We start from the raw sequence: 57671 nt of genomic DNA, 5'->3' as shown, positions 1-57671 counted from the left end.
CACACAGCTGTCCAAGGAACGGGCTGAGGCGGCCGAAAAAATCCGCCAAAAATCCACTGAAATGGCGCAGGCCCGTCTCGATAAAGAAGCGGCGGAAAAAGCGGCTGCCGAGGCCGCCGATGATGTCTCTCCCGAGGAGGCCGCAAAGGCCGCACGCAAGGCCGCGCGCAGTTACGATCCGGCCCCAACGCCACGGTCAACGACGACTTCGAAGAAGGATGAGGCATGAGCTCGACTGACCAACTCGAAGACAGCTCCGCACCGTTGATCGAACACCTCGCGGAGTTGCGGACACGTTTGATCCGATCCGGCATTGCCTTTGTGATCGCGATCAGCTTTTTCTTTGTGCCGATTGGCGGGCAGTTCATTGCCGAACATGTGCTGCATTTTCTAGTATCACCAATTGTGCAAGTGCTGCGTGAGCTTGGCGATCCATCCCCAACGTTGCAGTTTACCTCCCCGCAGGAGTATCTCTTCACGTTGTTTCGGATCTCTATGGTTGGCGGCTTTGCTCTGTCCTTCCCTGTGATTGGGTTTCAGCTTTGGCGGTTTGTAGCTCCGGGTCTCTATAAGAACGAACGTGGCGCCTTTCTGCCGTTTATGATTGCATCGCCATTTATGTTCTTGCTGGGCGCAACCTTTGCCCAACTGGTGGTGACCCCTCTGGCCATGCAGTTCTTTCTAGGCTTTGCCGATGTGGCTTCTGTGTTTGCCAATCTTTTGGCGCCTGCGGTTGATGATGTACCTGGCGCAGTGGCTACCGCCGTGCCTGCGACCACGGAAGGCGTGCAAATCACCTTCTTTGGTAAGGTCAATGAAAGCCTTGATATCACACTGAAGTTCATCATGGCTTTTGGCCTGTGTTTTCAGCTTCCGGTGCTACTGACCCTGATGGGTAAAGCTGGTTTGGTGGATGCCGAAGGTCTTGGCCGCGTGCGTAAATACGCCATGGTTGGCATTCTCGTTCTGGCCGCGCTGGTGACACCGCCGGATGTGGTGACACAGCTGATCCTCTTTGTTGTGGTCTATGGCCTTTATGAAGTGTCTATTTTCTTGGTACGTCGCGTGGATCGACAACGGGTGGCCAAGTTGAAAGCCGAAGGCGTCTATTTTGAGGACGACGAAGAAGGCGAAGACGAGGCTGATATTGCGGACGCCGAAAGTCACAAGTAACAGACTTCGTAAATGAAACTCCGAGCGCGTCCCGTACTGGGGCGCGCTTTTTGATTGCGGCTCTTGTTGTTGCTTTGGGAACGTGGTTTCTATCGCCACAAATGACCGGAGGCCTGCCATGGATGACACCACTTTGACCCGCATCGCAGAAGCGTTGGAACGCATGGCGCCGGCCGCTATGGCAGCCCCTGACTTTGCGGTGGCGGACGGGTTTGTCTGGCATGTCGATCCGGATCGTTTAGAGCCGGTGACCAATATTAATCGTGTGTCACTTGAGCTGCTGGTGGGCATCGACCGCTCCCGCGATACGCTTTTGGAAAACACCCGCCAGTTTTCGCGCGGCTTACCAGCCAACAACGCGCTGCTGTGGGGCGCGCGTGGCATGGGTAAGTCGTCCATCGTGAAAGCGGTCCATGCCCAAATTCGGGCCGAAGGCCTGCCGCTCAAGATTGTTGAGCTGCAACGCGAGGACCTGCCGTCTGTGGCGCGCCTTCTCAACCTGCTGCGCGCCAGCAACGAACGCTTCTTGCTGTTCTGTGACGACCTCAGCTTCAGCCACGATGATCAACATTACAAATCACTCAAAGCGGTGCTGGATGGCGGTATCGAAGGGCGGCCCGAAAATGTGGTGTTCTACGCCACGTCCAACCGCCGCCACCTGATGCCCCGCGATATGATCGAAAACGAGCGCAGCTCTGCGATCAATCCCTCTGAAGCCGTCGAAGAGAAAGTCTCTCTGTCGGATCGATTTGGCCTCTGGCTTGGTTTTCACCCTTGTTCCCAAGACGAGTACCTGGCGATGATCGATGGGTACTGCGCGGCTCATGGTGTGACTGTCGACGCAGATCGCCTGCGGGCCGAAGCGATCGAATGGCAAGCCACACGTGGCGCGCGCTCCGGCCGCGTTGCGTGGCAGTTCTTTGTGGACTTAGCTGGACGTGAAGGCGTCGCGTTGATCTAACGTCGACGCCTTGGGCGGGTTATTTCAGGTAAGGCGCCGGGTCGACGCTGTCAAAACCCTCACGCACTTCAAAATGCACAAAGCTGTTCTCCGCAGGCAGCACTGCCATGCTCTGGCCCCGCTTTACGCTGGCCCCCTTCTTCACCTTCACACCGTCCACGTTGTAGTAGACTGTCATCAGGTTGTTGGGGTGGCGCACCACAAGAATAGTCACGTCATCTGCGTCTTTGGTGATCGCAGCCACAGTGCCATTTGCCGCCGCCGTTACTGGTGTGCCCGCCGCTGCAGCAATATCAATGCCGTTGTTTTTGCCCTTGGAGTAGGGACGGATCACTTTGCCGGACACCGGATAGCTCATAGCTGCCTTGCTGGCGCTCTGCTGCTCGTTCAAGTTTGGGCTTTCCGGTTTGGCCACAGGTGTGGCCGCCGCAACAGTGTTGTCTTCCGGCAACGGTTTTGAGGCGCTTGGTGGGGTTGGCGTGGGGGAGCCTTCACCGGGTTTGGTAGTGGTTGCCGCAGCTGTCGCTGCAGCGGCTTTGCGTTCGGCTTCTGCCTGTGGATCTACGGGTGGGATCAACAGAATTTGGTTCTCACGAATGGTGAAGTCGCTGCCCAACCCATTCCATTCTGCCAACGAGCGTACAGACACGTTGTAAAGCCGCGCAATGGTAAAGGCTGTCTCGCCGCGCTTCACCTTGTGACGCACGGGCTCCACGCCAGTCTGAACTGGCGAAGTCGAAACGGTCGCGGGCTGCAATGTCTCCGTTTCAACGGCGGTGTCGGCGTTGTTGATCGCGCCCCCGGCCAGAGAGGCGATGTCCACACCTCCAGGTGCTGTGGAAGGTTCCGCAACGCGACGGGGCAGGGTGATTACTTCACCTTCCCGCAGCTGCACATGCTGTGCGATACCGTTGGTTTCGCTCAGCTCTTCGGCCGGAATGCCGACGCGCTGAGAGATGTCTGCCAACGTGTCGCCGCGTTTGGCCACAGCCACTTGGTAGCTTGGGTAAGAGATCACGCCGCGATCATCCGGTTCCGGGCGCTGCGCTGTTGCGGTTTGGGCCGCTGTCGTTGTGTCCAACCCGCCGCCGATGTCGCCGCGTAAGTCGTAATCCAAAGTGTCCAAACACCCACTCATAACGGTCAGCGCAAAACCTGCGCCAATCCATCGGGTGTTTTTAGACGAGAAAACTGCCATCTCGATGTCCTCACATGCGGCGCCCTGCGTGCGGGGGTCTGGTGCCAAGCCGCTTTGTTATTCGCTACGTTATGTTCCCAAATGGGCAAGCCATCCCCGATTTCCAAGGGGAAAGCGCTTTAAAATCAGTCATTCTCGCGTGCGACGCCTTCGAGCAAAGGCACAAAACGCACGGAGCGCAATTCGTCATAGTCCAGCCCATTTTCGGTTTTGCGCACCCGAATGAGGCTCTGTACCGCATCCGACTGACCCACGGGCACCACCATGATACCGCCGATCTTCAATTGCGCCAAGAGGGGGCCTGGTGGGTCTTCTGCGGCGGCTGTGACAATGATCTTATCAAATGGGGCCTGATCCGGTAACCCAAAACTGCCATCGGAGATCAGTGAGGTGATGTTCACGATCCCCAATTGGTCAAACACGCCGCGTGCTTCCTGCACCAAACGCTTGTGCCGGTCTACCGTGTAGACCCGCCGTGCCAAGTGGCTCAGGATCGCAGCCTGATAGCCGGAACCAGTGCCAACCTCGAGCACCTTGTCACGCGACGTCACTTCCAAGGCCTGCGTCATCAACCCAACCACGGAGGGTTGAGAAATGGTCTGGCCACAGGCGATTGGCAGCGGCGTGTCTTCATACGCCCGTTCCGCAAACAGACCGCGTACAAACAGACCCCGGTCGACTTCTTCCATCGCCGTGAGCACGGCCTGATCCGTCACCCCACGCGAGCGCAAGGCAAACAGAAACTGCATTTTGCGTTGTGCCAGCGCGTCAGGGTCGATCATTCAATGCCTTTCAACGCCGCCAGCGTATCATGTGCCGTAAGGTCTGCGCGCATCGGTGTGACCGAGATATACCCGTTTAAATTGGCTTCTGCGTCGGTGCCTTCACTGGTCATAACTGTTTGATCACCGCCTTTAGCCCACAAGAAACGCCGGCCAGACGGCGCGTTGTGCGGCTCCACTGAGAACCGCGTGCCTGTGCGCAGGCCTTGGGCCACAACCCGTACCCCTTGCACGTCCGCCGCCATCACAGGTGGGAAGTTTACGTTGTAAAACAGGCCATAGGCGTGATCGTTGCTTGGGTTAGCATCCAATATCTTACGCACAACGTCCGCGCCAAAAACGCCAGCGGCCTCAAATGGATCTTCCGCCGTGAAGTTCTTCGGCCCAAGAAACTGTGAAAGCGCAAATGACGGAATGCCCTGCAGGGCGCCTTCTATCGCCGCCCCCAAAGTGCCGGAATAGAGCGCGTTCTCAGCAGAGTTATTGCCTCGGTTTACACCCGACAAGATGATCTCAGGTGGTGCATCTTTCATCACGTCATGCACACCAGCCAAAACACAATCTGCCGGGCTGCCTTCAGCGGCAAAACGGCGCTCGCCCATCTGCGCAATCATGGTCGGGTGGGTATAACTGATACAATGGCCCACACCGGATTGCTCAAACGCAGGTGCCACACACCACACTTCGCCATCTGGTCCAGCCAGTTCTGCAGCAATCCGCTCCAGAACCGTCAATCCCGGCGCGTTGATACCGTCGTCATTGGTGATGAGAATACGCATGTGCCTGCCCCAATTTCTGCTGACATCCTGTCTAGTGGAGCCGTGCTAAGGGGGCAAGCCACGTGGAGTCGCTGGCGACAACCGTTGCGGTGTTGCCAGCTTATGGGGCGTTAAAGGCCAATCTCGGCCATCAACCGTGCCGCTTCCTCGCGGGGATGCACAAGACTGTCTTTGTCCTCGCCCGGGAAGAAACGCGCACGTGTGCCGGTTGGCATGCCGCGCGGGCTGAGAACCGACACTGTCGGGCCAATGTTGGTGGTTTCGGCTTGCCAGCTTTTGGCCAGGGCGATTTGCGCGGCCTTGGTGGCGCCGTAAGACCCAAAGAACTTCTCACCGGCGTGGTTGTCTTCAAAGAATACAGCCTGGCCGGTATCCCCCAATAGCGGGCTCATGAAAGGGATCAACCGACCCACGGCGTCTACGTTGATCGACAAGGATTTTTGCCAGTCTTTGGCATCGATGTGATCGGTTGGGGTTAAGGGCGCCCCATGAGCGGCAGTGTGGATCCACAAATCCACCTTGCCCCAGCGATCATGGATCGATCGGCAGAGCTGCGCCATGGCGTCCGCGTTGGTGATGTCCATTGGCGCTAGGGTGGCTTTGCCACCTTTGGCCTTTATGCGATCGTCCAGCTCTTCCAATGCACCTGTTGTGCGCGCCACGGCCACCACGTGGTATGCTGGCACAAGCGCCTCTGCAAAAGCGGCGCCAAGGCCACGGGATGCGCCGGTGATCAGCGCGATTTTTTCGCCGGAGGCGTCGGGGGTGTTGGACGTATCACTCATGCGTCTTGCTTTGCGTCCAAAGCGGCACAAGGTCAAGAGGCAAGCGCGTCGCAGGGGGGCACCCAATGGAGGGGAGGGGCTGCCCGTCTTAGCCGAGTTGAGCCAATTTCCCCAAGGAAATTTTGGGCTCAATGAAGGGTGTTAGTTGGGCATCGACAAACGCGTGGTGCCGTGTCCTGCATTCAGAACAATATTGTCTTCGCCAATGGCAACCACTTTGCCAGACGGCGTGCGATCACCCAGTTCAACCCGCAGGGTTTTGCCTCCAGCGGTCATCAAAAGGGCGCGTGGATTTTTCTGGCTACCCATCACGCCAATCAAGGTGAGGCGAGAGCGGTTTTTCAACACGCCGGTTTGCGTGGCCTGCGCAGCCACGTGGGAAGGAGTCTTGGAGGACATGATACTGCCTGTGTTTGTGAGCGGTGGCGGCTATATAAGGGGTGGGTCGTGAGCCGCCAGACAGGCCTAGCGCATTTATAGTTAAGGACGGCTAAACAGGCGGCGCATTGCCTAAGAAAATAGGCAGATGTGGCAAGATTCAGCCCATCAGGTGTGCGCGCACCTCTGTGCCGGTGGCCGCGTAAATATCCAGCAGTTGATCAAACGAAATACCTTCTGCCTGCGCTTGTGCAAGTGGGCCTTCGATGGCGAAGAGGCGAGGGCGCTGCCCCTCTTCACCTTGCCGGATTTCACAGCCAATGGGGGCCACATTGCCAAACAGTGGCAGATCATTCATCAGCGATGCCAGGCTGGAGGCGAACTCCAAAGTTTCACCCGTGGCAAAATCAATATAGCGATAGAACGTGTCCGGCGTCACGCTGGCCCAGACAGCAAGTTCAAGCGCCTCGTCGCTGCCTTTGATCGGTAGCGACAGGAGGCTGCAAAGGAAACGATGTTCTTGAAAACGGCATAGGTCTCCAGAGAGCTTGTCGTCACCCACTTGAAGCTCAGACTGCCTGAGATCGCGCGGGCTGTCATGCGGCCAGCAATCCGGATGGTCAAAACCAATGTCAAACACGCCGGAAAAGGTCTGCCCACAACAGGGGCAGACCCAGTTTTCATCGTTGAACCGCTGCCAGCGGCTGTCCAGCGCCAGCAGGTTCACGCGCTCAGCCCTGAGACGGCGCCACAGAGGCGCTGTTCCAGCTTGCGCCAGGAGTTGGCGCCTCTTCGATCTTTTTGCTCACACGGCTGCTGCCTTCCAAAGCGGCCAGATATTCCGGGGTCACACCGCCGGTGATGTACTTGCCGTCAAAGCAAGAACAATCAAATCGCTCGATCTCTGGGTTGCCTTCTTTGGCCGCCCAGATCAGATCCTCGAGGTCCTGATAGAACAACGCATCTGCGCCCAGCTCTTCACGGATTTCATCCGTGGTTTTGCCGTTTGCAATAAGCTCATGCTTGGTCGGCATGTCGATGCCATAGACGTTTGGATTGGCCACAGGTGGAGAGGCCGAAGCGATGTAGACCTTCTTCGCCCCCGCTTCGCGGCACATCTGTACAATCTTTTTGATGGTGTTGCCGCGCACGATGCTGTCGTCGATCAACAGGATGTTTCGGCCCGCCATCTCGCGCGGAATAGCGTTCAGCTTGCGGCGCACAGATTTTTGCCGTTCTTCCTGACCCGGCATAATAAACGTCCGACCCACATAGCGGTTTTTCACCAGTGCTTCGCGGTAGCGGATGCCAGTGATATTGGCCACCTCAAGCGCTACAGGACGGGCACTGTCTGGCACCGGAATAATCGCATCGATGTCCAACCCGCTGGCGGAAATCTGTTTTGCCAAGGTTTTGCCCATGCGGATCTGCGCCTGATAGACAGACACGCCGTCGAGCACGCTGTCAGGACGCGCCAGATAGACATACTCAAAAATACAAGGCGTCAGTTTGCCCTCCACCGCCTGGAACTCATGCAGGTTGCCATTGAGGTCGACCAGCATGGCCTCCCCTGGCTTCAGGTCGCGCATTTTGTCAAAGCCGTTGATGCCAAACGCCACATCCTCAGAGGCAAAGGCATAATCATCCCCGTCGCCGTCCGCATCCCGTCGTGCGACGGACAGAGGGCGGATGCCATGCGGGTCGCGGAACGCCAACATGCCCACGCCAGCGATCAAGCACACCACGGAATAGGCGCCTTGTACGCGCTCCATCGTCATCTTTACACCAGCAAAGATATTGCGGATCGCATCGGCGCTGCCATTCACCTTGATGGCGTCAGCAACTTTGTCGGCCAGCACGTTCAGAAGGATCTCACTGTCGCTGGTGGTGCGCAGATGGCGGCTGTATTTGCCGGTCACCTTTTCGCGCTGCGCCTCAGTGTTGGTGATATTGCCGTTGTGCACCAGGTAAATGCCATAAGGGGCGTTCACGAAAAACGGCTGTGCTTCCGATGCGGACAGGCTGCCCGCCGTCGGATAGCGCACATGCCCCATCCCGACGCGCCCGGTCAGCGTATCAGCATCAGACGGTTGGAACACATCTTTGACCAAACCGTTGGCCTTGCGTTCACGAAAGTAGCCCCCAGTGTAGGTCACCACACCTGAGGCATCTTGCCCACGGTGCTGCAACATCAGAAGACCATCATAGATCTCTCCAAAGACGTCATGGTTTCGGTTGGCGATCCCCAAAATTCCGCACACAGGCAGGGCTCCCTTTGTCAGGTTAGGCTAATTTGAGTGAGGCTGCGCAACGAGGCACCAACGGTGCAAGTCAGCATGTCGGGCATCGCGGGTGGACAAGGGTTCACTGTGCGCGGTTTGCGCCAGCTAAAAGGGTGGATAAAACCACTGTCCACAGGGAAGCTCCGAATCCTGTTCTCGTGCTAGGCCTCTCTTAAGGGCTCATGACGGGCATGTCACGAAAGGATCACAAAAGCCGCGCCAATCTCTCGTTTAAGCCTTTTTCGCCAACCGGATCAGGATCAGCACCACCGCAGCGCCCAGCATCGATTGAAAAATAGAACTAAAGAAGCCGCCGCCAAACGAGAACCCCAGGAACGGTAATACAAAATTGGCCAAAATGGCCCCGCCAATCCCGAGGATCACATTGCCGATTAAGCCAAACCCTCCGCCGCGCACCATTTTGCCAGCCAGCCACCCGGCCAACCCGCCAATGATTACAGCACTGAAAATACCGGAAAACAGTTGGGCTTCTGTTGTGCCGTCCATGGGGAACTCCTTGCTGGCAGCTTAGCTTAGTTGCAACTCTAAATGTTTGATCCGCTTTTGCACCAAATCAATGTGCATGCGCGCGTGATAGGCGGTTTGGCGGTACGCCGGTGGCAATTTCAATTGTGAAATCCGGTGATCAACAACATCCAACTCTTCCGCCATATCGGCCAGTTCAGTTGCATTGGATCGCGGTCCCATCTGCGCCTCAATTTCTCGAATGCGACCGTAGTGCTTCCACACCTGCCACCCCCGAAAGTAGGCGTACATCATTGGCAGCACTCGCAGAAGAGGCAGCAATAAAAACAGGATCGGCAAGGTCAATAAAAACAGCCGATTAACCTGCGCGGCCATCCAATAGGGCAACAGGTTGTGCCACGTGCTTGGCCCGTCTTCGATCAACTGCCGCGCCACGTTGTTTTCTGGGATGCCAATACCACGTGGTTCGGGAAACGTGTCTCGCGGGGTCAACACATCATGCCCGCGGTGTAGCTCCTTGGCCGCCATGGTCAGCCGGTTCACCAGAGCCGGATGCAAATTGGGATCAATCACCAACTGCGCCTTTAGTGCCAAAAGCTGCCGCGCCTCGCTGGGCTGGACTGGGTTCAGCGATACGCCGCCCGTGGGCACCTCGACCAGATCGGCGTAATCCAAATGCCGCGCAATTGCATCTGTGTAAGACAGGTGCAAAATGTCGATGTCCTCATAGCCAAAAGCTTGCCTCAAATAGGGCGCTTCGATGCTGCTGACAAAGAAGGCCATATCGATGTCGCCAGCGCGCAACGCAAAAATTGCCTGTGAATAACCAACATCAACCAGTGTGTTGGCACTTTTGTCCATGCCAACCGCGTCCTGAAAGTCCGCAAAAGCCACCGCAGTGCCAGAGCCACGTTTTCCTGCGGCAATTGTGAGGTCATGCCATAAGGCCGGATTTTCAGGTATGTCATGGCCGCTGTGTGCCAGGAAAATCATTGGCTCGTAAAACACGCCACCAATCGATTCCGCGGTGCCATCGGTCACGCCAACCCCAGCCTGCAAAAATGCCGCATCCACCAAATCTTTGGAGATCAACTCCGCATTGTCCACCGATCCATTGGTGTGCACAATTTGCACGTCAATGCCATCGCGGGCCAGGACCTCCTGATAGCGCTCCGCCATTAGCGTATACGCTCCTCCTTGAGAGCCGGCGGCCAATTTCAACCTGTTGGGTGGCAGCAGCATATACATCACCAACGACACACAAATCGCTAAACTCAAAGTGGTGATGAATATCCAAAGTCGCATGGTAAAGCTGCCAAAACATTCCGATTTTTGCGACGGTATCTCTCCACTGCCTGGCAAACAAGAGCCCAGAACGCCGCGCAGCAAAAAGCCCGCAACCAAGTGGCGCGGGCTTGTGCATCTTCGGTGGGGGAACGCTTATTGTTCGCAGACGCCCACAAGTTCTTCGTATTGTGCGGTGATCCAACCCAATGCTTGCTGCGGGTCACGGTCATCAATCCGACGTGTGATGCGGCTGAACACAGCAGCAGAGCGGCTGTCATCCACCATCGCCACAGATTGGCTGGTGATCACGGTCTCATAAACAAAGAAGGCAATCGCCACCAATAGGATGCCGCGCAGCACCCCAAAGATAAAGCCAAGCCCTTGATCAATGCCGCCAAGCGCGGAGCGCTGTACAATGGAGGAAAACAGCGGTGTGAACAGCGAGACGACAATCAGCGCCAGTGCAAACACACCGGCGAATGCCGCGATAATCGACAGCTCACAACTGTCTGACAAATACTGTCCCAAAACCGGGATTTCTTTGACCATCGGCTGTATCGTGCCTGCAAACATAAAGGCCAAGACCGCCGCGGCGACCCAACCGGCGATGGCCATACTCTCGCGCACAACACCTCGGCTGTATGCCAGAAGTGCTGAGATAACGATCACGCCCGCGACCACGGCATCAATAATTGTGAAGCCTTCCATGTATTCCCGTCCCCTTTGACCGCCCCGGTCAGTATTTACTCATTTACCTGTTGGCTTGTCAGCCGCTCCGAATACCTCTCCCACAAAGCTTGCCAAATCCCCAATGCGGTTGAGATTGATACCTTCAACTTTCGCGGACTTGCCACCTTTCGGAGCTATTGCGGATGTGAAACCAAGTTTTTGGGCTTCTTTCAACCTATTTTCCGTCTGACTGACCGATCGGAGGGCGCCAGACAGGCTGATTTCGCCAAAAACCACGGTCTCGGCGGGCAAGGCACTGTCTTCGCGCGCGGAGATCAGCGCACACGCAACCGCCAGGTCGGCAGCCGGCTCCGAAATTTTCATGCCTCCCGCCACATTCAGGTACACATCCAGCCCCGCGAAGGGAATTCCACAGCGTGATTCTAACACCGCGAGAATCATCGCAAGCCGTCCGCTGTCCCAGCCTACAACGGTGCGCCGCGACTGGCTGTGCGGTGACGGGGCGACCAGGGCCTGCAATTCAATCAGCACGGGGCGGGTGCCTTCTATGCCGGCAAAAACCACACTGCCGGGCGTGGGAGCACCACGATCTGCAAGAAACAGAGCGCTTGGGTTGGCCACTTCGGCCAGACCCCGCCCGGTCATTTCAAACACACCAATTTCATCCGCCGGGCCAAAGCGGTTTTTTACGGCGCGCAATATCCGAAACTGATGCCCACGCTCGCCTTCGAAATAAAGCACGGTGTCGACCATATGTTCCACAACACGCGGGCCGGCAATTTGCCCGTCCTTGGTGACGTGTCCCACAAGCACAATGGCCATGCCCTTGCGTTTGGCAAACGTGGTGAGCTCATGCGCTGCTGCCCGCACTTGGCTGACAGAGCCGGGCGCACTGGCAACCGAGTCGCTCCACATAGTCTGAATGGAATCGATGATGGCCAGCTTCGGTTTTTCCGCCTCCAAGGTGGTCAGGATGTCACGTAAATTTGTGTCGGCGGCCAAAAGAACCGGGCTTTCGGTCAAACCCAGTCGCTGTGCCCGCATGCGGACCTGTGCGCTGGCTTCCTCACCACTTACGTAGATCGTTTTTACACCTTGCCGCGCAAACCGCGCTGCCGCTTGCAGGAGCAAGGTGGATTTGCCAATGCCAGGGTCGCCGCCCACCAAAATGGCGCTTGCAGGCACCAGTCCGCCCCCCAACACCCGGTCGAGTTCCTTCACGCCACTTAAAGTGCGCGGGGGAGGCGCTTCTTCGGTGCGCAGATCTGACAGCTCGATCCGCCGCCCTTTGACCGCGCCGAGAGAGGAGCCCGCAGGCCCCGCGCCAAACGGCGCTTCTTCGACAATGGTGTTCCACTCGCCGCAGTTTTCACACCGACCGGACCACTTTGAGAACTGTGCGTTACAACTGGAACAGCTGAATTGGGTTTTGCTCTTTGCCATGTTCTTGTTTTGGACCACTACCGCTTGCGGGTCAAATGACTAATCGCCAACGAGGCCAAAACGCAGAAGGTAAACAGGTAGAGCCCCCATCCGGTCTCTACCGTGACATGTCCGGCACCTTTCACAATCACAATGTAGAGTGCGATCAAAAACACATCCGCCATTGCCAGTTTGCCAAGCCATTCCAGCGCCGGCAGAACCTTGCGCCGCATCATGCCAAACTGGATCAAGGCAAGCCCGATCACCTTCATATACGGCGCAAATATAGCCAGAAACGTCACCAGCAATGCCAGGGCCACATCCGTGTCCCATAAAGATTGCAGGCCGGACACAATGGAGATTTCGCTCAGTCCAAACAAAGGCAGCAAACCTGCACGCATCAGTGGTGCAAACCACGCGATGGGAAATAAGATCAGCAAGGATAAATTGGTCAGGCGTAAAGCAGTGATCATGCGGTTAGAGCTATGCGCTGACGAAGGCCTGCGCAAGTTGTTGGAGCGGGGAATTTCTTCCGGCACTTCCTGTTACAACAGCGTGTGGTCCCAGTGACCGAATGGCGTCCGCTTCGGGAGTTGATGTGTGCAGGACTGGATGGTCATATGGCGGAGCACGATTGCGAGGCGGGCTGACAGTGAGTTGCTCTTCTGTTTTTGAACTGTTGCAGCCGTCGCGGTCAGCAAGTCTTACATCAATCCTGCATGGCTTGGCTCAAAAACCGTAAAAAAGGCCCCACCAAATAGTCCCCAAAGGTCAAATGCCGCCCGGTAAAAACAAGGTGCACCGGCATGTCTTGCGCCAAAGTCAGTCGGTCGCCCATCTCCGCTCGCAACGCCGCCTGGTCCTCATCGTTTATTATCGCAATCCCGTCATAGCCCATAACCGCGCCGTCTGAATTGCGTCGCGCTTCCGGGGACAGCGACGTCAAGATCACCCGCACTTTGGGATGGTTCCGTTGCGGCAGGCTTGTGACGGTCAGAACCCCCTCCATGCCCACGCGAAGCTGGTCAATGGCCTGTGGGGATGCCACAAAAGCCACATCCAAATCCCCGTTGGGTCGCGCCAAGGTCAGCACAGTCTCCCCCTTTGGCACCACCATCGTTTCCGTATCATAAGGAAATGCAGCGATAACGCCGTCGTCGGGTGCAACGATGTCGGCTTGTGCGATCTGTGCGGACAGCCGCAGGATCTGTAGCCTCAAGCGGGGAATGTCCTCTTCCAACTGTGCTTGGCGATCCAATATCCGCTGGCGAAACTCCAGTTTTTCGCGCGCCACTTGCAGTCTGGCCTGGGTGGCCTGACTTTCCAGCGAAACAAGTTCGGCCTGCTCGCGCGCCATTCCTGATTCAACACCCAAAATGGCCTCTTTTAGGGCGTCGATTTCGGCAGTTCTCAAAGCCCCCTGCGCGGCCAATGTGACGTAGCGCTCCAACCGCATGTCCATGGATCGCCGTCGCGCATCGAGATAATCTAGGCTGGTCCGAAGGCGCTTTGCGCGTTGCCGGAGAGCAGCTTCCAACGCTGTGGTCATATCCGCGCGCATTTGCAGCGCATCCTGCATGTTTTTCATACGCGCATGAGCCAGTTCGGTTTGCGTGCCAATGGAACTGGAGGTTTCATGCAAGGTGTTGTTCAAGGCCGCGCCAAGAACGGTGCGTTCTTCTTGCATCGGCGCCAAAGCCGCGTGCACTTCTGCCAGTTCCGCTTTTGCATCTGTCACGTCCAGCCGGATCAAAAGCTGACCCTTTACGACCGTCGTGTGTGGCACCACATGCACTTCGGCGATTTTGCCGCCAAATTGGTGCTGAATGTCCAAGCTTGGCCGCCGCGCATCCAAATGCCCACTGGCGGGGATCGATGTGGCGAGCGGGGCCATGGTGGACCATAAAACAAACACAACAATGCTGATCGACAACGACAAAAACCCGAACCAAAGCGGCCGCGTAATTTGGCGAGGCAAGCTGTCAGCCTCTTCGCAAGGCGGGGGGGAGACCACCGGAGTCAATGGGTTGCCATCCGATTGACCGCCATGGGGCGTGTGGAAATGGCGGCGCGGAAAACAGCCTGGCCGTCCACGTTTTCAACGTCAAACCCGTCACTCATCAGGGTGAGTACGGCCAACGCGGCTTCATCACGGGGGAGGTCGGCCATTGGCGCTTCAGATTGATGCAACAGACGTGAAACCTTCTGCATCTTCTGGTCGGCTTGGGTGACCCGGTTTTCAGTCAGCGTGATTTCACAACTGCGGTCATTGAGAAATTTGAAATGATACACTGCTGTCCTTGGTGCATCGTTTGGGCCAGAGGCCATCGCGAGGTTGAACAGCTCACTGGCAACCAGTTCCGCGCGCTGACACAGGTCTGCATCATTGCTGCGATTAAACTGCGCGCCAATCCAATCAGCCAGATCTTGCAAGCTGGTGGGTTGTAATGGCACTTCAAGGCGACGTCTGCCGCCACTCATTCGACCTAACACGTCACTGCGCAGGCCGAAGTCAGCGATGCGCCCGCTTTCCAACGCCAACACATGGTCGGCCAGCCCCATCAATCCCGACCGATGAATAACCATCACTATGGTGGTGTTTTGGTTTTTTAGTCGGGCCAGAGCAGCGCATAGCTGCCGCTCACCGGCGGCGTCCAGTAAAGCATTGGGTTCGTCAAGAAAGAGGTAGCTGGGGCGGTGAAAAATTGCACGGGCCAGTGCGACCCGCTGCTTTTGGCCCGCCGATAATACAAACGGCGTGGCGCCGATGTCGGTGTCATAAGAGTTCGGCAAGGCGGAAATCAACCCGTGCACTCCGGCGGTTTGTGCCGCCGTGATAATTTCTGCGTCCGTGGCTTTGCTGGCAAATCCACAAATGTTTTGTGCCAAAGAGCCGTGATAGAGCTGAGCCTGTTGCGGCAAATAGCCAATATGTGCGGCTTGGCTGTGTTGTGGCAGCGTTCGAATTTCCGTTTCGCCCAGCCAAACCGTACCAATCGGGCAGGGAACCACGCCGGCCAAGGCCTCCAGGAGGGTGGTTTTGCCACTGCCTGATGCCCCCACAATGGCGAGGCAGCGGGCAGATGGCAGGTCAAAGGTGATCCGATCCAAGCGCGGCGGGGCGCCGCCACCTTTCGGGAAAATCACGCCCTCACATCGCAAGCTGCCGTTCAAGTCAGCAATTTCTGTTCCTTCTGAAGAGCGCATTGCTGGTACCTTTTGCAGGGTGGCAAACCCGCGGGTGGCCTGAATAAGATCTGGGATGCTGCCGATGGCCGCCTCAAAGCTGGCAACTGTTTTGGTGAGGATTAAGCTGGCTGCGATCATGCCACCTGCGCTGAGGCTGCCATCGACAACCAGAGCTGCGCCCACACTTAAGCCGAGGAGTTGTGTCAGGTTTCTTAAAAAGGTTTCTAATCCTGCTGTTGTGACCTCTATTGGCGTGAGTTTGTCTTCCAGCCGACTGCGTTGGCTTAGCGTGCTGACAAAACGCTGAAGGACATTGTGCGCCAAACCGGTGATGGCTGGCTGTACGGCCAAGGATTGTGCGTCTTTCAGTGTGCACATTTCTTGATTCCTGGCGCTGGACAAATCGAGCTGTATGGCCTTGCTGCTGGAGTTGGATGTGAGCCGAATTGCCGCCGCAATCGCGATCAGAGTGGCGGCCAGCCCGGCAAACCACGGATGAATAACCCACAAAACAAGAGTGAACACAGGAAGCCAGGGTAGGCTGAGCGCTGCGCGTGCTGCCGGTCCCGCCAAGGCACGTTTGAGATGAGCCACCGAAGTCAGCAAGCCCTCTTGGAGATTGCTTGGTTGCGATAACACAACAGGTGCGCAAAGCCGCTCACACCAGTGCATTGTGCGCTGCAAGCTGAGATCTCGCAATGTGTCAACCACGGCTTGTAGCAGAAGTGCGAGTGCGGCCATACCAAGCAGCAAAATCAATGTGTGCGTGTTCCCGGTTGGCAGAACGCGGTCCAGCACCTGCATCATGAAGATTGGGCTCACAAGTATGGCAAGGTTGGATATGGCGCTGAGCGCAAGCAGCGGAAAGATCAGCCGACGCATGTGATTGAGGGGGGCAATCGACGCAAATGTCGAAGGAGCGACGTCCGCCCCCTCCTGAAACCGATGTGGCATGGTCACCTCACAGTAGGAAATTGCTTTCGTCCAAATCACCCGGATCAACAGACTTCAGGATAAGTCGATCGCCGCTGACTCCCCCAGTGAGCGCACTTAGGTCGATCACCGTGGCCCAGCCTTGATCTTGGATGTGGGCCTGTAAGTCGGTGTATTGAAGGCCATAGCTACTCAGATCAATCACATCGTGGTCCACCTCAAAGTCGTGGATCATGTCGCGTCCACCGCCCGAGTGTGTGACAAAGGTGTCCGCGTCGCCGTCTTGCCACCAGTTGCCGCCCCAGAGGTGGTCATTGCCGTCGCCACCATGGAGCGTGTCTGCGCCATCGCCTCCAACCAGTTTGTCCGCATCTGCCCCGCCGTCCAAAATGTCGTTGCCGTGACGGCCATGGAGGAAATCGTGCCCTTCGCCGCCGTCGCCTGCGTCATTGCCCGCGCCAAGGATAATCTTGTCCGATCCCGTGCCTCCTGTGGCTGTGTCATTACCGCTGCCGCCGAAAATTTGGTCCGCTCCTGTGTCACCATGCAGTAAGTCGTTGCCAGTGCCTCCGTGCAGGGTGTCGTCGCCACCACCACCCATCAGAGTGTCGTTGCCCTCACCGCCTCGCAGCTTGTCGTTGCCACCGTTGATACTAACCACAGCAGGGTCCCGGATCAGGACTGTGCCTTCCGGATCAATCGGGGCAAAGGGATCGGGGGCGCGTGGGTCCACTGCGCCGTCGTTGCTGCCTGTGCTTTGCGCCTCGGCCATAAACTCCGCATAGGCCGCCCCGTCTGCCCAATCCACCTCAACCCGGTAAATTCCACCAGAGGCGCCGGTGGTGCCGTCAAGATCGTGGTCGCCGCGATTCAGGCCAAAATAGAGGTTTCCATCGCCATCCAGGAACACTGCGCCATAAGCGCCTTTGGGCATGCCCGCCGTCATGCCGTCGTCATAAAGCGTCGCCGTGATATCCACCGATGTTATGTGCGGCGCGCCGCCGCTGGGCACATCGGATAGGTCGATCCGGTGCACCGCGCCAGGTTCGCCGTTGCGGCCAGGGGACTCCACTGCGTAAAAAGCGCCATCCTTGGCGTTATAGGCCACGTCATAGGTGCGCCCGCCAAATAGGGCGTTGGGCAAATCAAAATTGGTCGCCACGGGATTTCCGGTGGCGTCCAAATTGTTCACATCTATCATTGTGACGCGGTTCAAACTGCTTTGGAAAGTCCAAAGGTTCCCAACGTCGTCGAAATCACCCACATAGTCAGCCACCGGCGTTTCACCCACGCGGTAAGCTTGGCCTTCCGCGTCCACCATAACCAAGTCGCGGATCGACACGGCGTTGCCCAACGTGTCCACACCGTTGGCTTTGGCGATGCCGTAAATCAGGTCATCTTCGGTGTTGAACCCAATGGCATTGATGCGCAGACCGGTTGGGTCTCCGGCCACTTCATATTGCTCGGTTTCCGGGTCAAACACATTTAACTGACCGTCGATCATCTGAAACAGCTTGGACTGCCCCGGCGCAAAGGCGGCCACCTCCACCGTGTCTCCGCCAACGGTGACCTCCTTGATGTAGCTAAATATGGGACCGTCCATATTGATGTCTGGTCCGCTGTCGGCTGGGGCCACTTCGCGCAGGGTCAATCCGCCTGCGTCCCCGCTACCGGTCACCTCAAAGGTGTGGGTTTCAAACACGCCAGAAGTGGTGCCAACCGTGCCAATGACCTCGCCATTCCAAAGCACTTCGACGCCGCCGCTGGTGGCACCGCCTGACAAATTGGCGGCCATCTCAAAGCTGATGGTGTAGACTTCCCCAACCTGGGTGGTCACCGATTGGGATAATGCGCCTTCCGCATCCGTGGTCCAGCCCGCGTCATGGGCCAGCTGACCCAAAGTGGCCGCCCCCCCCATACCATCGTCCAGCAGGTTTCCGTTTTCCAAATCGCCATACACCAGGTCATCGCCACTTCCGGCATTGATGGTGTCTGCGCCCTTGCCACCTTGAGCCAAATCGTTGCCAGCTTCGAGATTAAGCAGATCGTCGCCCAGCCCGCCGTCCACGGTATCCTGTCCGGTTCCGGCATTCACCGTGTCGGCACCGGCGCCAGAAGACAGGGCATCATTGCCGCCATTGCCAAGCACCACGTCATCGCCGGCGCCTGTGGAAATCACATCGTCATAGGCGCGGTTTTCGGCGTCGCCGTTGTTGATGATGGCATCCGGATTGTAGACCCAACACCCGTCGACAAACACCCACTCGCGGCCCACCATATCGCCGGCGACAAGGTCATTGCCATCCCCAGAGGTCAGCGTGTCGCTGCCCGCGTGGCCATTCACGCGGTCTACACCGTCCCCTGTGGTGATGCTGTCGTCGCCGGTGGTGCCCACAACTGGAGACACCGGCGGCTGCGGCTCGTTCTCTGACATACCCGAATTACCTTTTACCAAAACACAGGGAACATTCTGCGAACAAAAGGTTAGGAAAAGGTAAAGGGCTGGTCGAAGACACCCTTAATGTCTTTCAATCCTTTGGGGCGTCAAATGCTATGTGAGTGATCAAACACAAAGGCCCACAAAAACCAAAAGAACCATCCTAGGGTCAGGCACGATGCCAATAGGTTTTTGAGTTTTTCGTCAGAGACAACGCATAGGTAGAGCAACACACCGCCAACACTGAAACAACCACCGGCCAGACCACCCCAAAACAAAGGAGCAAAAACGTTGCCCCACCAAGTCAACTTTGCTTCCAGCGGGACTTGGGCGGAAACAAAAATTACGCCAAACGGCCAGAAGAACGTTAACGGAGAAAGCAGCATGAGGCTCAAGCCAACAAGCGGGTGCCGGTCAGAGAAAAAGGCCCGCGCGCCGATCCAAATGCTCAAAATGATTGCCACAAAGGGCGTCGCCAAAAAGGTCACGGCAATTGCGGTGTTCACCGTACCGCCTCAATCGGCCCCTCCGCGGAGCCAGAAATAAACTGCGTCAGATAGGGATCGCCGCTGGCGTCCATCTGGCTCACCGGGCCGGTCCATTGGATCACCCCGCCATGCAGCATCGCGACGTTATCAGCAATAGCGCGCACCGAGCTCATATCGTGGGTGATGGTCATTGCCGTGGCACCCATCTCAACCACAATCTCACGGATCAAGTCATTGATCACGCCGGACATAATTGGGTCGAGGCCTGTGGTTGGCTCGTCAAAAAAGATGATCTCTGGCTCCGCTGCAATCGCACGGGCCAAGCCCACACGTTTCTGCATCCCACCAGACAGCTCAGACGGATACAGGTCCGCCACATCAGGCGTCAGCCCCACCCGCCGCAGCTTCTCAATGGCGATTTCGCGCGCCTCGTCTTTGGGGCGCTTCAAACTGCCCCGCAGCAGGCGAAACGCCACGTTTTGCCAAACGGTCATACTGTCAAACAGCGCGCCGCCCTGAAACAACATGCCAAACCGTGCCAGAAACGCATCCCGGTCGCCTTGGGTGGCGTTTTGCCCATCCACAGTGATGCTGCCGCTTTCCGGAATGATCAGGCCCAGAACTGACTTTAGCATCACCGATTTCCCGGTGCCGGACCCGCCAATGATCACCATCGAGCTGCCTTTGGCAATCTCAAGGTTGACGCCCTGCAGCACCTGCTTGGGGCCAAAACGTTTATGCACATTGTCAAACTGGATCATGAGGTAAAAAACAGACTGGTGAGAATAAAATTGGCTGCCAAGATCATCACGGCTGCGGCTTGTACGGAGCTTTTGGTGGCGCGGCCAACGCCTTGCGCGCCGCGTCCGGAATGCATGCCCGCGTAGCAGCCCATCACGGCAGCAATGCCGCCGAACACAGACCCTTTTACCAGGCTGGACACAATGTCGTTGAGTTGCAGGAAGTCTGCGGTGTTGCGAATGTAGGTTGCAGGGTTAAAGCCCAGCGTTTCGGTGGAGACCAAGAAACCCCCATAAATCCCAATGATGTCGCCAATGCCCACTAGGGCAGGCACCACCAAAATAGCCGCCATCACGCGCGGTGCCACCAGGTATTTCATCGGGTTGGTCGACAGCGTGACCAACGCATCAATCTGTTCGGTCACTTTCATCGTGGCAATTTCCGCGGCAATTGAACTGGTCACCCGCGCGGCCACCATCAAGCCTACCAATACCGGTCCCAGCTCACGTACCATGCCAATCGCCACAATCTGCGGCACCACGCTCTCTACCGAAAACCGCGAGCTGCCGTCATAGATCTGCAGGGCCAGCGCGCCACCAGTAAAGATTGCGGTCATGCCCACCACCGGCAGGCTCAGCCAACCAATGTTAAACAGCGCACTCAGAAACTCACGGCCATAAAATGGCGGGCGGAAAATGTGGCTCACCGCGCCCCACACAAACAGCAGCACCTCCCCAAAAGAGGTGAACAGAGCAATCATGCTGCGCCCAATGGCATTTAAAGGAGCCACAACCAGCTTCATGAAAATTTGTACCGGCGCTGATAGCGTTGACCCATCGAGGTCAGGATTTCATAGCCAATGGTGCCTGCGGCATCGGCCAGCGTGTCCACGGATTGGTGTTGCCCAAGCAGTTCCACTTCTCGCGGTATGTCGGACAAGTCCGTCACGTCGATGCCAATCAGGTCCATGGAAATCCGGCCAATCAGCGGGCAGCGGTCCTCGCCAGCAAACGTGGCAACTTTGCCGCTCATCGCCCGCAAAATGCCGTCGGCATAACCCGCCGCAAGTGTCGCGACTTTGCTGTCGCGCTCTGCAATCCAGGCATTACCATAGCCAACGCTTTCACCTTCAGCGACGTCGCGCACTTGGATGACCGGAAGGCGCAGGCTGGCCACCGGGGTCGCGTCCACAAAGGGCATGCCCCCATAAAGCCCAACGCCAGGGCGCGTCAGATCAAAATGATAATCGTCGCCCAACAAAATCCCGCCGGTTGCTGCCAACGAGCGTGGCACGTCCAGCCCATCGGTCATCTCTTTGAACGCGGCCAGCTGTCGCGGATTCATCGGATGCTCGGGCTCATCGGCACAGGCCAGATGTGACATGATCAATGTTGGACCACGCTGCAACACGAGCGCTTTGACCGCGTCCCATTCTGACGCCTCAAGGCCCAGACGGTTCATGCCTGTGTCAAGCTGCACCCCAAACGGATGGGCTGGCAGCGCTTCAACATGGCGTACAATCTGATCCACCGAGTTCAACATCGGCGTCAGGTTCATGTCGCTGATCATATCGGTGTCGCCGCGCATATGGCCGCCAAAGATGTTGATCTCCGGGTCCGGCCCAATCGCTTGCCGCAGGCTGGCGCCTTCTTCGGCGGCGGCAACAAAGAAGCGCGTTACTCCAGCGCGCATCAATGCCCGCGCCACGCGGTCCGCGCCGAGTCCGTATCCGTCGGCTTTCACCACCGCTGCGGTGGTCACTTCCGTCTGTGCATCCAGCGCCCGCCAATTGTTGATCAGGGCGTCGAGGTCGATTGTCAAAGTTGCAGTAGCCATGACGGTGTTTGTTGACGTCTGACCTCGCAAGGTCAAGGCCAAAGGCGGTGCGTTTTTCCCCGTTGCCGCGAACTGTGGCTTAACAATTGCCGATTGCGGCGCATTGGAAATACGCACCTCCGCAAAACAGTCGCGATACAGACAATGTACCGACGTTCAAATCGCCGCCAAAAACGAGGTTAACACGGCGATTCGAATAGTCTTGGGGGGAGCTTAAAACTCCTCGCCGCCGCCTTGTTGCCAAGGCTGCACAAGGTTGCCAAAGCGGGTGAATTGCCCCTCAAACGACAGCTCTACCGTGCCAATTGGGCCGTGACGTTGCTTGCCCAAGATCACCTCGGCGCGACCATGCAGGCGCTCCATGCGTTCCTGCCACGCGGCCATTTCGTCCAGCCGCTCGTCAGAGGGTTTCTCCCGTTCCACATAGTACTCTTCGCGGAACACAAACATCACCACATCCGCATCCTGCTCGATCGAACCGGATTCCCGCAAGTCACTGAGTTGGGGGCGTTTATCGTCTCGGCTCTCCACTGTACGGGAGAGCTGGGAGAGACCAATCACCGGAATATTGAGCTCCTTGGCAATGGCTTTCATACCCATCGAAATCTCACCAATTTCTTGCACACGGTTCTCGGCAGTACCGCGACACAGTTGCAGATAGTCGATGATCAACAGATCCAGCCCGTGGGTTCGCTTCAGCCGCCGTGCCCGCGCCGCCAACTGCGCGATCGGCAGGGCCGGGGTGTCGTCAATGAACAGCGGGCAGGCCTCAAGGTCTTTTGCTGCTTGAACAAATCGCCGAAACTCCTCCTCGGTCATGTCGCCCTTACGGATCTGTTCAGACGGGATCTCAGCCGCCTCAGATAGGATACGCGCCGCCAATTGTTCAGCCGACATCTCAAGGCTACAAAACGCAACCACACCGCCCTCAACAGCGCCTTCGCTGCCATCCGGTTTAACGCCTTTTTTATAGGCCTTTGCCACGTTAAACGCGACGTTGGTGGCCAACGAAGTTTTCCCCATCGAAGGACGTCCCGCGAGGATCAACAAGTCCGACGGGTGAAGCCCCCCCAGCTTTTTGTCGAGGTCGATCAAGCCGGTGGAAATACCGGCAAGGCCGCCATCGCGTTGGTAGGCGGCATTGGCGGTGTTTACTGCTTGCGTCACAGCTTTCAGAAAACTGACATAGCCACGCTCAGAGGTGCCCTGTTCCGAGAGTTTGTAAAGCGCTTGTTCTGCCTCAACAATCTGCTCTTTTGGCTCTAGCTTGATGTCAGCTTTCTTGGCCTTGGAGGCGATGTTGTTGCCCAGATCAATCAGCTCACGGCGCATCGCCATATCATAGATCATTTGCGCGTAATCGGCTGCGGCAAAAGACGAAATTGCAGAACCCGCCAGGCGCACAAGATAGGCTGGACCACCCAATTCGATCAGACCGGGGTCGTCTTCCATAAAGGCTTTGAGAGTGACCGGGGAGGCAAGGTTGTTCTTCGCAATCCGAGCGGCAGCGATCTCATAAATGCGCGAATGTACAGGCTCATAAAAGTGGGTCGAATTGATGACCGAGGCGACACGATCAAAAATGTCGTTGTTGGTCAGAATGGCACCCAGAAGCTGTTGCTCAGCCTCAATGGAATGCGGCAACGCATCAATGCTTGCGGCCTCGGTTTCACCCGTGTTGATGTTTGCAATTTCGTTCATGTCTGCCCCCAAATGCCCGCGTCGCCGGTTTTAAACCAGCCGTCTTAAACAGGGCAACTTGTATGTTTTTGTGGATCGCCTGTGGATAACTTCGCCCGCCCCGATATTGTCAGGACGGGCGTTGATGCGTCAACATCTTGTGCTGTTGTGGCCAGTTTTGACCTCAAATGTGCTCGGTTTTCCGCCGAAAGGCTTAGGATCCCTTGCGCGATTCCTGCCAGGCGCGTGGGTCTTTGAGGAAAGTCTCAACTTCCGACAGTGTCTCCGCTGAGAACACGCCCTGCGCTTTGGCTTCGGCGAGAACATCCCACCAGGTGCAGAGATAGTGCAGCGCAACACCGTGATCACCCAAGGTCTTCTCAGTTTCCGGGAAGATGTCATAGTAGAAGATCACTGCCGTGTTGCCACAAGATGCACCGGTCTCACGGATCGCGTCGACAAACGACAGTTTGGAGCCGCCGTCGGTGGTCAGATCTTCCACCAACAACACCCGCTCGCCTTCGCTCATTGCGCCTTCAATACGGGCGTTTTTGCCATATCCCTTTGGCTTCTTGCGCACGTAGGTCATCGGCAGCGCCATGCGTTCCGCCACCAACGCGGCAAAAGGAATGCCCGCCGTTTCACCACCGGCGATGTTGTCAAACGCTTCAAAGCCCGCCTCACGCATCACGGTGACGGTCATGAAATCCATCAGGGTCGCACGGATGCGCGGGAAGGAGATCAGTTTGCGGCAGTCAATGTAGCTTGGGCTTGGCAGACCTGAGGCCAGCGTGTAGGGCTCATCGGTGTTGAAGTTTACCGCGCCAATTTCCAACAGCATACGGGCAGTCAGGCGGGCAATTTCTTCTTTTGGCGGGAAGGCGGTAGGGATCATTTTGATATCCTTTGGCAGCAGAATTTCTTAGTCAGCAACGGTCCAGAACACGTCATAACCGGGGTCAAACACGGTAACGGGCCCATTAGCGCTTTCAATTTTATCAGGGAAGACAGTGGTTTGTTCGGTCTTCACGAGCGTGATGGTCTCTTCATTCACCGGCAGGCCATAGAAGTTTGGACCATTGCGGCTGGCAAAGCCTTCCAGCTTGTCCAGCGCACCGTCCTCTTCAAACACATGTGCCAAAAGTGCCATGGTGTTGGTCGCGGTGAAGCAACCGGCACAGCCGCAAGCACTCTCCTTGTCGCCGTCCAGATGTGGGGCGCTGTCGGTGCCGAGGAAGAACCGCGCATCACCGGAGGTCGCCGCGGCGCGCAATGCCAAACGGTGTTCTTCACGCTTGGCCACAGGCAGGCAATAGTAGTGCGGTTTGATTCCACCCACGAGGAGATGGTTGCGGTTGATGATCAGGTGGTGCGTGGTGATTGTTGCACCTAGATCGGTCGCATTGTCTTGCACATACGCAACACCGTCGCTGGTTGTGATATGTTCCATAATCACGCGCAGGCCTGGAGTGGCTTTGCGGATTGGGTCCAACACGCGGTCGATAAAAATCGCTTCGCGGTCAAAAATATCGATGTCATGATCGGTGACTTCGCCATGTACACAGAGCGGCAAGCCAATCTCGGCCATCTTGTCCAGCGAGGCGCGAACGTTTTTGAAATCGGCAACACCGCTGGCGGAGTTTGTTGTCGCACCGGCGGGGTAGAGCTTCACAGCTTTGATCAGACCTGTTGCATGCGCCGTCGCAATATCTTCCGGATCGCTGTCTTCTGTGAGGTACAGCGTCATCAGCGGCTCAAAGCACATGCCTTGGGGCAAAGCCGCTATGATGCGGTCTTTGTAGGCCACGGCCTGCGCGCCGGTCACAACTGGCGGCACCAGATTGGGCATGATGATCGCACGGGCAAAGTGGCGCGCGGTTTCAGGCAGGACGGCTTGGAGCATCGCGCCATCGCGCAGATGCAAATGCCAGTCATCGGGGCGGGCAATGGTCAGGTTTTGGGTCATAGGCGCGGCTTACACAAAGCTGCGGCCAGTGGCTAGTCTTTGCACGCAACTCTTGGCGATTTTGCGCCAGCTTCAACTCGCCAAACGCCCCTGATCCGCGTCCTGAACCAGTGCGTTTAAATGGCGCAAGAACCGTGGTTCTTTGAGACGCCTCGCAACATTGGCACAGAGCAACGCTGTCACAAACGGCCGATTCTTTTGCGACACTTCTCGCAACAAACGGTCCAAATACGGCACATGCGCGCGCCGCGCTCGGTAGAGTTTGTAAAAGGCCGTGCGGCTTAATGTTCCTGCGCCCGCTTTCACCAGAACCCGATACAGAACCTGCATCTCCAGTAAATCTTCTTCTGGTGTGGCACCCAAATGCGGCGTTGGCATCAATTCTGTGTTTTCACGCGCAAAAAGAGCGGCATGGATGGCGTCCATGTCTTGGGTTGGGTCGTAGATCACAAAACAGCGGTCTGCCATGGCTGCCATATCCGGTGCAAAGCCATATGGCCCGTCAAAGGCAATTTTGCGGGAGTGAGGAAATCGTTTGTCCCAGCCCGCAAAACGCGGGGAAAGGGTCGCTTGCGGTCGCACCGCAACAACCTGCGCATCGGTTGCAACAATCGAGTAGCCCGCTGCGGCATAGCCACATGATCCGGCACCATAAAACACCACTTCATCAAATTCATCAAAGAATCCGTCGCCGGAAAGGCGATCAAAATAGGCGATCACCTCCGGATCGCGAAACCATGTGTCTCCATCGCTCAATACACAAAGGTGAGACCAGCCCAACTCGCGCACCAATTCCCATCCCAAGGGATGACCGGTGTCACCACGTTTTTGAATGCTATCAACGGTTTCAAAGGTGACCAAAAGGACAGGTTTGTCCTCTACTAAGGTCGCCCAGTGGCGGTCTCCCAACGGTTGAAAGTGTCCATGTGCCTCAGCAACATGTTCCAACTGGGACAGCCATTCATCCCGTGACAACCCAAGCATCGGCGTGTCAAAGCCGTTGGCAGTGTCCTGCATGTCGATGTTTTTCCTTACGCCCCTGGCCATTGTGGCCTGATGATCTGACCTTGTTTCGTGGTCTTTGCGGAAACCGTATAAGCTATTTGCGGCAAAAATTGGGAAGGTTTTGCGCTTTTCTACAACTTTTGTCGCGGGGGCAAGCGCTTGACGTTGCGGGTGCTCCAATGCAGCGTGACCGGAGTATTTCCAGCCAGAGGCGTGCCCATGCAGGACATTGAGAGCATCGACGACATTCAACGGCTTCTGGCAGAAGAGGGCTATGTATGTGGTCGGCCACTCGCAACTGTTGTTTTCTTAGCGCTGCGCTTGGGGCGGCCGATTTTTCTAGAAGGTGAAGCAGGTGTTGGCAAAACTGAAATTGCCAAAGCGCTTTCTGCGGCGCTGGGCCGTAGCCTGATCCGGTTGCAATGTTACGAAGGCCTTGATGTGTCCAGTGCGGTTTATGAATGGAATTTTGCGGCCCAAATGGTGGCTATTCGCACGGCGGAAGCCAGTGGTAGCGCGGATCGCAGCGCATTGCAGGAAGAGCTGTTTGGCCCAGGCTATCTGGTTGAGCGCCCCTTGCTCAGGGCGATGCGGCCTGATCCATCGGGAGCGCCAGTGTTGCTAATTGATGAACTGGACCGCACCGACGAACCTTTTGAGGCCTTCCTGCTTGAGGCGCTCAGTGACTTCCAAGTGACCATTCCGGAAATCGGTACCATCAAGGCGCCTGAACCTCCGATTGTGATAGTCACGTCGAACCGTACGCGAGAAGTGCATGACGCCCTTAAGCGCCGGTGCCTGTATCACTGGGTCGACTACCCTGATTTTGATCGCGAAATGGCAATTTTGCGTGCGCGGGCACCTGAAGCGGCTGAAAGCCTGAGCCGAGAGGTTGTGGCTTTTGTTCAACGGCTCCGCACCGAAGACCTCTTTAAAAAACCGGGTGTTGCGGAAACCATAGATTGGGCCAAGTGCCTCTTGGCATTGGATGTTGTGACCCTGAGCCCTGAGGTGATTGCCGATACACTTGGGGCCGTTCTTAAGTACCAAGACGACATTGCAAAGCTGCAAGGCTCTGAGGCCAAGAAGCTGCTCGATGAGGCGCGCGCCACGCTGGAGCCGGCCTGATGGGGTTACGTCTCCCTGCGGGTTGGGAGTTTGTTAGTGAAGCGCAAGCCGCGTCACTAACAAATGAACTCAAACGTGAAGTTGGTGAAAAACACGTTCTATGGCAATCCATGTATCACGCGATAGCTCGAAGCACACAAAGCGACGATGTTTTGTTTGCGCTGGACGACAGCCAATCGCCTTTCGTGCTTGTCCACCTGACTTGGCAAGTCGGATCTAGGTCTGAATGGCCTAAGGCAATTTTTGTTAAGAATGGTGAGCATTTGCATTCGATTTGGCAGACTGCCCTTCGAGGCGAAAATGAATAATGGCTGAATACTTTCCGCTCGAGATCCCGGATCACCCCAAGCTCACGCAAAACATCACTTGGTTTGCAAGGGCTTTGCGCAAGGCTGGATTGCCGATTGGCCCGGGACGCGTGATTGATGCCATTCGAGCAGTCGAGGCGTCAGGGTTCACTAGCAAGCAGGATTTCTATTGGACGTTGCACGCGTGTTTCGTGTCTCGTCCTGAACATCGCACCGTGTTCTCGCAGGTTTTCCGGCTCTATTGGCGTGATCCACGCTATCTGGAGCACATGATGGCGATGATGTTGCCAGCTGTCCGCGGCGTGCAAGAAGAACGCGCGGGGCAAGCGGGTGAAAAACGCGCTGCTGAAGCGCTTCTTGATGGCGCCAATCAAGACATTCCTGAAGGTGTCGAGCAAGAAGACGCTGGAACAGAAATTGAGATTGATGCCTCTCTGACCATATCATCAGAAGAGAAGCTGCGCACGCTGGATTTTGAGCAAATGAGCACTGAGGAAATTGCGCAAGCGACGCGCATGCTCTCGCGCCTGAGCTTGCCGGTGAAACCAATTTTGTCTCGACGCACCAAATCGGATCCGTTTGGGCGTAAAATCGATTGGCGCGCCACCATGCGGCAGTCCATGCGACAGGGGGGAGATTTGTCCGGCTTGGCACATAAGAGCCAGCGTATCCGTTGGCCCAACCTTGTGGTGATTTGCGATATTTCCGGATCAATGAGCCAATACAGCCGCATGGTGCTGCATTTCTTACATGCGGTTGCCAATCAAAAAGGGGCTGGATGGGCGCGCGTGCATGGATTCACCTTTGGCACACAGTTGACCAACATCACCCGTCATTTAGCGACCCGGGATGTGGATGTGGCGCTGGCTGCGGCTGGGGCGGAAGCCCAGGATTGGGAAGGGGGCACCCGGATCGGGGAGTGTTTGCACAGTTTTAACCGAGATTGGTCGCGTCGCGTGATGGGGCAGGGGGCGGTTGTTCTGTTGATCACCGATGGATTGGATCGCGGTGCGCCTGAGGTGTTGACCAAAGAAATGCAACGCTTACATCTGTCCGCACGTCGATTGATTTGGTTGAACCCGCTTCTGCGATGGGAAGGGTTCGCGGCCAAAGCACAAGGCATTCGCGCAATGCTGCCCCATGTTGACAGTTTCCGCGCGGGGCACTCCATTGCATCTATTGAGGCGCTGGCGGAAGCTCTGTCACGTCCCGACGATGTGGGAGAAAAGGCACGGCTCCTTGGGGAGCTTCGTCAATGGTCCTGAGCAAGTGAAAAATATGGAAAAAGAGGACCTTGCTGTTTGGTGGAACGAGGCCCATGTTTTTTGCTCTGAGGGAGGGTGGAATGCGCCAAGGACTTAAAGGTGCGCCGGAATTGGCGCTGGACTGGTATCGCGCCGGACGTGGGGCAGCCCTGGCCACCGTGGTTGAAACCTGGGGCTCTGCACCACGTCGCACGGGCGCACAAATGGTTGTGTCCGGTGATGGCCAGATTGAAGGTTCTGTGTCTGGCGGTTGTGTCGAAGGTGCGGTGATGGTTGAGGCCATGGACGCGATCGAAAGCGGCAAAGGTACCCTGTTGGAATTTGGCATCAGCGATGGAGATGCCTTTGCTGTTGGCTTGGCCTGTGGTGGCACAATCAAGGTTCTGGTCGAACCTGTGGGAACCGTTCTCACCGAAGACGTGTTGTCTCAATTGGTTGAGGCCCGTGCCGCGCGCAAAGCTGTCGCTTACATTGCCAATGCCGAAACTGGCGGCGGCACATTGACGAGTGCCGGGTTTGCAGATCGCTTCCGCATGGATCGATCTGGCGTGGAGGAAGACGGCCGCTTTGTTGCCATTCACAATCCACCACTGAGGTTGGTTGTTGTGGGGGCTGTGCACATCGCGCAGGCTTTGGTCCCAATGGCACGCCTTGCCGGTTTTGATCCTGTAATTGTTGATCCACGAGCCGCGTTTGGTTCTGAGGCGCGGTTTCCCGGGGAGACTGTTGTGGAGGAGTGGCCCGACGAGGCTTTGCAGAACATTGGCGTTGATGCGCGAACAGCGCTTGTTTTGTTGACCCATGATCCCAAACTGGACGATCCAGCGCTGCACATCGCTTTGAAGTCAGACGTTTGTTACATTGGGGCCCTCGGCAGCAAAAGAACCCACGCCAAGCGGGTTGAGCGGCTTCAGGAGGCCGGGTATTCGGATCAGACCATCGCCCGCATACACGGTCCGGTTGGATTGGATATTGGGGCGGCAAGCCCGTCCGAAATTGCAGTGGCGATCCTGGCGGAGATGCTAACGGTGTTGAGGAAAAGCACATGAAGTTTGGCGCCGTGCCAGTTGAGGTGGCTCTGGACGCCGTTCTGGCGCACTCCTTGGTTGCTGGCAAAAGGATCCCCAAAGGAACAGTCCTGCAAGAAACGCACCTACAGGCCCTAGTCGACGCCGGGTTTGAAACTGTTGTTGTGGCCCAATTGGATCAAGGCGATGTGGCCGAAGATGTGGCGGCAGCCAAATTGGCAGAGGCCATGCTAATTGGCATCGGGGGCGTCCGAGCCACAGGAGCGGGCGCTGGGCGGGTAAACCTCTACGCCGAGGGCTGTGGAGTGATCCGTATCAACGCCGAGATAGTGCAACAGATTAACTCCATTGATCCAATGATCACGGTTGCAACCGTGCCTGATTATCACCGCGTCGACGCGGGTGGCATGGTCGCGACTATCAAGATTATCGCTTATGCCGTGCCGTCTTCTGCACTGGCGGAGGCGACAAACATTGCGCGCGGAGCGGTGTCTTTGCGGCGGCCTGTTTTTGAAACCGCAACGCTGATTGAAACCACCATTGGAGATGTTCCAACCGACAAAGGCCGGCGGGCAATGGCCGGGCGTGTTGAACGGATGGGAATGATGTTGACGGAAAGGGTCTTGGTGCCGCATGAGCCGGCCCCTTTGGCGCAAGTTATCCGGTCAGCCCCTGGGGACATGATCTTTGTCCTCACGGCATCGGCAACTTCAGATCCGCTGGATGTCGCTCCTCAGGCTCTGCGCGATACGGGTGGGGTCGTTGAGCGGTTCGGCATGCCGGTTGATCCTGGTAACCTTCTGTTCTTAGGGGAGATTGACGGGAAGCCAGTCGTTGGGTTACCCGGCTGCGCACGATCTCCGGCCTTGAACGGCGCGGATTGGGTGATGGAGCGGGTGATTTGTGGGATTGACGTCACCCACTCTGATATCGCCGCAATGGGGGTTGGGGGACTCCTCAAAGAAATCCCAACACGTCCGATGCCGCGGGAAAAGGGAATGTAGTCCAATTGGCCTCGGTGCTGCAGGTGCAGCTACGACCAATGTCTACGGCCCCCATTTGAATTGTCAAAAAAAGCGGCTTCTCAAGTTGCATGGTGACTGCTTTACTCCTGCTCAATGACAATAGCTAAATTGGGAGGAGCCAATGTCACAGGTCACCATGACCGTGAATGGCAAAGAAATGTCCGGCGATGCCGAAGGACGCACTTTGCTCAGTCAATTTCTTCGAGAAACCCTTGGCCTGACTGGCACGCACGTTGGGTGTGACACCAGCCAATGTGGCGCCTGTGTGGTGCATGTTGATGGGGTTGCCGTTAAAGCCTGTACAATGCTGGCGATGGAAGCAGAAGGCGCTTCCGTTGACACCATTGAAGGTCAGGCTGCGCCGGATGGAACATTGAATGCGTTGCAGCAGGCATTCCAAGATCACCACGGCCTGCAATGCGGGTTCTGCACGCCGGGCATGATCATGTCTGCGGCGGATCTCTTGAAAAACAATCCGCAACCAACAGAAGCGGAAGTGCGCCATCATCTTGAGGGCAATATTTGCCGCTGCACCGGCTACCACAACATCGTCAAAGCAATTCTGGCGGCCAGTGGACAGGATGTGAGCAGCATAGCAGCTGAGTAATCCGCAGTACCGCGTTTGAGGAGGCGCGGTAACGTGTGATTTTGATTTCAAATCGGATGCGTGAGGCCTTGGCCCGCTCTGATTTTAGGGAGGATAAGCATGCCTAAGGACAATGGCATTGGCGCCAGCCCCAAGCGGCGCGAAGACGTCCGGTTTCTAAGTGGAACCGGCAATTACACAGACGACATTCAAGTCAACGGTCAAGCGTATGTGCATTTCTTGCGCTCTGACATCGCCCACGCCAAAATCAATGGCATCAATTTGGATGCTGCGTCGGCTATGCCGGGGGTGATCAAGATTTTCACCGGTGCGGATTTTGAAGGTGTCGGTGGCATTCCCTGTGGTTGGCAGGTGACAGACCGCCATGGCGAGCCGATGCAAGAGCCTGCCCACCCGGTGCTGGCGCAAGGCAAAGTTCGCTATGTGGGGGATCAGATCGCTGCCGTCGTGGCCGAAACATTGGAGCAGGCACGCGACGCGGCAGAGGCTATTGAGGTTGATCTCGAAGAGCTTCCGGCAGTTGTTGATATGAAGGCCGCGCTGGCCGACGGGGCCACAAAGGTACACGACGATCTGACCAGTAACCTGTGTTACGACTGGGGTTTCGTTGAAGAAAACAAACCAGCGGTTGATGCCGCGTTTGAGGCGGCGGCGCATGTGACAACACTAGAGCTGCGCAACAACCGTTTGGTGGCCAACCCGATGGAGCCTCGTGTGGCCATCGGCGATTTCAATCGTGCAACCGGTGACAGCACGCTCTACACAACCAGCCAGAACCCGCATGTGATCCGCTTGTTGATGGGTGCATTTGTCTTGGGCATTCCGGAACACAAACTTCGTGTTGTCGCGCCAGACGTTGGGGGCGGATTTGGCACAAAAATCTTCCACTATGCCGAAGAAGCATTTTGTACTTTTGCGGCCAAAGCACTGAACCGTGCTGTGAAGTGGACATCGACTCGGTCTGAGGCGTTCATTTCCGATGCACATGGGCGTGACCATGTGACCAAGATCGAACTGGCGCTGGATGCCGAGAATAACTTCACCGCTGTACGGACCGACACACATGCAAATATGGGCGCGTATCTGTCCACTTTTGCGCCCTCGGTGCCAACATGGCTGCACGGCACGCTCATGGCGGGGAACTACAAAACGCCACTGATCTACGTGAACGTCAAAGCGGTGTTCACCAACACTGTGCCGGTGGATGCGTACCGCGGTGCGGGCCGTCCGGAAGCGACATTCCAGCTTGAGCGCGTGGTGGACAAAGCGGCACGGGAGCTGGGTGTGGACCCAATTGCATTGCGCCGTCAAAACTTCATCACCGAGTTCCCATATGCGACACCTGTGGCGGTGGAATATGACACCGGTGACTACCACGGCACCATGGACGCGCTGGAAAACATGGCGGATATTTCCGGCTTTGAGGCCCGTCGCAAGGCCAGTGAAGCGCGCGGTATGCTGCGTGGATTTGGCGTGAACTGCTATATTGAGGCCTGCGGTATTGCGCCGTCTAATCTCGTAGGGCAGCTCGGTGCGCGTGCTGGCCTCTATGAAAGTGCAACTGTGCGGGTGAACGCGACCGGTGGTCTGGTGGTGATGACGGGCTCACACAGCCACGGCCAAGGCCATGAAACCTCGTTCCCTCAGGTGATTGCCGAGATGATTGGTATCGACGAAAGCATGGTGGAAATCGTGCACGGAGACACAGCCAACACGCCAATGGGTATGGGCACTTACGGATCCCGTTCGATTGCGGTTGGTGGTTCAGCCATGGTGCGCGCGACGGAAAAAATCATCGCCAAAGCTAAAAAGATCGCCGCGCATCTGATGGAAGCGGCTGACGCAGACATCGAACTCAAAGATGGTTCGTTTTCTGTGGCGGGCACCGATAAATCGGTCGCCTGGGGGGATGTGACCCTGGCAGCCTATGTCCCGCACAATTACCCGCTTGAGGACATCGAACCGGGTTTGGAGGAGACCGCGTTTTATGATCCCGCCAACTTCACCTATCCATCCGGTGCCTATGCTTGTGAGGTCGAAGTCGACCCGGAGACTGGTAAGGTCACCATTGAGGCGTTCAATGCCGCTGATGACTTTGGCAATATCATCAATCCAATGATTGTCGACGGTCAGGTGCATGGCGGAATTGGCCAGGGTATTGGCCAGGCGTTGCTCGAAAATGCGTCCTATGACGAGAATGGCCAACTGCTGAGCGCGTCTTATATGGACTACGCGATGCCGCGGGCCAGCGATGTGCCTTTCTATGGCGTGGATCACTCGAGTCAGACCCCGTGCACACATAACCCATTGGGTGTGAAAGGCTGTGGCGAGGCTGGGGCCATTGGGTCGCCGCCGGCGGTGATCAACGCGGTTGTTGACGCGTTGCGCTCAGGTGGGCATGACATTCACCATATCGATATGCCAGTGTCGCCGTCGCGCGTCTGGCAAGCGATGAACGGATAAGCGGAGGAAATACCATGTATAATTTCGACTTCGAAAAACCCTCCACGATTGCGGACGCAGTGTCCGCGCTGGGCACCGAGGATGCACAGGCACTGGGTGGGGGGCAAACATTGCTCCCGACGATGAAGCAGCGCCTAGCGAGCCCATCTAAACTGGTGAGCCTCAACGGCATTACCGAGATGCACGGTATCTGCACCGGCGACGACGGCGCGCTGTGTATCGGTGGGGCAACCACCCATGCGGATGTGGCTGCAGGGGCCGGTGCTTACCCGGGTCTTGCAGGGTTGGCTGCAGGCATTGGTGATCCAGCGGTACGCGCGCGGGGAACAATTGGAGGCTCGTTGGCCAACAACGACCCCTCCGCGTGTTATCCTGCTGGTGCTTTGGCATCAGGTGCCACCCTTGTCACCAATGCACGCGAGATTGCGGCGGATGACTACTTCCAAGGTATGTTCACAACGGCCTTGGATGAAGGTGAGATTCTCACAGAAGTCCGCTTCCCGGTACCCGAGGCGTCAAACTATCAAAAGTTTGAACAGCCAGCCTCTCGTTTTGCTTTGGTTGGCGTGTTTGTGGCCAAATATGCAGACGGCGTGCGTGTCGCGGTAACCGGTGCGTCTGAAGAGGGTGTGTTCCGTTGGACTGAGGCAGAGGCCGTGCTTTCTGGCACCTTCTCCGCTGACGCTATCGCCGGAATGGCGCCGGGCTCTGATGGCATGATCTCTGATCTGCATGGCACAGGGGCCTACCGCGCCCACTTGGTAGGGGTTTTGACCCGCCGCGCGGTGACCGCCGCCAGTTAAGTGGCCGAGGCGTAAAAGAAAAGCCCCGATCCTAGGATTGGGGCTTTTGTTGCCTGCGGCACGTTTCCAAGAAAAAACCCCGCGAGATGGCGGGGTTTCTTAGAATTCAATGGTTTGCCAAGCTTTACTTGGGCAGGGGGCCGATCAGCATGATCATTTGGCGGCCTTCCATTTTGGGCATGTTTTCAACTTTGCCCATCTCTTTGGTGTCCGCTGCCACACGTTCAAGAAGCTCGCGGCCCAAGTTTTGGTGCGCCATTTCGCGTCCACGGAAGCGTAAGGTCACTTTGACTTTGTCGCCGTTCTCTAGGAACTTGTACACGTTGCGCATTTTGACTTCGTAGTCATGCGTATCCGTGTTCGGGCGGAACTTGACCTCTTTGATCTCGATGGTCTTTTGCTTTTTGCGCGCTTCAGATTCGCGTTTCTGCTGTTCGTATTTGAACTTGCCGAAATCCATGATCTTGCACACGGGTGGGTTTGCATTTGGAGAAATCTCAACAAGATCCAAACCAGCCTCGTCAGCCATTGCCATGGCCCGCGTCGGGGTCACGACACCGACGTTTTCGCCGTCTGCGCCAATCAAGCGGATTTCTGTAGAGCGGATGCGTCCGTTGACGCGGGGTCCGGTGTCACGCTGAGGCGGTGCGTTATGAGGTCTGCGGGCTATGGTTTTCTTCCTTCAATGGTGAATGCCTTTAGGCGGCCAATTTATTCGGCCTTTGCACGTGATACAACAGCCGAATCCATGCACATGATGTGAATCTAGCAGGTTTCCCCCTTGAGAGCGGCCTGCGGACATAGGAAAGAGTATCAGCGAAGGGCCCGAACAGGTCGGGTGGGAGCGTTTGAGTTGGAGAATTCAATGAAGAATCTTATTTTTGTTGTGATTGCGGGTGCCATTGCGGTGGTGGCCTATTTTGTATTGGGACAGGGCGGCAAAGACGCTGTGACCGACGCGCCAGTTGTTGAGAGCTCTCCGGTTGTTGAAGCTCTTGAAGAGGCGCAAACGGCCGTCGAAGACGCCGTTGAAGAGGCCGCCGACGGTGTTGCAGCGGCTGCAGAAGCTGTTCAGGATGCGGCGGAAGAGGCAGTTGAGGCTGCATCGGACCAGGTTGAAGCTGTTGCCGACGAAGCTGAGGCTGCCGTAACCGAAGCTGTGGAAGCTGCGACAGACGCGGCTGCTGATACCGCCGCTGCGGCCACCGAAGCCGCTGAGGAGGCCGTAACCGCGGTGACAGACACCGCCAGCGCGGCCACCGACGCGGCCACAGATGCCGCAACCGAAGCTGCTTCTGATGCGACAGAGGCTGTAACCGACACAACCGAGCAGGCTGCTGATGCGGCAACAACCGGTATGGCAGACTTGGCCAGCCTGTTTACTGCTGACGGTTTTGATCTGGCCAAAGTGTCCGAGGTGATCGACGGGTCTTCACTGGGTACGATTGAAAAGACCACGTTGAAAACTGCCATCGAAAGCGCCACCAACAATCCAGAAATGCTGACGCAGGCGTTGGACGCTGCAAAGCAAGCGCTTGGAATGTAAGCTGTTTCAGCAGAAAAAACGCAAAACGCCCCGGCCAATGTCGGGGCGTTTTCTTTTGGATTGAGTCTTGAAAGTTAGTCCAAGAAGGCTTTTTCAACCACATACTGAGCAGGCTTGGAGTTGGCGCCTTCTTCCAATCCGGCTTCCTCAAGCATGTCTTTGAGCTCCAGGTTGAAGGCCATGTTGCCACAGATCATCGCGCGGTCGCTTTCTGGGTTGAGCGGCTCCACATCCAGATCAGCATACGCTTCGCCAGACCGGATCAGATCGGTGATGCGCCCCATCTTGGCGCTCTCTTCACGGGTGGTGGTCGGGTAGTATTTTATCTTCTTCCAGAAACCCTCACCGATCACTTCGTTCAACAGTTCATCGTCTTTCAGAGCTTCGATCAGATCACGGCCATAAGTCAACTCGCCAGCTTCACGGCAGGTGTGGGTGATGATGACTTCGTCGTAGTCCTGATAAGTTTGCGGTTCGCGCAGTAGGGACGCAAACGGTGCAAATCCTGTGCCCGTTGCAAAAAACCAGATGCGTTTACCTGGGATCAGGGCGTCATGAACCAATGTGCCAACCGGTTTTGGCCGCAGGATCACCTCGTCACCTGGCTGGATGTGCTGCAACTTGGAGGTCAGCGGGCCGTCTTGTACCTTGATGGAATAGAACTCCATCTCTTCGTCCCAGCTTGGCGACGCAATGGAATAAGCCCGCAGGAGCGGTTTTTGCTTGCCGGTTTTTGGGTTCACGTCACCCATCAGGCCAATCATCACAAACTCACCAGAGCGGAACCGCAGCGAGGCGGGGCGGGTGCATTTGAAGGAAAACAAACGGTCGGTGTAGTGCTTCACTTCGGTGACGGTCTGCGCGTCAGGAAGGGTTGGCACTTTTTTGGCGGTGGATTCGGTCACGGGTTTTTGCTCGGTCATATCAAATACTGGGCGGGAATGCCCCGCTCCTCATGTAACATCTCTGGAGAGGTTTTGAAGGGATAGCAGCGATGCGGCTTTGACATAACGCAAGCTCGCATCGCTTTTTCATTATATGTTAGCCGCGCATGCGCGCTTGGTAATTGTTGGCTTGCCAATCTGCGCGGAACTTCCATTCGCTTTCTGGCTGGCGTGTGGCGAGTTCATCAGAGATTTCTACTTCGTCAAAGCCACAGCGGCGTGCCATGGCGTATTGGTCGGAAATCACGTGTCCCTTGGCCCGCAAGCGGCCTTTGTATCCAGCCAATCGCAATTGGCGGGCAATGGTGAAGCCACGGCCATCCGCAAAGCTGGGGAAATCGACGCGGACCATCTCCACGCCTGCCAACTGCGCGGCGACTTCCGCTGGATCGGCGGAAGAAGGCACATCAAGAGCGGCGACGTCGTTGGCCGCTTCGTCCAGAGGCACAAAACCCAGAGTCCAGTTGTCGGCGGTGAAGCCACTGTCCGTTACAATCACAGTCATACTTTCTCTCCTGCTCGCACCATTTTGCCGTCCACAAAATGGATGCCACATTCGTCTTTTTCCTGACCACGCCACCGACCGGAGCGCGGGTCTTCACCTTCGGCAACCTTGGATGTGCAAGGCGCACAGCCAATCGAAGGGTAGCCCTGTGCCACAAGCGGGTGGCGTGGCAGGCGGTTTTCTTCCATGTAAGCCCGCACGTCTTCTGGCGCCCAATGGGCCAGCGGGTTCACTTTGATGCGGCCTGTGAAGTCTTCGACTTCAAAGAAGTCCAAAGCGGCGCGTGTGCCGGATTGGAAGCGTTTTCTTCCAGTGATCCAGCCGTCATAGCCGCGCAGAGCCTTTTGCAAAGGCCGCGTTTTGCGCAGCGAACAGCAGGCGTCCGTGTCAAACTGATGCAGGGTGCCGTCCGGGTCTTCCGCCGCCAACGTGGCCTCGCTGGCTCGGATGATCTGAACATTGTCCAGATGCAAGCGCTCCGCCACCTCTTGTTGATACACAAGTGTCTCCGTGAACAGCATTTCAGTGTCCACAAAAATCACCGGAATGCTGCGATCCACAACCGCGGCCATATGCAGAAGCACAACAGACTCCGCGCCAAACGAAGACACCAAGGCGAGTTTGCCGGCCTGTGGGTCTTTCAGCGCGGCCTCCATGACCGCAGTCGCCGAGTGATGCCGATAGCGTGCGTTGAGCACGTCCACCTTGGCCTGCAATGGATCCTTGCGCTCTGACGTGGGCGCAATCGCCGACGTCAGAGGGGAGGTCAAAGGGCTTAAACCATTATGCTGCATTGGCCTGAGTCTCTGGATAGAGATGTGCCTTGAATGGCGCGAGGCCAAGACGACGATAAGCCACCAGGAAGGTTTCTTCCGGTCCCTCGCGCAGCTCCAGGTACCCGTTCACAAGACGCTCAATTGCTGGAACAATCTCATCATAGGCAAAACCTGGTCCCGCACGCTGGCCGATTTCAGCGTTCCAAGTGGCATCTCCGCCAAGGGTGATCTGGTAGTTTTCCACGCCTGCGCGATCCAGACCCAGAATGCCGATGTGGCCCACGTGGTGGTGGCCACAGGCGTTAATGCAGCCCGAGATTTTGATCTGTAGATGGCCAATGTCATGCTCCAGCTTCAGCTCGTCAAAGCGAGTCGCGATTTGTTGGGCAACCGGGATCGCACGGGCGGTAGCCAAAGCACAGTAGTCCATGCCGGGGCAGGCGATGATGTCGCTGATCAGGCCGATGTTGGCGGTGTGCAAGTCTGCCTCACGCAACGCTGCGTAGACCGCCGGCAAATCGGATTTGTGCACATGTGGCAGGATCACGTTTTGCTCGTGGCTGATGCGCAGCTCGTCATGGCCATAGTCACGGGCGATCTGAGCCAATGCGCGCATTTGATCGGCCGTGGCATCGCCGGGAGTTTCGCCGTGCTTTTTCAGCGAAACCGTAACAACCGAATACCCCGGCGCGCGGTGCGTTGTCAGATTGGTATCAACCCAGCTGCGAAACAGAGGGTTGGCGTCGTAAGCACTGTCAAACTCAACAGTGGGCGCGTTGCGGAATGCCGGAGGTGCAAAGTGGGCTTTGATGTCCTCAAACAGGTCCTGATCAATGCCGGAGAAGGTTGGGCGCACGCTTTCGTAGCGCTCTTCTACCTTTGCGCGGAACTCTTCAAGGCCGGTTTCATGCACGGTGATCTTGATACGGGCTTTGTATTTGTTGTCACGGCGGCCAATCTGGTTCCAGACCGAAACAGTGCTTTCGATATACGGCAGCAGGTCTTCGCGCGGCAGGAAGTCATTGAGAATCTTACCCACCATTGGCGTGCGGCCAAGGCCCCCGCCAACAAGGATTTGGTAGCCAATCCCACCCGCGTCGTTTTTCACAATGCGCACAGCCAAATCATGTGCCTTCAGCACGGCGCGGTCCTGCGCCCCTGCGCTCACGGCGATCTTGAACTTGCGGCCCATGAACTGGAATTCCGGGTGGTCTGTGGACCACTGACGGATCAGCTCAGCCACGGGGCGCGGGTCTTCCAACTCGTCAGCAGCCGCACCGGCAAAGTGATCCGCAGTCACGTTGCGAATGGTGTTGCCGGAGGTCTGGATGGCGTGCATGCCAACCTTGCCAAGCGCGTCGAGCATGTCCGGCACGTCGGTCAGCTTGGGCCAGTTGTACTGGATATTCTGACGCGTGGTGAAGTGGCCGTAACCTTTGTCCCACTTCTCTGCGAGGAGCGCGAGCGTGTCCATCTGTGCGGAACTCAGTGACCCATACGGGATAGCGACGCGCAACATGTAGGCGTGCAATTGCAGGTACAGGCCGTTCATCAGGCGCAGCGGGCGGAATTCTTCTTCGGTCAGATTGCCAGCGACGCGGCGTTCTACCTGTGCACGGAACTGACGATTGCGCTCTGCCAGGAAGGCTTTGTCAAAGTCATTGTAGTGATACATGGGGGAACCCTTTTGTTTGCTGCAGGAGAGGCCGATCAGGCGGCCTGACCATCCTGTTGCTTGCTGTCTGCTTGTTTGCCGTGGAAGTAGTTGGACGGACCAGTGCGTCGGAATTCTTCGCGAAAGTGGGTTGGTTCCAGGCCATTTTCACCCTCGGTGGTGTCTGCCAGATAGGCGCCAACCACCAGATCCACTTGCTGTTCCGCGTCCAGCAAACGCAGCTGTGCGTGGGCCTCATCCGTGAGATACTCGGCGCAGGCCAGATCACGGGTCCAAGTGTCGTCTTTGGTGAAATAAATCACGTCGCCTTCGATCAGGGCGTTGGCGGTGATGACTTTGGGTGTGAATGCGCGTGGCATAAGGCTCTCCCGGGGTTTGACTTCAGAAGCAATATAGGAAATTGTTCCCCTTAACCGCCAGATGCTGGTGGAAATAGAAACGTGTGTTCTGGGGTGTTTGGGGAAATACGCCAGTGTTCCACAAAGGGCAGGGGAAATGGGATGGCGTTGCGTATCGACGATATGGATAAGAAAATTCTCGGGGAGTTGCAACGTGATGCGGCGCAATCCTTGGATGAAATTGCCAAACGTGTGGGCTCTTCCAAGACACCTGTGTGGAATCGCATTCGCAAATTAAAAGAGGCTGGGGTGATCCGGCAGCAGACGGTGCTGCTTGACGCAGAAGCGCTTGGTTTTGAGGCTTGTTTCTTTGTTCTGATCCGCACCAGTGAGCATGAGGCGGACTGGCAGCAGAAGTTCCTGAAAGCCCTGCGTGAACGCCCTGAGGTTTTGGAAGCGCACCGGCTGGCGGGGGACATAGACTATATCCTGAAAGTGCAGGTGCAGAACGCGCGCGCCTATGACACCTTTTATCAAGCTCTGATTTCGGAGGTGAAGGTGCACAACGTGACAGCCTTGTTATCCATGGAAGAAATCAAATCCACCAGCATGCTACCGCTCTGAGCGATAAGCTTTGGTCGACGGGCTGTTTGCGGCAAAAATCACGTCGGTATGACGTCGGTATCACGACTGTTTTGCGGAGGTGCGTTTTTTGGTGGGGAGAGGTTAACGGGTATTTCTAGCTTGGGTAGTTGGGCGTAGTATTGCATTGTAGAGCCAAGCGAAATTTCGCCCGCCAATTCGTGTTTGGTCAAATGCGATTGGGTTGATGCATTTGGAGTCGTTTGATGAGAGTTACTGTTCCCTTTGTTTGTTTTGGATTGGTGATTTCAGCAGCCTATGGACAGGACGCCCCAAATTCTGCGCCGGACCCATCGACCAAATACTCTCCGTATCTGGCTGACAACTACCCAAATTTAGTCCTATTTGGCGACACGCACCTTCACACAGCTTATTCTGCGGATGCGGGATTGGTTGGCGCGACGCTAACACCTAATGATGCCTATCGGTTTGCCAAAGGGGAAAAGGTGGTGTCTTCAATGGGCGTTCCGGCGAGATTGCAGCGTCCCCTAGATTGGCTCGTGGTGACCGATCATGCCGAGAACTTGGGGTTGCCAATAGCCCTGGAAGAAGACAGCCCCCTATTGAAAGAGAGCTCTTGGGGGCAGAAAATTAGCCAGATCTACGCGCCGCGAACGGTGGAGTCCGCGCAAAAGTCGTATGACACTTGGATGACTGACGGACTAAACATCGTGACGGATCCGCTGGGTGACGTCGCTTTTGCGGATGTTATGTGGCCGCGGGTCACTGAAGCTGCGGAGCGCCACAATGCCCCAGGTGCGTTCACGGCACTCATTGGTTACGAATGGACCTCAGGTCCAAATGGCAACAACCTGCACCGCAACGTGATATTCCGAGATGGGAAAGAACGCGCAGACCAGGTTCTGCCTTTCAGTGCCTACGATTCCGAAGACCCGGAAGCTTTGTGGGATTGGATGGAGGCCTATGAAACAAACACCGGCGGCAAAGTTTTGGCAATCCCACACAATGGTAACTTGTCCAATGGCTTGATGTTTGACGATGTGACACTCCAAGGAGAGCCGATCGGGGCGGATTATGCGGCGCGCCGAGCAAGATGGGAGCCGGTTTACGAGATCACGCAGATTAAGGGGGATGGCGAGACACATCCGATGCTGTCTCCGAACGACGAGTTTGCGGACTACGGCACATGGGACAAAGGCAGCTTTGGGCCGGAGCCTAAAACTCCTGAAATGCTGCCACGAGAATACGCGCGGGAGGCTTGGAAGCGCGGAATGGCCTATGAGGCGACACTTGGGGTCAATCCATTCCAGTTTGGCGTTCTGGGATCTACAGACTCGCACACAGCACTGTCATCGGCGCAGGAAGATAACTTCTTTGGAAAGGTTGCTGTGGTCGAGCCAACCGCGGATCCGATAAGGCTTGAAGAACGTATCACGGGGCGTTTTACGCCAAACGATTCAGCGGATGACCTGTTGCATGCCGATGGGCTTGCAGCGGGGTTGGCTGCTGTATGGGCCAGAGAAAACACGCGGGAAGCGATTTGGGATGCGCTCAAACGCAAGGAGGTTTACGCGACAACAGGAACGCGAATTCGCGTAAGGGTTTTTGCGGGGTGTGAATTTGAGGAAAGTGATCTCGTGAGGTCCGACTTTGACAGCTACGGCTATACTCACGGGGTACCAATGGGTGGGACCCTGGACGCATGTTCAGGAGATAGAGTGCCGACCGTGATGATACGAGCTCTGCGTGATCCGGACGGCGCTAATCTAGATCGGGTGCAGGTAGTAAAAGGCTGGCGCGAAGCAAACGGTACATTGCGGGAGCGCGTCTTTGACGTCGCGTGGTCCGACAATCGAGTTCCGCGTGAGGATGGTAAATTACCGCCAGTGGGGAACACGGTTGATCCGGAAACCGCTACATGGCGGAATGATATCGGTGCGGCTTTGCTTGCGGGCTACTGGCGTGATGTAGAGTTCTCCCAAGACCAAAGTGCATTCTATTATGTGCGGGTAATTGAAATTCCGACGCCTCGGTGGACAACCTACGATCGATTGGTGTTCGGCGCGGTTGTTCCGGATTGGATAGAGGACAGTCATCAAGAGCGCGCCTATACGTCTCCAATCTGGTACTCTCCCTTACAACCAGAATGAGGAAGGTGGCGGTGATTGTTACTCCCCCATCAACGCCCACATAACACCGCAATCATCAACGCACACACCGCAAGCACTCCAAACGACACCCTGAGCGACGTCGCGTTGCCGATGAAGCTAATCAGGGGTGGCCCCAGCAACATGCCGCCGTAGCCGAGGGTGGCTGTGCCCGCGAGGGCTTGCCCGGGCTTTTGTGCGGTTCGTTAGCGGCGCTGATGAAGTTGACGGGAAAGCAACCAGCGCTTTCCAGCGGACAAGCTGAACCAAAGGTTCTCCCAAAGCAAAAGTGTGCAGAATCGTCGCAGGCGCGTTTTGAAGCGCAATCGTGCTTGTTTTTTGCAAGAGCGGCGATACGCTCATTCTTGGCCACTTTGATCAGGCGCTCTTGTCTGGTGGAGGGATGAAATGCCACGGGTTTTCCGTGGCGCACCTCTCAAAGGCTCCGCGTGAAAACTCACTTATGTGTCGTTTGAACAAGGAGTCAAAAAATGACCACATCCACCAGAACCTGGGCCGAACCGTATAAAATCAAAATGGTCGAGCCGCTGAAGATGACCACCGAAGACGAGCGCCGCGCCGCCATCGCCGAGGCGGGGTACAACACGTTCCTGCTCAAATCCGAAGACGTCTATATCGACTTGCTCACGGACTCCGGCTGTGGCGCCATGTCGGATCGGCAGTGGGCGGGCATGATGCTTGGGGATGAGGCTTACGCAGGCAGCGCCAACTTCTATCGCATGCGGGACACCATCGAGAGTTATTACTCGTACAAATATACCGTGCCAACACACCAGGGCCGAGGGGCGGAAAACATCCTGTCGCAGATCCTGATCTCGGATGGGGATTATGTGCCGGGCAATATGTATTTCACCACCACACGCCTACACCAAGAGCTGGCAGGCGCGAGCTTTGTTGATGTGATCATTGATGAGGCCCATGACCCGGCCTCGACACATCCATTCAAGGGCAATGTTGATCTGGCCAAACTCGATGCGCTGGTGGCGGAGGTTGGGGCGGAGAAGATCCCCTACATCTGTATCGCAACCTGCGTGAACATGGCGGGTGGGCAGCCGATTTCTATGTCCAACCTGCGCGCGTTGCGGGCGTGGTGTGATCGCACCGATACGCTGTTGGTGCATGACATGACACGGGTGGCGGAAAACGCCTATTTCATTCAGCAGCGCGAAGAGGGCTATGCGGACAAAACTGTGCGTGAGATTGTGCATGAGCTGTGCGCGCTGACTGACGCGGCAACCATGTCGTCTAAGAAAGATGCGCTGGTGAACATCGGTGGTTTCTTGGCGATGAACGATCCCGATATCTATGAGAAGGCCTGTAACCTTGTGGTGGTCTATGAGGGGCTGCACACCTACGGCGGCATGGCTGGACGTGACATGGAAGCCTTGGCGATTGGCATCACGGAAAGTGTGCAGGATGATCACATCAGCGCGCGTGTTGGGCAGGTGGAATACCTTGGCAACCGGTTGATGGAGATGGGCGTGCCGATTGTGCAACCCATTGGCGGGCACGCGATCTATCTTGATGCAAAAGCCATTCTTCCGCATATTCCGCAAGATCAGTTCCCGGCACAGGCGCTGGCAGCAGCGCTCTACATCGATGCGGGTGTGCGGGTGATGGAACGTGGTGTGGTATCCGCTGGTCGTGACAAAGACACCGGTGAAAACTTCATGCCAAAGCTGGAGTTGGTGCGCCTGACATTGCCGCGCCGGGTCTACACGCAGGCGCATATGGATGTGGTCGCGGAAAGTGTGCAGCGGGTGATGCAGGGGGCGGCGGACATTCGCGGTCTCAAGTTCACATATGAGCCGGATTGCCTGCGCTTCTTCCGCGCGCATTTTGCGCCGGTTGATGGCTGAACAGATTGAAAAACGCGCTTGGGGCCTGATTTGCAGGCCCCTTTTACACGCTGAAAGGCGGAACCGCTATTCGTCCCGCCGCAACGCGCCACTCAACACCGCAATCATCAGCGCCAGCACAGCCAACACCCCAAACGACACGCGCAACGACGTGGCGTTGGCGATAAACCCAATCAGTGGTGGGCCAAGTAACATGCCGCCGTAGCCAAATGTGGCGGTGCCGGCGAGGGCTTTGCCCGGGCTTTGGTGTGGGTCATTGGCGGCGCGGCTGAAGGCGAGGGGAAAGATTAGGGCGTAGCCGATGCCCATCATCACAAAGCCCACCAGCATCACGGGCGGCACTGGGAACAGCACGGTGAGGGCGGCGCCGCAAGCTGCGACAAGGCCACTGCCGCGGGCGGCCAGTTGAGGCGAGGTGTGATGGGTGATCCAATCGCCCAAAAGGCGCATGATCACCATGGTCACGGAAAAGATCGCATAGCCCATCGCCGCCCAGTTTTCCGGCGCGCCGCCAATGTCGACCAGATAGACCGCGCTCCAGTCTGCCATGGCGCCTTCGCCCATGGAGGCGCCCAATGCGAGCAGACCCACCAGCGCCAGCTGACCTTTGGGGATTGAAAAAATGGGCGCTTTGCTGTCGCGGTTGAGCGGAGAGGTCCAGGGGATGTTACCGAGCCAGAACAGCAGCGCGGTCAAGGGGATACCGACGATGACATAATGCGTTAGGGGCGCGGCATTGAGGCTGATGGCGGCAAAGCCTGAGGCGGCGCCAATGCCTGCACCGAGGCTCCACATGGCGTGATAAGACGACATCTGTGGGCGCTTGGCCCAGCGTTCAACTTCTGCGCCCCAGGCGTTCATGGTCACATCCATGCCGCCGTGGGCTGCGCCAAACAGGAACAGGGCAGCGCCAAGCAGCCAGACGTTGGGTGTGAGTGCGAGCGCTAACACGAAGATCAAATTGGCAAAGACAAAAGCTTTGGTTACGCGGGCGGCGCCAAAGTGGTCCGCAAGACGTCCGGCCAGCGGGAAGGCGCAGATGGCGCCAGCTGCGAGCAGGAGCAGTAACCCGCCGAGTTCCGCGTGGTTGAGATCATGCGTGGCTTTGAAGGCGGGGATGCGGCTGGCCCAGAGGCCAAAGATCGATCCGTTGATGGCAAACATGGCGGCAATGGCAAGCCAACCGGCGCGACGAGACAATGTTTCCGGCGCGGGACTGGTGGTTGCGGTCATCGGAAGCTTTCGGGCTTGAGGCCGTATTTGGCCAATTTGTCATACATGGTTTTGCGCGGCAGCTTCATGGCCTCAGCCGCGGCCGCGGCCCGACCTTGGTGTTTGCGCAAGGCTTCCGCAAGAAGAGAACGCTCCACCTGCGCCATTTGGTCGGCAAGGCCGAGGCCAGCGGTCTGGGTCTCTTCTCCCGGCAGGCCTAGGGTAAATCGCATGGCGGCGCTCATCAGGGCGCGGGCGTTGCCGGGCCAGTCTTGTGCCAACAGAGATGAAATCACATCTGAGGTGATCTCGGGCGCGTCAACGCCTGCTTGTTCCGCGGCCTGGGCGACGTAGTGACGGAACAGTACGGGGATGTCTTCGGGGCGCTCAGACAGGGCTGGGATGCGGACCTGTAGCGCTTCGAGCCGGTAATAGAGATCGGCATGAAGAGCTCCGGATTGCACCGCATCATCCAGCGGTGCGGCGCTGCCAAAGATCAGGCGTGGGTGTTCGCCGGTTTCCAACAGGGTGAGCAGCGCAAATTGCGTCTGCATCGGCATGGATTGTACTTCGTCTAGGAACAGGCTGCCACCCTGGGTTTCTTCAATGAAAGTGGCAAAGGCTGTTGGATCCATGCCAGCAGCAGTGTGTTTGGCAAAGGGACCCTCGGGATGGGCGCCGCAGAGGTGGATAACTTCGGCGACTTTGGAGATGCCCGCGCCGGGCGGGCCGGAGATCAGAACTTCGGCGTTGATACGCGCGACTGATCGTGCGCGGTGGCGCAGGGCTTCGGCCTGTGGTGAGGTGCCATAAAGGATGCGGGCGGCGGCATCGCCGGTTTCCAGCTGGGCCTTGAGGTGGCGGTTTTCCAAAGCCATGGCGCGGGCTTTTTGGGCGCGGTCAATCACAGCGATGAGTTCAGCCGGGGCGCAGGGTTTTTCCAAGAACCCAAACGCCCCCTGCGTCATTGCGCGCACAGCCATGGGGATGTCACCTTCGCCGGTCAACAGGATCACCGGCAGTTCCGCGTCGGTGTCGCGGGTGAATTGCAAGAGATGGAAGCCGTCACGTCCAGGCATGCGCATGTCTGAGAGGATCACGCCCGCAAAGGTCGCAGTGATGTGGTCTTTGGCCTCGACAAAAGACCCGGCGGAGATCACCGGAAACTCTTCGAGTTCCAGCGTCTGGGTCAGGGCTTCGCGCACGATGGGGTCATCATCAACCACCAAAACAGGAGCTGTCATTTGGGGCTCTCCTCTTGCCATTGATCCAGCTCGACGGTGAACAGGGCTCCGCCCGCGGGCAGATTGCTGCCTCGGATATTGCCGCCAAAGCTTTGCACAAGGCCATAGCTGATCGAGAGGCCGAGGCCCATGCCTTCTGAACTGCCAACCTCCTTGGTGGTGTAGAACGGATCAAAGATTTTGTCGGGCGCATCGATGCCGGGGCCGGTGTCGCGGATGTTCACGCAGAGGCGCGGGGCGGTGACGATGGAGATGTCGATCTGGCGCTCTTCGCTGTCGGACATGGCGTCGGCCGCGTTGTTGATCAGGTTCACAAACACCTGCGCAAGGCGCACTTCACCACCCAAAGCGTAGATCGGATGATTGTAGGAATGCGCGGCCCAACTGAGATTGATGTTGTCCTGATTGAGGCGCAATTCGGTGAGCTCGACGGCCTGGCTGATGGTCGCCACCAGATCGACGCGGCCCATGGGTTCGTTTTCATTGCGGGCAAAGGCGCGCAGGTTTTTGATGATGCGGGCCATGCGGGTGGCCATTTGCGAGATGCGGGTGAGGTTTTCGCCAGCCTTCTCGGTGTTGGCGCGGTCCAGGAACCGCGTGCCGTTGTCGGCAAACGTCTGAATGGCCTGTAGGGGTTGGTTGAGTTCGTGGCTGATGCCGGCGCTCATCTGGCCAAGGGCAGAGAGTTTGCCGGCTTGCACCAGATCAGCTTGTGCCTTTTTGAGGGCGGCCTCGGCCTCCTCGCGCTCGGTGATTTCGCGGCGCAGGGCTTCGTTGGTGGTAGAGAGCGCTTTTGTGCGGATGGTCACACGCTCTTCGAGTTCAGCATTGGCTTGGGCCAAAACGCGGCGGCGCTCCAGAACTTGCAGCAGGATCAGGCCAAACACCATGACCACAGCGGCAATCGCGCCAGCCTGAAGACCCGCTATGCGGCGGGCGAAACTGACGTCGACAATAGCCTCGGCGACGAGGTCGATGATGGGTAGGTCTTTGACAATATGCAGGCCGCGTTCCGGGATGTAGGCCCCCCAATCCATTTGCCAGATTTCATAGCCTGCGGTGTTCTGGCTGGAGAAAACGGGCGCTGGTGCGTCCGGAGGTGCAAGGCCGGTGTCGCCAATCGGCCGGTTCCAGAACAGGAGTTCGGAGCGGTTGGTGATAAATACTTCTTTGGCGTCGTCTACAAAATACACTGCCGGGCCATCGCCGCGCCAGTTGCCTTCTACATCTGCCATGTCCACGACCACGGTCAGCACAGCGGTCACTTTTCCGTCCGCTCCAAAGCTGGGTGCGGAGAAGTAGAAGGCGCGTTGATTGAAGCGCGCATCAACCGCGTGGTGGGTGCCAATCGCACCGTGTAGGGCGCGCGTAAAATAAGGTGCGCCGGTGAGGTTTTGCGAAGGCACAGCGTCCTCCTGCGCAGTTGCGAGGATGGTTCCATCGGCACTGGCATAGATCAGATCTAACGCGGCGGTTTTGTCAGCCACTTCCAAGAGTAGATCAGCGCTGGGCTGGGCGTTGCTCTGATGTTCGCTTAGTGCCAGCAGGGTGGGGTGTTCCGCCATTAGCACCGCAAGCTCTTGATACCGCTGCAATTGTGCCGTGAGCCGGTCCGCAGCCAGCGCAAGGTCCGCTTCTCCTCGGCGTGCCAATTGATCGAGCGCCTGAACATAGCCATAGCGCCATACACCGCTGGCCACGGCGATGAGCATCAGGAAGAAAAGGATCAGAATCGTCGCCCGATGGCGTATCCAAGTTCGCATGGCCAAAGCTTAACGGTTTGTGTCTGCTGGTGCGAGCGTTCCGAAGCCGGTTTTACTGACTCATGTTGACGCATGGGTAGGCGAAGGTTTGCTTGATAAGTGAATTATTTTCGCGGTGGCTCTTGCCAGTCATTGAACATTGGTTCAGTCTCGCCAAGCGATCAGCAAATCATGTTATTTTGGAGGAAGTGCCCATGCCTATCCGCAATCGTATTGCGCAGATGCACGATGAGATCACCGGTTGGCGTCGCCACCTGCATGAGAACCCTGAACTGATGTTTGATGTGCATGAGACCGCTGATTTTGTGCAAGCGCGCCTCAAGGAGTTTGGTGTGGATGAGATCACGCCTGGCATTGGTCAGACCGGTGTTGTGGCGGTGATCAAAGGCAAAACCGACACAAAGGGGCGGGTGATTGGGCTGCGTGCAGACATGGACGCGCTGCCGATTCATGAGGCAACCGGGTTGGACTATGCCTCCAAAGTGGACGGCAAGATGCACGCTTGTGGCCATGACGGACACACCGCGATGTTGCTGGGTGCGGCGAAGTACCTGGCGGAGACGCGGAACTTTGACGGCACGGCGGTGATGATTTTCCAGCCCGCCGAAGAAGGTGGCGGCGGTGGCCGTGAGATGTGTCGCGACGGGATGATGGACCGGTGGAACATTCAGGAAGTCTACGGCATGCACAATGCCCCCGGCGTTCCGGTCGGGGAATTTGGCATTCGTCCGGGCGCCTTGATGGCCTCGGCGGATGAGTTTGAAATTGTGGTGACCGGCAAGGGTGGCCATGCGGCAGAACCGGCAGAGGCCGTGGACACCACACTTGTTGCCGCGCAAATTTTGGTCTCCCTGCAGAGCATTGTCTCGCGCAACGTGAAACCAATTGAGCGGGTAGTGCTGACTGTGGGCACACTTGAGACCGACAGCAGCGCGTCCAACGTGATTGCGCATACGGTGCGTATGAAGGGCACGGTGCGCACGTTGGACAACAACAACCGGGAATTGGCCGAAAGGCGCATTCGCGAGGTCGCAACCCACACGGCTTTGGCTTTTGGGGCAACAGCCGAAGTGGTCTGGGAAGACGGCTACCCGGTGACGGTTAATCATGATCGCGAGACCGAGTTTGCCGTGGAGGCAGCGCAGGCGGTTGCGGGCGAGGCAAATGTAGATCCCGAGGTGGACCCGATCATGCCGGCAGAGGATTTCTCCTTTATGTTGGAAGAACGGCCCGGAGCCTACATCCATTTGGGCAACGGCGACAGCGCGCAATGCCACCACCCGGCGTACAATTTCAACGACGAGGCCATCCCGTTGGGCAGCAGCTGGTATGTGGAAATGATCGAGCGGCGCATGCCGAACGCAGACTAAAAGCAGGGGCAGGGGAGAGACATATGCCGGTAAAAAACCGTTTTGCGGAGTTGCACGCCGAGATCACCAAATGGCGGCAGGACATTCATGCGCACCCTGAAGTGCTGTATGAAACGCACCGCACGTCAGCGCTGGTGGCGGAGAAGCTCAAGGACTTTGGCTGTGACGAGGTTGTCACCGGCATTGGCCGCACCGGAGTGGTGGGGCTGATCAAAGGCAAGACTGACACCAAAGGCAATGTGATTGGCCTGCGGGCGGACATGGATGCGCTGCCAATGGCGGAGCAGACCGGACTTGAGTATGCCTCCAAGCACGATGGCGCGATGCATGCCTGTGGGCATGATGGGCACACGGCGATGTTGCTGGGGGCGGCCAAGTACTTGAGCGAGACGCGCAACTTTGATGGCGCGGTGGCGGTGATTTTCCAGCCTGCGGAAGAGGGCGGCAATGGCGCCTTGGCCATGGTCGAAGATGGTATGATGGAGCGCTTTGGCATCAAGGAGGTCTATGGCATGCACAACTATCCAGGCCTGCCGGTTGGGGAGTTTGCATTGCGCAAAGGGCCGCTATTGGCAGCGGTGGACTTTTTCACCATTGAGATCGAAGGCAAAGGCGGCCACGCGGCGCAGCCGAACAAGACCATCGATCCAACCATGATGGGCAGCCAGATCCATCTGGCGCTGCAATCGATTGTCAGCCGCAACGCCGATCCGGTGGATCGTGCTGTGCTGTCAGTGACTTCGTTTCAGACCGGATCAGATGTGTTCAACGTGATCCCGCACACTGCGACGCTGAAAGGCACTGTACGCACCTTCAATCCTGACACACAGGATATGGTTGAGGCGCGCATGACTGAGGTTGTGGCCGGCGTGGCTGCGACTTTTGGGGGAACGGCCAAGGTCGACTACCAGCGCATCACACCAGCGACCATCAATTGGGATGAACAGGCAGAATTTGCTGAGGAAGTCGCAACCGCTGTGTCTGGCGGCTGCTCTCAGGCCCCATTGAAGATGGGTGGCGAGGACTTTTCCTATATGTTGCAAGCCCGGCCCGGTGCCTTCATCATGGTCGGCAACGGCGACAGCGCTGCGTTGCACCACCCTGAATATAACTTTAACGACGAAGCCATCCCGCACGGGAGCAGCTTTCTGTCGGAAGTCATCGAACGCCGCATGCCGGCGGTTTAAGAACGTACTATTGAGCGAGGAAACACTATGCCCACCAAGAACCGTTTTGCAGAGCTGCACGACGAAATCACCGCCTGGCGCCGTGATCTGCACGAAAACCCGGAAATCCTGTTTGAAACCCACCGCACCAGCGCGATTGTGGCGGAGAAACTGGAAGAGTTTGGTCTGGATGAAGTTGTCACCGGCATTGGCCGCACCGGCGTGGTCGGTGTGATCAAAGGTAAAGAGACCGGTTCTGGCAAGGTGATTGGCTTGCGCGCCGACATGGATGCGTTGCCGATCCACGAGCAGACCGGTCTGGAGTATGCCTCCAAAACACCGGGCGCGATGCATGCCTGTGGCCACGACGGTCACACAGCCATGCTGTTGGGCGCAGCGAAATACCTTGCGGAGACCCGCAACTTTGACGGCACCGTTGTGGTGATCTTCCAGCCCGCCGAAGAAGGTGGCGGCGGTGGTCGTGAGATGTGTGAAGACGGTATGATGGACCGGTGGGGCATTCAGGAAGTCTATGGCATGCACAACTGGCCGGGTGTGCCACTGGGCACCTTTGCAATCCGTCCGGGGTCGTTCTTTGCAGCAACGGATCAGTTTGATATTCATTTTGAAGGCCGGGGTGGCCATGCTGCCAAACCTCATGACACTGTGGACACCACTGTGATGTCTGCGCAGGCTGTGTTGGCGTTGCAAACAATTGCAAGCCGCAATGCTGATCCGGTGGATCAAGTTGTTGTGTCAGTGACCAGCTTTGAGACCTCGTCCAAAGCGTTCAACGTGATCCCTCAGAAAGTGCACATCAAAGGCACCGTGCGCACCATGTCCAAAGACATGCGTGAGTTGGCGGAGCAGCGGATCACCGATATCTGTAACGGCATTGCAGCGACCTTTGGCGGCACCGTTGAGGTGAACTACCACCGCGGCTACCCAGTGATGGTGAACTCCGAAATTCAGACCGAGTTTGCCGCCGAAGTGGCCAAGTCGATCTCCGGTCAGTGTGACGAAGCGCCGCTTGTCATGGGTGGCGAGGACTTTGCCTTCATGCTGGAAGAGCGCCCTGGCGCTTATATCCTTGTTGGCAACGGTGAAGACGGCGCGATGGTGCACCACCCAGAATACAACTTCAATGATGACGCCATTCCAGCTGGTTGCAGCTGGTGGGCAGAGATCGTTGAAAAGCGGATGCCCGCTGCCTAAATGACACGGGAGGCGGCGCCAAATGCTGCGCCGCCGATCCCGGAATATCAAAAGGTCAGGAGGCCTTGCGGTGTTCCAATTGCGTCGACAAGGCCTGCAGAAGGTGGGCCTTGTTGATCGGCTTAGACAAGAAGAAGTCCATACCTGCCTCCAGACACATGTCCCGATCGCTATCAAACGCATTTGCCGTCAGCGCCACAATGGGCGGCTGAGGTATCGGTAGGGAACGGATGATGCGGGTGGCTTCGACGCCGTCCAGTTCCGGCATGGACATGTCCATCAGCACCACATCCGGGGTGTAGGCTTTGCAAAATTCCACAGCTTGCAAGCCGTTTTCAACCTCAATCAGCTCCACATCAAACGCGGCTAGGTATTTTTGGACCAATAGACGGTTGGTTTTGTTGTCTTCTGCCAAAAGAATGCGCGCGCCTTCAAGGTGTTCGGAGGCAAACGAGGAAATCTCCGGTTCCTTTTTGGGGCTGCCTATCGCTGGTTTTGCGTCGATTGTAGCGACAAAACAGGCCCCATCGTCATAGTCTGTACACAAGGCAATGTCGCCCCCCATGCGCCGCGCCAACATCGAGGAAATTGTCAGGCCAAGCCCGGTGCCGCCAAAGGCGCGGGTGGTGGCAGCGTCCGCCTGAGAGAAGCGATCAAAGATGTGTTGTGCTTGCGCCTCTGTGATGCCGATGCCGGTGTCAAACACCTCGACCTTGATGCCATATTCCGACTCTTCATCCCGCTTTACAAGCACACGTACGCCACCACTGGACGTGAATTTCACAGCGTTGCCGACCAGGTTCACGATGATCTGGCGCAGGCGGCCATCGTCGGCACGCACCTCAGTTGGCAAATCGTCTTCGTAGTCCAAAGTGAGAGAGATGCCTTTCTGATCTGCTTTGTGGCGGAGCAATTCGACGGCGCTGTCGATGCAGTGGCGCAGGTTGAAATTCACGTCCGAAATTTCCAGTTTCCCGCTCTCTAGTCGCGACAAATCGAGAATATCGTTGATGATTTTCAAAAGCGCATGGCCACTGTCGCGGATGGTGTCCACACATTGGCGGTCTTCACCAGAGATGGCGCTTTCCGAAAGCAGGTCTGCCATGCCCAGAATGCCGTTCATCGGCGTGCGGATTTCATGGCTCATATTGGCAAGAAAATCGGTTTTGGCCCGGTCGGCTTTCTCTGCCACCAGTTTTGCTTCGGCCAATTCCTTTTCATATTGCTTGGTCCGGGTGATGTCGCGCTCAATCCCAATGTTCATTGTGATGTTGCCGTCATCATCTTTGATTGGGAAAATATTGGTGCCCACCCAGATATCGCGGCCATCCTTGGTCTTGTTAATGATCTGGCAATGGAAGCGGTTGCCTTGAATTCGTTGGTTGATCATGTCCTGAATTGTTTCAGGGTTTGTGTTTTCGGAGTTGAGCAGTTCACCAACGTGTTGTCCAACGGCTTCCTTAGAACTGTAGCCCATCATCCGCGTGAAACCAGCGTTCACCCACTGGATTTTTCCATCTGGCGTGCTGAGAATGATGCTGTCAGAGGCGTGTTTGGCAACGAGTGACAGGCGCTCAAGCTCCACTTCGCGCCGCTTCAGGGCGTCAATCGCACTGCGCCGAGTGTCAGACAAGCGCCCAGCCGCAAATGTTGGGACAAATATGAGCAAGCCAACAAAAAAGAAAAATATCCGGGTCCCCCAAACATCATCGGAAGCCGTTGCCCACCCCTCTTTGGGGCGCGTTGCAAGCTGCCAAGTTCCGCTTGGCAATTGTATGTCCATCAGGATGGGGGCATCATCCAGCACTGTCGGGTTTCCAAAAAATAGCGCGCCTTCGGCGCCGGTGCCGTCTTTTCCAGTGAGTGCCACATCAATTGTGAGATTTTGGTCCAACAATCCGGCATTTTGATAGAGCCCGTCGGCGTCGATGACGGCCGCCACAAGCCCCCAAAAACGACGCTGTCCGTTGCGGGTGTCCCAGACAGGAAAACGTCCAATAAAGCCGGTGCCACCCTGAACCAGATTGACCGGGCCTGCCAGAACCATTTTACCGCTGTCGCGCACGCGGTAAGCTGCGGCGCGTTGGGCCTCATTCTTGTTGTAGTCGAGGCCAAGCGCAGCTTTGTTCTTTTCGTATGGATAGACGCGGGTCACAACTAAATCCGGGGCCAACGCGATGTTGAGGAACTCCTGATGGGTGCCCATCACCTGTTGCGCAAGGAAACTGTAGTCCTCCTGCGACATGTCCAAATCGGCAGACAGAGCCGCGATCATGCCGCGCACCAATTGAATATCAGCGCTGACATAGCCTTCGATCTGAGCCCGCAGTCGGCTGGTTTCGCTAACGGCAAGCGCACGCTGTTCCTGTTTGGTGATAAAGGTCTGGTTACGCTCCGCATAGACGGCAAAACACACCACTACCGCCAAGGCGATGAACGAAGGCAGGTAGGACCGTCCCGCCAAAGAGCGAGCCATGGTCCAAAGGGAGTTCGTCAGGGGCATTTTCTATCCGGTATAATCTACACAACAAACAGTGGCGTCTGGCGCACTGTTTCAGAAAGTCCTTCACCACTTATTAACGAGGGTTTTCCCGTAGGCGTTGTTTGTGGGCAACGCTTTGCGTGGGCATGGTCTTGGCCATTTGCCGGTGTATATAGGGGCTGATGTACACAGCAACGGACAGGTGCATACATATGGCCAATGAGCACAACAGCGCAGGTCTTTCGCTTGGCTGGCAATTGCGCAGTTATCTGATGTTGCGCCCGGTGTTGCAGCCAGTCATGCGCGCTGTGGTGGCCCGTCGTGTGGCAAAAGGCAAAGATGATCCTGCCCGAGCCCAGGAAAAACTGGGGCAGGCTGGGGTCGCGCGACCCGAAGGGACGCTGATCTGGCTGCATGCGGTGGGGTTGGGAGAAGTCTTGGCGCTACGGCCTTTGCTGCGTGCTATGGGAGAGTTGATGCCGGAGGCGCATTTCCTGGTTACGTCAACAGCGCGCAGTTCTGCCCAGGTTTTGGGGGCGAACCTTCCGCCTCGGGTGATACATCAGTTTCTGCCGCTGGACGGGCCACGCTATGTGGCTCGGTTTTTGGATCACTGGCAGCCGGACCTATCGATTTGGTCGGAGCAGGATCTGTGGCCCGGGGCCATTGTCGACACCGCGCGCCGAGGCATCCCGTTGGCCTATATCAATGCGCGCATAACCCAGGCCGGATTTGAGCGTCGGCATAAAGTGCGCGCGGGGTTTAAAGATCTGATGCAGATGTTTGCCTTGGTGGCCGCACAGGAGCCAACTTCTGCCGGGTTCTTGCGGCAGCTTGGCGTAGCGGATCCCCAGGTCATGCCGTCGTTAAAGCCAGCGGCCGCCCCTTTGAACGTGAATGCTGCGTCCTTGGGCGACATGCGGGACTTTTTGGCGGGGCGCTGCACTTGGGTAGTGGCCTCCAGCCATGCCCCGGACGAAGCGGTGGCGATTGCTGCCCACAAAGACGTGCTGGTGTCAGATCCAAATGCGGTGATGATTATTGCCCCGCGAGCCCCGGACCGTGGGGCGGACATTTGCAAGACCTTGATGGAAGCTGGCTTAGGGTTTGCGCAACGCAGTCGAGGGCAGTCTTTGGAAATGGACCATCAGGTCTATGTGGCCGATACACTTGGCGAGCTGGGGTTGTGGTATCGCCTTGCGCAGGTGGCTTTGATTGGCGGCAGCTTTGGGGACACAGAAGGGCATAACCCATGGGAGGCCATCGCGGTCGGTTGCCCGGTGATGTGTGGTCCCAACACGGCTAACTTTGCTCAGGACTACCTTCAGCTGGAAGAGGAGGGGCTGGCGCATCGTATTGCTGGTGGTGATCAGGCCGCCCGTCAACTGGCCAGCAGGGTGCGCGAGGGGGGGCACGCTGTTGCTACATCTCGTGCCAAGGAGTTGGTTGCCAATGCACAAGAGGCTTTGCTGCCTTTGGCACAGCAGTTACTGTCCTTGCGGTCCAAGTAAGACGCGTGAACCGCAACAGATGCGTGCGGTGGGGCAGGTCTTCTGAAACAACACCTTTCCTGCCGTATTTGTGGACCGTTGCGATGCAGCTGCGAAACAGACGTATTACCGACGTGTTTTTTGGCGGGATTTGTTTGGTTAAGGCGTGTTTGTTTTTGGTGTTGCGGTG

At 56.9% G+C, this 57671-nt stretch carries 51 protein-coding genes (1 of these 51 running past the window's edge); 19 read left to right on the top strand and 32 right to left on the bottom strand.

The window, feature by feature from the left end; translation table 11 throughout:
- The 3 genes from tatB to QOL67_RS16890 form a co-directional block, all read left to right on the top strand.
- Positions 1–229, top strand: partial view of a Sec-independent protein translocase protein TatB gene (tatB, locus tag QOL67_RS16900; RefSeq protein WP_283427162.1) — the final stretch only. Its footprint begins 317 nt before the window's first position; 229 of the gene's 546 nt are visible here — the last part of the coding sequence; the start codon falls outside the window, past its left edge; the stop codon is at positions 227–229.
- Positions 226–1173, top strand: coding sequence for a twin-arginine translocase subunit TatC (tatC, locus tag QOL67_RS16895; RefSeq protein WP_283427161.1), 948 nt, complete (start codon positions 226–228; stop codon positions 1171–1173). The genes tatB and tatC overlap by 4 nt, the downstream gene beginning before the upstream one ends.
- Positions 1174–1291: 118 nt before the next feature.
- Entirely contained in the window at positions 1292–2134 is an 843-nt protein-coding gene (locus QOL67_RS16890; RefSeq protein ID WP_283427160.1) for an ATP-binding protein, read from the top strand.
- A 19-nt stretch (positions 2135–2153) separates the two neighbouring features.
- Here the strand turns inward: QOL67_RS16890 and QOL67_RS16885 are convergent, their stop codons facing one another.
- The 22 genes from QOL67_RS16885 to QOL67_RS16780 all read right to left on the bottom strand — a co-directional run bounded on the left by QOL67_RS16885 (position 2154) and on the right by QOL67_RS16780 (position 26510).
- Complete coding sequence (locus QOL67_RS16885; protein WP_283427159.1) at positions 2154–3332, bottom strand: LysM peptidoglycan-binding domain-containing M23 family metallopeptidase; 1179 nt, start codon at positions 3330–3332, stop codon at positions 2154–2156.
- Between the two features lie 125 nt (positions 3333–3457).
- A complete protein-coding gene (locus QOL67_RS16880) occupies positions 3458–4114 on the bottom strand; it encodes a protein-L-isoaspartate(D-aspartate) O-methyltransferase (protein ID WP_283427158.1) in 657 nt (218 codons plus the stop codon).
- Positions 4111–4893 carry a 5'/3'-nucleotidase SurE gene (gene surE, locus QOL67_RS16875; RefSeq protein ID WP_283427157.1) on the bottom strand — a complete coding sequence of 261 codons (783 nt, stop codon included), beginning with the start codon at positions 4891–4893 and terminating at the stop codon, positions 4111–4113. The genes QOL67_RS16880 and surE overlap by 4 nt, the downstream gene beginning before the upstream one ends.
- A gap of 110 nt (positions 4894–5003) precedes the next feature.
- Complete coding sequence (locus QOL67_RS16870) at positions 5004–5678, bottom strand: SDR family NAD(P)-dependent oxidoreductase (protein WP_283427156.1); 675 nt, start codon at positions 5676–5678, stop codon at positions 5004–5006.
- Between the two features lie 141 nt (positions 5679–5819).
- Positions 5820–6077: a pilus assembly protein PilZ gene (locus QOL67_RS16865; RefSeq protein ID WP_283427155.1), complete on the bottom strand. Its 258-nt coding sequence runs from the start codon at positions 6075–6077 to the stop codon at positions 5820–5822.
- Positions 6078–6216: 139 nt separating this feature from the next.
- The gene (locus tag QOL67_RS16860) at positions 6217–6783 is read right to left on the bottom strand and encodes a DUF2199 domain-containing protein (RefSeq protein WP_283427154.1); all 567 of its coding nucleotides are present in this window, start codon (positions 6781–6783) and stop codon (positions 6217–6219) included.
- 4 nt (positions 6784–6787) lie between these two features.
- The gene (purF, locus tag QOL67_RS16855) at positions 6788–8317 is read right to left on the bottom strand and encodes an amidophosphoribosyltransferase (RefSeq protein ID WP_283427153.1); all 1530 of its coding nucleotides are present in this window, start codon (positions 8315–8317) and stop codon (positions 6788–6790) included.
- Between the two features lie 252 nt (positions 8318–8569).
- Complete coding sequence (locus QOL67_RS16850; RefSeq protein ID WP_283427152.1) at positions 8570–8845, bottom strand: GlsB/YeaQ/YmgE family stress response membrane protein; 276 nt, start codon at positions 8843–8845, stop codon at positions 8570–8572.
- A 21-nt stretch (positions 8846–8866) separates the two neighbouring features.
- The gene (locus QOL67_RS16845) at positions 8867–10129 is read right to left on the bottom strand and encodes a TAXI family TRAP transporter solute-binding subunit (protein WP_283427151.1); all 1263 of its coding nucleotides are present in this window, start codon (positions 10127–10129) and stop codon (positions 8867–8869) included.
- 135 nt (positions 10130–10264) lie between these two features.
- A complete protein-coding gene (locus QOL67_RS16840; RefSeq protein WP_283427150.1) occupies positions 10265–10819 on the bottom strand; it encodes a CvpA family protein in 555 nt (184 codons plus the stop codon).
- Positions 10820–10858: 39 nt separating this feature from the next.
- Positions 10859–12244, bottom strand: coding sequence for a DNA repair protein RadA (gene radA / locus QOL67_RS16835; protein WP_283427149.1), 1386 nt, complete (start codon positions 12242–12244; stop codon positions 10859–10861).
- 17 nt (positions 12245–12261) lie between these two features.
- Positions 12262–12696, bottom strand: a complete 435-nt coding sequence (locus QOL67_RS16830; protein ID WP_283427148.1) for a paraquat-inducible protein A — start codon at positions 12694–12696, stop codon at positions 12262–12264.
- Positions 12697–12932: 236 nt separating this feature from the next.
- On the bottom strand, positions 12933–14201 hold the full coding sequence (locus QOL67_RS16825) for an HlyD family secretion protein (RefSeq protein WP_283427147.1): 1269 nt from the start codon (positions 14199–14201) through the stop codon (positions 12933–12935).
- 41 nt (positions 14202–14242) lie between these two features.
- Positions 14243–16366, bottom strand: a complete 2124-nt coding sequence (locus QOL67_RS16820) for an ATP-binding cassette domain-containing protein (protein WP_283427146.1) — start codon at positions 16364–16366, stop codon at positions 14243–14245.
- Between the two features lie 7 nt (positions 16367–16373).
- Positions 16374–18779, bottom strand: a complete 2406-nt coding sequence (locus QOL67_RS16815; protein WP_283427145.1) for a calcium-binding protein — start codon at positions 18777–18779, stop codon at positions 16374–16376.
- Positions 18780–19284: 505 nt separating this feature from the next.
- Positions 19285–20031: an ABC transporter ATP-binding protein gene (locus QOL67_RS16810; protein ID WP_283427144.1), complete on the bottom strand. Its 747-nt coding sequence runs from the start codon at positions 20029–20031 to the stop codon at positions 19285–19287.
- Positions 20028–20771, bottom strand: coding sequence for an MlaE family ABC transporter permease (locus QOL67_RS16805; protein WP_283427306.1), 744 nt, complete (start codon positions 20769–20771; stop codon positions 20028–20030). The genes QOL67_RS16810 and QOL67_RS16805 overlap by 4 nt, the downstream gene beginning before the upstream one ends.
- 38 nt (positions 20772–20809) lie before the next feature.
- The gene (alr, locus tag QOL67_RS16800) at positions 20810–21847 is read right to left on the bottom strand and encodes an alanine racemase (RefSeq protein WP_283427143.1); all 1038 of its coding nucleotides are present in this window, start codon (positions 21845–21847) and stop codon (positions 20810–20812) included.
- A 213-nt stretch (positions 21848–22060) separates the two neighbouring features.
- Positions 22061–23548: a replicative DNA helicase gene (locus tag QOL67_RS16795; protein WP_283427142.1), complete on the bottom strand. Its 1488-nt coding sequence runs from the start codon at positions 23546–23548 to the stop codon at positions 22061–22063.
- A 193-nt stretch (positions 23549–23741) separates the two neighbouring features.
- Positions 23742–24422, bottom strand: a complete 681-nt coding sequence (locus tag QOL67_RS16790; RefSeq protein WP_283427141.1) for an orotate phosphoribosyltransferase — start codon at positions 24420–24422, stop codon at positions 23742–23744.
- 27 nt (positions 24423–24449) lie between these two features.
- The gene (pyrC, locus tag QOL67_RS16785; protein WP_283427140.1) at positions 24450–25493 is read right to left on the bottom strand and encodes a dihydroorotase; all 1044 of its coding nucleotides are present in this window, start codon (positions 25491–25493) and stop codon (positions 24450–24452) included.
- A gap of 72 nt (positions 25494–25565) precedes the next feature.
- Positions 25566–26510 (bottom strand): phosphoadenosine phosphosulfate reductase, encoded by a 945-nt coding sequence (locus QOL67_RS16780; RefSeq protein ID WP_283427139.1) that lies wholly within the window; start codon positions 26508–26510, stop codon positions 25566–25568.
- Between the two features lie 207 nt (positions 26511–26717).
- Here QOL67_RS16780 and QOL67_RS16775 point away from each other — a divergent pair, with 207 nt between their 5' ends.
- The 8 genes from QOL67_RS16775 to QOL67_RS16740 all read left to right on the top strand — a co-directional run bounded on the left by QOL67_RS16775 (position 26718) and on the right by QOL67_RS16740 (position 35125).
- Complete coding sequence (locus tag QOL67_RS16775) at positions 26718–27626, top strand: AAA family ATPase (RefSeq protein ID WP_283427138.1); 909 nt, start codon at positions 26718–26720, stop codon at positions 27624–27626.
- The gene (locus QOL67_RS16770; RefSeq protein WP_283427137.1) at positions 27626–27934 is read left to right on the top strand and encodes a hypothetical protein; all 309 of its coding nucleotides are present in this window, start codon (positions 27626–27628) and stop codon (positions 27932–27934) included. The genes QOL67_RS16775 and QOL67_RS16770 overlap by 1 nt, the downstream gene beginning before the upstream one ends.
- Positions 27934–29199 carry a vWA domain-containing protein gene (locus QOL67_RS16765; protein WP_283427136.1) on the top strand — a complete coding sequence of 422 codons (1266 nt, stop codon included), beginning with the start codon at positions 27934–27936 and terminating at the stop codon, positions 29197–29199. The genes QOL67_RS16770 and QOL67_RS16765 overlap by 1 nt, the downstream gene beginning before the upstream one ends.
- Before the next feature lie 80 nt (positions 29200–29279).
- Positions 29280–30248, top strand: a complete 969-nt coding sequence (locus QOL67_RS16760; RefSeq protein ID WP_283427135.1) for an XdhC family protein — start codon at positions 29280–29282, stop codon at positions 30246–30248.
- Positions 30245–31231 carry a molybdopterin-binding protein gene (locus QOL67_RS16755; RefSeq protein WP_283427134.1) on the top strand — a complete coding sequence of 329 codons (987 nt, stop codon included), beginning with the start codon at positions 30245–30247 and terminating at the stop codon, positions 31229–31231. The genes QOL67_RS16760 and QOL67_RS16755 overlap by 4 nt, the downstream gene beginning before the upstream one ends.
- Before the next feature lie 142 nt (positions 31232–31373).
- Positions 31374–31859, top strand: coding sequence for a (2Fe-2S)-binding protein (locus QOL67_RS16750; protein WP_283427133.1), 486 nt, complete (start codon positions 31374–31376; stop codon positions 31857–31859).
- Between the two features lie 99 nt (positions 31860–31958).
- Positions 31959–34322 (top strand): xanthine dehydrogenase family protein molybdopterin-binding subunit, encoded by a 2364-nt coding sequence (locus QOL67_RS16745; protein ID WP_283427132.1) that lies wholly within the window; start codon positions 31959–31961, stop codon positions 34320–34322.
- 14 nt (positions 34323–34336) lie between these two features.
- Positions 34337–35125, top strand: coding sequence for an FAD binding domain-containing protein (locus QOL67_RS16740; protein ID WP_283427131.1), 789 nt, complete (start codon positions 34337–34339; stop codon positions 35123–35125).
- Between the two features lie 124 nt (positions 35126–35249).
- Here QOL67_RS16740 and infC read toward each other — a convergent pair whose 3' ends face one another.
- Positions 35250–35711 (bottom strand): translation initiation factor IF-3, encoded by a 462-nt coding sequence (gene infC / locus QOL67_RS16735; protein WP_283427130.1) that lies wholly within the window; start codon positions 35709–35711, stop codon positions 35250–35252.
- Between the two features lie 279 nt (positions 35712–35990).
- Between infC and QOL67_RS16730 the strand changes: the two genes are divergently transcribed.
- Entirely contained in the window at positions 35991–36671 is a 681-nt protein-coding gene (locus QOL67_RS16730; RefSeq protein ID WP_283427129.1) for a translation initiation factor 3, read from the top strand.
- A gap of 74 nt (positions 36672–36745) precedes the next feature.
- On the opposite strand, the gene QOL67_RS16725 is transcribed toward QOL67_RS16730, so the two are convergent.
- The 5 genes from QOL67_RS16725 to QOL67_RS16705 all read right to left on the bottom strand — a co-directional run bounded on the left by QOL67_RS16725 (position 36746) and on the right by QOL67_RS16705 (position 40930).
- On the bottom strand, positions 36746–37594 hold the full coding sequence (locus tag QOL67_RS16725) for a ferredoxin--NADP reductase (RefSeq protein WP_283427128.1): 849 nt from the start codon (positions 37592–37594) through the stop codon (positions 36746–36748).
- Between the two features lie 118 nt (positions 37595–37712).
- Positions 37713–38120: a DUF934 domain-containing protein gene (locus tag QOL67_RS16720; RefSeq protein ID WP_283427127.1), complete on the bottom strand. Its 408-nt coding sequence runs from the start codon at positions 38118–38120 to the stop codon at positions 37713–37715.
- On the bottom strand, positions 38117–38914 hold the full coding sequence (locus QOL67_RS16715) for a phosphoadenylyl-sulfate reductase (protein ID WP_283427126.1): 798 nt from the start codon (positions 38912–38914) through the stop codon (positions 38117–38119). Before QOL67_RS16715 ends, QOL67_RS16720 begins: the two co-directional genes overlap by 4 nt.
- Positions 38904–40571 carry a nitrite/sulfite reductase gene (locus QOL67_RS16710; protein WP_283427125.1) on the bottom strand — a complete coding sequence of 556 codons (1668 nt, stop codon included), beginning with the start codon at positions 40569–40571 and terminating at the stop codon, positions 38904–38906. The genes QOL67_RS16715 and QOL67_RS16710 overlap by 11 nt, the downstream gene beginning before the upstream one ends.
- A gap of 35 nt (positions 40572–40606) precedes the next feature.
- Positions 40607–40930 (bottom strand): DUF2849 domain-containing protein, encoded by a 324-nt coding sequence (locus QOL67_RS16705; RefSeq protein ID WP_283427124.1) that lies wholly within the window; start codon positions 40928–40930, stop codon positions 40607–40609.
- A gap of 141 nt (positions 40931–41071) precedes the next feature.
- Here QOL67_RS16705 and QOL67_RS16700 point away from each other — a divergent pair, with 141 nt between their 5' ends.
- From QOL67_RS16700 to QOL67_RS16690, 3 genes are all read left to right on the top strand, one after another.
- Positions 41072–41533 (top strand): Lrp/AsnC family transcriptional regulator, encoded by a 462-nt coding sequence (locus QOL67_RS16700; protein WP_164644732.1) that lies wholly within the window; start codon positions 41072–41074, stop codon positions 41531–41533.
- Positions 41534–41757: 224 nt separating this feature from the next.
- A complete protein-coding gene (locus QOL67_RS16695) occupies positions 41758–43662 on the top strand; it encodes a DUF3604 domain-containing protein (RefSeq protein WP_283427123.1) in 1905 nt (634 codons plus the stop codon).
- Between the two features lie 488 nt (positions 43663–44150).
- On the top strand, positions 44151–45539 hold the full coding sequence (locus QOL67_RS16690; protein ID WP_283427122.1) for a tyrosine phenol-lyase: 1389 nt from the start codon (positions 44151–44153) through the stop codon (positions 45537–45539).
- Between the two features lie 66 nt (positions 45540–45605).
- Here QOL67_RS16690 and QOL67_RS16685 read toward each other — a convergent pair whose 3' ends face one another.
- The 3 genes from QOL67_RS16685 to QOL67_RS16675 are packed head-to-tail and all read right to left on the bottom strand — an operon-like array spanning position 45606 to position 49758.
- Positions 45606–46772 carry an MFS transporter gene (locus QOL67_RS16685; protein ID WP_283427121.1) on the bottom strand — a complete coding sequence of 389 codons (1167 nt, stop codon included), beginning with the start codon at positions 46770–46772 and terminating at the stop codon, positions 45606–45608.
- Positions 46769–47995, bottom strand: a complete 1227-nt coding sequence (locus tag QOL67_RS16680; protein ID WP_283427120.1) for a sigma-54-dependent transcriptional regulator — start codon at positions 47993–47995, stop codon at positions 46769–46771. Before QOL67_RS16680 ends, QOL67_RS16685 begins: the two co-directional genes overlap by 4 nt.
- Entirely contained in the window at positions 47992–49758 is a 1767-nt protein-coding gene (locus tag QOL67_RS16675; protein ID WP_283427119.1) for a sensor histidine kinase, read from the bottom strand. The genes QOL67_RS16680 and QOL67_RS16675 overlap by 4 nt, the downstream gene beginning before the upstream one ends.
- 194 nt (positions 49759–49952) lie before the next feature.
- Between QOL67_RS16675 and QOL67_RS16670 the strand changes: the two genes are divergently transcribed.
- From QOL67_RS16670 to QOL67_RS16660, 3 genes are read left to right on the top strand one after another with little or no spacing between them, the layout of a single operon-like run.
- Entirely contained in the window at positions 49953–51128 is a 1176-nt protein-coding gene (locus QOL67_RS16670; RefSeq protein WP_283427118.1) for a M20 aminoacylase family protein, read from the top strand.
- A 23-nt stretch (positions 51129–51151) separates the two neighbouring features.
- Positions 51152–52315, top strand: coding sequence for a M20 aminoacylase family protein (locus QOL67_RS16665; protein WP_283427117.1), 1164 nt, complete (start codon positions 51152–51154; stop codon positions 52313–52315).
- Between the two features lie 27 nt (positions 52316–52342).
- The gene (locus QOL67_RS16660; protein WP_283427116.1) at positions 52343–53509 is read left to right on the top strand and encodes a M20 aminoacylase family protein; all 1167 of its coding nucleotides are present in this window, start codon (positions 52343–52345) and stop codon (positions 53507–53509) included.
- A gap of 55 nt (positions 53510–53564) precedes the next feature.
- Here the strand turns inward: QOL67_RS16660 and QOL67_RS16655 are convergent, their stop codons facing one another.
- Positions 53565–56012: a response regulator gene (locus QOL67_RS16655; RefSeq protein ID WP_283427115.1), complete on the bottom strand. Its 2448-nt coding sequence runs from the start codon at positions 56010–56012 to the stop codon at positions 53565–53567.
- Positions 56013–56203: 191 nt separating this feature from the next.
- Here QOL67_RS16655 and QOL67_RS16650 point away from each other — a divergent pair, with 191 nt between their 5' ends.
- Positions 56204–57502 (top strand): 3-deoxy-D-manno-octulosonic acid transferase, encoded by a 1299-nt coding sequence (locus tag QOL67_RS16650; protein WP_283427114.1) that lies wholly within the window; start codon positions 56204–56206, stop codon positions 57500–57502.
- The last annotated feature ends 169 nt before the right edge of the window (positions 57503–57671 follow it).

It is taken from the genome of Shimia sagamensis (genome assembly GCF_900182745.1).
Classification (GTDB): Bacteria; Pseudomonadota; Alphaproteobacteria; order Rhodobacterales; family Rhodobacteraceae; genus Shimia; species Shimia sagamensis.
This window is presented reverse-complemented; position numbering and strand designations above follow the sequence as displayed.

Coding starts and splice junctions, on each gene's coding strand:
- QOL67_RS16695 (WP_283427123.1), top strand. CDS start 41,758: ATGAGAGTTACTGTTCCCTTTGTTTGTTTTGGATTGGTGATTTCAGCA.
- QOL67_RS16685 (WP_283427121.1), bottom strand. CDS start 46,772: ATGACCGCAACCACCAGTCCCGCGCCGGAAACATTGTCTCGTCGCGCC.
- QOL67_RS16705 (WP_283427124.1), bottom strand. CDS start 40,930: ATGCCACGCGCATTCACACCCAAAGTCATCACCGCCAACGCCCTGATC.
- QOL67_RS16760 (WP_283427135.1), top strand. CDS start 29,280: ATGCGCCAAGGACTTAAAGGTGCGCCGGAATTGGCGCTGGACTGGTAT.
- QOL67_RS16840 (WP_283427150.1), bottom strand. CDS start 10,819: ATGGAAGGCTTCACAATTATTGATGCCGTGGTCGCGGGCGTGATCGTT.
- QOL67_RS16890 (WP_283427160.1), top strand. CDS start 1,292: ATGGATGACACCACTTTGACCCGCATCGCAGAAGCGTTGGAACGCATG.
- QOL67_RS16885 (WP_283427159.1), bottom strand. CDS start 3,332: ATGGCAGTTTTCTCGTCTAAAAACACCCGATGGATTGGCGCAGGTTTT.
- QOL67_RS16660 (WP_283427116.1), top strand. CDS start 52,343: ATGCCCACCAAGAACCGTTTTGCAGAGCTGCACGACGAAATCACCGCC.
- pyrC (WP_283427140.1), bottom strand. CDS start 25,493: ATGACCCAAAACCTGACCATTGCCCGCCCCGATGACTGGCATTTGCAT.
- QOL67_RS16720 (WP_283427127.1), bottom strand. CDS start 38,120: ATGACTGTGATTGTAACGGACAGTGGCTTCACCGCCGACAACTGGACT.
- alr (WP_283427143.1), bottom strand. CDS start 21,847: ATGGCTACTGCAACTTTGACAATCGACCTCGACGCCCTGATCAACAAT.
- QOL67_RS16865 (WP_283427155.1), bottom strand. CDS start 6,077: ATGTCCTCCAAGACTCCTTCCCACGTGGCTGCGCAGGCCACGCAAACC.
- QOL67_RS16810 (WP_283427144.1), bottom strand. CDS start 20,031: ATGATCCAGTTTGACAATGTGCATAAACGTTTTGGCCCCAAGCAGGTG.
- QOL67_RS16805 (WP_283427306.1), bottom strand. CDS start 20,771: ATGATTGCTCTGTTCACCTCTTTTGGGGAGGTGCTGCTGTTTGTGTGG.
- QOL67_RS16755 (WP_283427134.1), top strand. CDS start 30,245: ATGAAGTTTGGCGCCGTGCCAGTTGAGGTGGCTCTGGACGCCGTTCTG.
- QOL67_RS16725 (WP_283427128.1), bottom strand. CDS start 37,594: ATGACCGAGCAAAAACCCGTGACCGAATCCACCGCCAAAAAAGTGCCA.
- QOL67_RS16780 (WP_283427139.1), bottom strand. CDS start 26,510: ATGCAGGACACTGCCAACGGCTTTGACACGCCGATGCTTGGGTTGTCA.
- QOL67_RS16730 (WP_283427129.1), top strand. CDS start 35,991: ATGAAGAATCTTATTTTTGTTGTGATTGCGGGTGCCATTGCGGTGGTG.
- QOL67_RS16675 (WP_283427119.1), bottom strand. CDS start 49,758: ATGCGAACTTGGATACGCCATCGGGCGACGATTCTGATCCTTTTCTTC.
- QOL67_RS16680 (WP_283427120.1), bottom strand. CDS start 47,995: ATGACAGCTCCTGTTTTGGTGGTTGATGATGACCCCATCGTGCGCGAA.
- radA (WP_283427149.1), bottom strand. CDS start 12,244: ATGGCAAAGAGCAAAACCCAATTCAGCTGTTCCAGTTGTAACGCACAG.
- QOL67_RS16650 (WP_283427114.1), top strand. CDS start 56,204: ATGGCCAATGAGCACAACAGCGCAGGTCTTTCGCTTGGCTGGCAATTG.
- QOL67_RS16745 (WP_283427132.1), top strand. CDS start 31,959: ATGCCTAAGGACAATGGCATTGGCGCCAGCCCCAAGCGGCGCGAAGAC.
- QOL67_RS16715 (WP_283427126.1), bottom strand. CDS start 38,914: ATGCAGCATAATGGTTTAAGCCCTTTGACCTCCCCTCTGACGTCGGCG.
- QOL67_RS16820 (WP_283427146.1), bottom strand. CDS start 16,366: ATGCCACATCGGTTTCAGGAGGGGGCGGACGTCGCTCCTTCGACATTT.
- QOL67_RS16830 (WP_283427148.1), bottom strand. CDS start 12,696: ATGATCACTGCTTTACGCCTGACCAATTTATCCTTGCTGATCTTATTT.
- QOL67_RS16845 (WP_283427151.1), bottom strand. CDS start 10,129: ATGCGACTTTGGATATTCATCACCACTTTGAGTTTAGCGATTTGTGTG.
- QOL67_RS16740 (WP_283427131.1), top strand. CDS start 34,337: ATGTATAATTTCGACTTCGAAAAACCCTCCACGATTGCGGACGCAGTG.
- QOL67_RS16850 (WP_283427152.1), bottom strand. CDS start 8,845: ATGGACGGCACAACAGAAGCCCAACTGTTTTCCGGTATTTTCAGTGCT.
- QOL67_RS16690 (WP_283427122.1), top strand. CDS start 44,151: ATGACCACATCCACCAGAACCTGGGCCGAACCGTATAAAATCAAAATG.
- QOL67_RS16880 (WP_283427158.1), bottom strand. CDS start 4,114: ATGATCGACCCTGACGCGCTGGCACAACGCAAAATGCAGTTTCTGTTT.
- QOL67_RS16700 (WP_164644732.1), top strand. CDS start 41,072: ATGGCGTTGCGTATCGACGATATGGATAAGAAAATTCTCGGGGAGTTG.
- QOL67_RS16770 (WP_283427137.1), top strand. CDS start 27,626: ATGGGGTTACGTCTCCCTGCGGGTTGGGAGTTTGTTAGTGAAGCGCAA.
- QOL67_RS16790 (WP_283427141.1), bottom strand. CDS start 24,422: ATGATCCCTACCGCCTTCCCGCCAAAAGAAGAAATTGCCCGCCTGACT.
- QOL67_RS16795 (WP_283427142.1), bottom strand. CDS start 23,548: ATGAACGAAATTGCAAACATCAACACGGGTGAAACCGAGGCCGCAAGC.
- QOL67_RS16870 (WP_283427156.1), bottom strand. CDS start 5,678: ATGAGTGATACGTCCAACACCCCCGACGCCTCCGGCGAAAAAATCGCG.
- QOL67_RS16775 (WP_283427138.1), top strand. CDS start 26,718: ATGCAGGACATTGAGAGCATCGACGACATTCAACGGCTTCTGGCAGAA.
- QOL67_RS16815 (WP_283427145.1), bottom strand. CDS start 18,779: ATGTCAGAGAACGAGCCGCAGCCGCCGGTGTCTCCAGTTGTGGGCACC.
- surE (WP_283427157.1), bottom strand. CDS start 4,893: ATGCGTATTCTCATCACCAATGACGACGGTATCAACGCGCCGGGATTG.
- QOL67_RS16665 (WP_283427117.1), top strand. CDS start 51,152: ATGCCGGTAAAAAACCGTTTTGCGGAGTTGCACGCCGAGATCACCAAA.
- QOL67_RS16765 (WP_283427136.1), top strand. CDS start 27,934: ATGGCTGAATACTTTCCGCTCGAGATCCCGGATCACCCCAAGCTCACG.
- QOL67_RS16710 (WP_283427125.1), bottom strand. CDS start 40,571: ATGTATCACTACAATGACTTTGACAAAGCCTTCCTGGCAGAGCGCAAT.
- tatC (WP_283427161.1), top strand. CDS start 226: ATGAGCTCGACTGACCAACTCGAAGACAGCTCCGCACCGTTGATCGAA.
- QOL67_RS16750 (WP_283427133.1), top strand. CDS start 31,374: ATGTCACAGGTCACCATGACCGTGAATGGCAAAGAAATGTCCGGCGAT.
- QOL67_RS16655 (WP_283427115.1), bottom strand. CDS start 56,012: ATGCCCCTGACGAACTCCCTTTGGACCATGGCTCGCTCTTTGGCGGGA.
- QOL67_RS16670 (WP_283427118.1), top strand. CDS start 49,953: ATGCCTATCCGCAATCGTATTGCGCAGATGCACGATGAGATCACCGGT.